This is a genomic window from Dendronalium phyllosphericum CENA369, assembly GCF_016056275.1.
GTDB classification, from domain to species: Bacteria; Cyanobacteriota; Cyanobacteriia; order Cyanobacteriales; family Nostocaceae; genus Dendronalium; species Dendronalium phyllosphericum.
Window position 1 is genome coordinate 1 of sequence record NZ_JAECZA010000159.1, and the last position, 42,259, is coordinate 42,259.

The window sequence follows — 42,259 nt, forward strand, 5'->3', positions numbered from 1 at the left end:
TGAAAAAGCTGTTGATAATATCAAGGATGCTTTTAGCAAATAGATATTAGAGAAAGCAGGGGAGCAGAGGAGAAAAAGACTAAGCTGATGCGCTTTTAAATTGCATAGTTCAAACTCCTAGAAAGACGCGGGGACGCGGAGAGGGGGAGAAGCCGAGAGAAGTTGCGTGCGGAGAGAAGTGCGGTCTTGGGGAGACACTGCGTTGCCGAGGTTCCCTCGGTTGAAGCAAGTGTCGTCTTTGCCCCTTCGGGTGACGCTCCTGCGTCGCTAACGGCAGTTCGGACTCGACGGGAACCGCCAAGATTCCGACTGCCTCACCAAGTGGAGCAACTTCGGAGGGTTCCCCCCGCCCTTGCAAACTTCGGGGGATGCAATTTGAATGATGATTAGCTTATACATAAACTACTCTTTATTCTCCCGATTTCCCCATCCTCTTCTTAACTACTGACAACTGACAACTGACTTTTATTTTGGTAATTTTTCAATCTGCTGAGTGAAGTGTGCTTCTGGAAGTTTGAGTTGTTGCGCCAGTTCTAGACCTTGTTGAAAGGCTGTTCGTGCTTGAGCATAATCTTTGCGTTCTAGATAAATTTGCCCTATTTGGTCATAGGTTTGCATTAGTCCATAAAAGTTAACGGCTCGTTGTTGGGTTTCTAAAAGAATTTGACTAGCTTGTAACGCCTCATCTGTTTGTCCTTGAGAACGATATAGCGCAATTAATTTCTGCAAAGCTTCACCAGCACGAGTATACTCTTGCAATTGCCAAGCAGTGTTGTAAGCTTCTTGATAATTGTTAAAAGCTTCTCGCAGTAAATTAGGATTCTCTTTTGCTAAGGATTCATAATTTGAACCGATCGCTATTTTCAATACTGGTATTTTAGTCAGATCGTTTTCATCTGTGTAAATTTTTGCTAGCTTATCCCGCACATTTATTGCTTGCTGTGGTTGTTTCCCCTGCTCGTAAATATAAGCTAGCTGTTGCAGGTATATTAATTCATTAGGGCGATCGCCAACAGAAGTAGCTAAATTTAATAATTCTTCGTAGGTGGTAGCAGCTTGAGGATAATCGAACCAAGCTAGATTCAATTCTCCAATGGTTTGAAGAGTTTGTACTACTGCTACTTCATTTTGCTGTTGTCGCCTTACTGCCAAAATTTGGTTATAAACTTCCAAGGCAGGTTTGAACGATCGCACATTTTGATAAGCTTCAGCTAGCGATCGCAACAGTTCGAGATTGACAGTTGTTGGGGCAACAGTTTTTTTAGCAACATTTTTTGGTGGTTGTGCCTGTTTTTGGATTGCTTGCAATCGTTGAGTAATGTAGTATATCTCTTGACGTTCGCTTTCATTCCAAGCGATCGCACCTACTCGTGACAGTGCTTGTACCTCTGCCAACGCGCCTAAAAAGCGCCGCAAGCGTAGTTCCCGGTTCCAAATCTCAAATGCTGCTACCTTATCGCCAGCTTGTAGTTTCGCTGTAGCTTGTTGATTCAACTCATTCAGCGCTAACTCCAGGTTTAGCTGTTGTTCAGGAGTTAACTGCTGTTTACCGCTTAAATTTGGCAGCAGTGGATCGGGTGTAGTAATTTCTAACGGGCTGGGAGGAAATTTATCAAGTTCTTCTGGGTTTTTAGTCTCTGCTAAAGCCAAAGAATTGCTAAAAAGTATAACGACAATAGTAAAAATTAAGCGCCGTAGCATTGGTACTTTACCTGACTTTGAGCAAGTTTCATTAGTGGCGATCGGAAATTAAGTATAAGACATTGGTAATTATGCCTATGCCTAACAACTTTAACTGCCAATTTGTTTGACGCATAAAACATTAGTAATTATCCCCATTGGTGATTTCTAAGCTTTACAATACTCCCATATAATTTTCAAGCAACTGGTCAATCGTATTTAATGACTCATTCTAAAGATATTGTCACTTTAGCTCGCTGGATGGCAGCAGATTTTAGCAATCAAGAACAAGCCTTTGAAAACCCGCCTTTGTATGCCCACATTCGCGTCTGTATCCGTCCTCTTCCTTTAGAACTGTTATCTGGAATCGGCTTGTTTCTCGAACAAGCTTATGATTATATGCTCGGTCAACCGTACCGAATGCGGGTGATGAAGTTGATTGAAGCAGAAAACCACATTGTTATCGAACACTACAATCTTAAGGAAGAACAAAAGTTTTACGGCGCATCCCGCAACCTCGAACTCTTGAAAAACCTCTCTGTTGAGCAACTAGAGAAAATGCCAGGTTGTAACATGATTGTAGAGTGGACAGGCAACAGCTTCAAAGGTAGGGTTGAACCTGGGAAAGGTTGCATCGTGGTTCGCAACGGAAAAAATACTTATCTTGATAATGAATTTGAGATTGACGCTGAAAAATTTCTCAGCCTCGACCGAGGGCGAGATTTAGAAAGCGATGAGCGTTTGTGGGGTTCTATAGCTGGGCCATTTCACTTTGTGCGTTGGAGCAATTTTGCTGATGAAGTCAAGGGGTAAAATATAAGTAGGGGTGCTGCGATCGCAGCACCCCTATATAAGTTGAACAAAGAATGCAAAGATATACTTGTTCGCGCAAATAAGCGATCGCCTGAACTACAAAGTATTTCGACATTTATCCATGTTTGAGCGCCAATCTACTTAGATGGTACAGCACTGTATAGTATGGCTCCGTTCAAATCAGCACCTAATAACACAGCTCCTTCCAAGTCAGCATTATAGAGCGTAGCATCGGTAAGCTTGACATTTGTCAGGTCGGTTCCACTTAAGCTAGCATCACTTGCAAAAACTTTAGTCAAATCTGCGCCCTTGAGATTAGCACCAGTGAGATCCGCACCTTCTAGGTTAGCAGAGTTAAGTTTAGCTCCCTTTAAGTTGGCATTTCTCAAATCAGCACCAATTAAGTGAGCTTGTCTCAGATTTGCGCCTGCTAATTCACACCCCGGACAACTTCCAGTTCTCAGTAACTGTCTGACATGAGCAGGATTTGCAGCTTGTGCGGGAACAGTTAAGCTGAGTGTGCCTAGTAATGCTGTAGTAGCTAGAATCTCTAGTTTCATCTTTATAACCTCAAAAGCAACAGAAACTAATGACCGAAGTTTCCTAAAAACTTGGCACGCGGATTAAGTTTCCTTGTAAACAGGATGACTTAATCAATAGGCTTTTGTCCTCGCACAAAAGGATTAGTAGAAAGGTGGAAATTTGTGAGGTAACTGTTTAAGCATCCTCACCTAACTACCCTCTCAGGACAGGTAAAATTCGGATTTAGTCCGCCAAAAGTTATATAGTCTTAATTTTTCCCGATACCCGACCTGACTTTTCACGGTATGTGGACGCATGAGCGAGGGTGTGGGGTGTAGTCAGGCTTTCTTGTTTTCCCTACACCCTACACCCTACCCCCTACCCCCAGCCTTAACAAGGGTTTGAGGACTTCCCGTGAAAAGTCAGACACCCTCCCCCCTACACCCTGCCCATTCGTATTTTCCCTGTCAAACAGCTACTCGTGCAAGGTAAAAAAATAATTTATACATTGGTTATTTTCCGTAACTGCGATGACGAGTGCTGAATCTATTGAGTATTGATAGATAAAATACCACTCCTTTAGCAAGGAGACTTTATGTCATTGCAATCTGGATTAGATGCCTTTCAACAAGGACGTTATCAAGAAGCAGTTGAATTGCTAGAACAATTCTGCCGCAATTGTAGCGAACGCAATTCCTCAGAATACCTTTCAGCCCAAATGTGGCTGATGAAAGCCTATCAAGGTACGGGAGAAATCGAAAAAGCTATGAGTCTGTGGCAAAAGTTGATTGTTAGCGAAAACCCACAGGTTCGCAGTTGGGCAGAACAAGCCCGTCAATCTTTTCCTCAAGTGCCAACTGCCCAATCTAATGCCATCCAAACAGCAGGACGTGCTGCGACTGCTGGTGTGAAATTAGCGATGGGAGGTGTGGGTGGTAGTCTGGTGTTAGCCTCTGGAGTTACCATGACCTTGCTATTTGGCATGGTGTTGGTTCTGGGCTTGAGCTTAGTATTGATTTTGGGTAGCAACGATCCGCTCCAAGGACTAGCGATCGCGATTGGTATTACATTAATTTTTAATATCGCTGCCTTTTTCCTGTCTCCGTTCCTCATGGACTTAACTCAAAGCTGGCTTTACCAAACTCGCTGGGTAGAGTTGGCAGAAGTTGAAAGTCTCAGTCCAGAGACAGCTAAAGTTATTCGTCAAGTCTGCCAGGAGAAAAATCTCAAAACACCGCGTTTGGGAATTATTAACGATCAAAACCCCACTGCTTTTACTTATGGTTCACTGCCTAACAGTGCCCGGTTAGTCGTCAGTCAGGGACTCTTCACTTACCTAGATGATGATGAAGTTGCTACCGTCTACGCCCACGAATTAGGGCACATCGTCCATTGGGACTTTGCAGTGATGACGATCGCATCTACTTTAGTGCAAATTTGCTATTTGATTTACAGCACAGCCAGAAGATTGGGTCGTGGCGGTGGCGACAACAAAATCAAAGATGCCATCCAAACAGCTGGTCTAGTTGCTTATATCTTTTACATCATTGGCACTTACTTACTGTTGTATCTTTCTCGCACGCGGGAATACTTCGCTGACCACTTCGCCGCAGAAAGCACAGGCAACCCTAATGGACTATCTCGTGCTTTGGTGAAAATTGCCTACGGGATTCTCGAAGAAGGTTCAAGGTCGCAAGAACCCAGCCGTTTAATTGAAGGGACTCGCGCCTTGGGTATTTATGACCCCAAAGCCGCAGCTTCCACAGGAACAGCTTATCGCATCGCATCCGACCCCCAAAAAATTGGTCGCGTCTTTTTGTGGGATATGTTTAATCCGTGGGGTTGGTGGATGGAGTTAAATTCGACTCACCCCTTAACTGGCAAACGAGTTCGTGCCCTTAGCACCTATGCCGAACAGCTAGGTTTACCAACTGAGTTTGACATGGGGCGAGTTGTAGGAGAAGGCAAAAACCTGAATAAGAGTAGGCTTTACGGTAACTTCTTGTTAGATATTGTCCTATACGGTGCTGAAACTATTGGTTTCTTAGCTGGCTTAGTACTTGGCGTTATTCTTGGGTCAAGTTCTGCAAACCCAGGTTTAACAATAGGTATGCCACTCATCGGTTTAGGCATAGGAATTGCAATCAAAGCCTTTGTGATGTTTCCAAGCTACAAGCAAGCACCAGAAACTGACATTCTCACCCTGATGTCAGACCCTTATGCCAGTCCGTTACGCGGACAACCTGCAAAACTAGAAGGTCAGCTAATTGGTCGTGGCGACTCTGGTTATAAATTTGGTTCTGATTTAAAAATCCAAGACCGTAGCGGTATGCTTTATCTGCATTACGCCTCACGCTTTGGCCCTATTGGTAATTTTCTGTTTGGGATGAAGCGAGTGCAAAGCTTGATTGGCGAACAAGTTGGGGCTGTGGGTTGGTTCCGCCGAGGCGTTGCACCTTGGATGGATTTGATCCAACTCCAAAGTGAAAATGGCACTATTGTCAATAGTTACCATCGCTTCTGGTCATTCCTTCTTGGTGGCGGATCGATTATCCTAGGAGTGGTCTTGATTATGTTTTTGAGCAACAGGTAGTCGAGTTTTTAGCCTGTTGCCAGAGCATTTCTCAATACATCCAAGCTTTATTTGTTAGGAGGCGGTTGCTAACTGCCTCCATTTCTTTAGTGCTGAGTGTTGTAGGAGGCAGGAGGTAAAACTATTACTATTCCTAATATTCATGCTTTCAAAATATCCTAAAGGGTGTGACTACGGCTATATATTTCTAGGTATTATTGAAGCAGAGTGCAACTAACTAATAATCATGCATAACTTTGCAATTCAACCTCAAACATTACGCGAAGCATGGGAACAAGGTTTGCAGCAGGGATTAACTCAAGTTGCACTATGGAACGAGGTAGAAATCCCAAATCATAATACAGCAAACTTCATCTCCTGAGAAAACATACAGCAGATTGCAACTGGACAAAAGATATCACTAAAGCTTATGCGATCGCTAACAATGTCCGTGCTGGTACAGTCTGGGTAAATTGCTACGACGTATTTGACGCTGCTGCACCCTTCGGTGGATTCAAGTAATCTAGTATCGGTCGAGAATTAGGCGAATATGGCTTACAGCAATATACCGAAGTCAAAACTGTCACCATCAAATTGTAAAGTAGATATATCACTGCTCTTTGGCTAATTGAGCTTTTGCCTGTTGCCAAAGAGTCTCCAACTCATCCAAACTGTAATCAGAAAGGGGGCGGTCAACAACTGCCTCCATTTTTTCTAGCCGCTGAACAAATCGTTGATTTGTACCTTGTAATGCCGCGCTAGGATCGAGATTATGCCAACGGGCTAGCTGAAGAATGGCAAACAATAAATCCCCTAGTTCTGCTTGTTGTCGTTCGGGTGTTTCTTGGGCTAAAGCTTGTTGAAACTCGCCTAATTCCTCATGAAACTTGTCCCACACTCCATCAATGTTTTCCCATTCAAACCCTACAGCCGCAGCCTTTTGAGAAATTTTCATTGCTGCCATCAATGGGGGAAGAGTACGTCCATAGCGACTGAGTTTAGCACTGAGTTTTTGACTTTCTGAGGATGGTTCGCCCTTTTCCGCAGCTTTGATTTGTTCCCAGTTTTGCCGCACCTCATCCACACTTTGTACCGACACATCACCAAATACATGAGGATGACGGCGAATCAACTTTTGGGAAATCCCTTCAGCGACTTCTTGCAGAGAAAATTGTCCGTATTCGCTAGCGATTTGGGCTTGCAGTACTACTTGCAAAAGTAAATCTCCTAATTCTTCTGCGATCGCATCTTTCTCCCCACTTTTAATCGCATCTACCACTTCATAAGCTTCTTCAATTACATAGGGTATCAGCGTTTGGGGAGTTTGTTGCAAATCCCAAGGACAACCACCATCAGGCGATCGCAACTTTGCCACCACCTCAATTAACTCTTGTAGTGCCGCCAAAGTATCAGTATGATTTTGATTGAATTGCATAACTAATAAAAACTCCGCGTTCTCTGCGTTCTCTGTGGTTGAAAACGATCGCTATTACTTTGTGCGGTTTTTGCTGGTTTTCGGTTTAGGCCGACTACTACCGCGACTCGTTGCTTTACGTTTTTTAATTTTGCCACTAGAAAGCAACCCGCGAACTCCCTGCTTTTGCATCCGCTTGTATGCCGAACCGCTCCAATCGCTGAGAGAATGGCTCATAGCGCCCAATTCCAAGCCTAAGAAGAGGGCAAGAAATTCCGTACTGTAAGCTGTTAGCGATCGCTCAATAATTGCACCCAAATCCTCCCAAGTAAAAGTAACATTCCAAAGCTTTGTAGCAATAGGCAAAATCAAAATTGCCAAGATACCTAGCAAACAGCCGAGATAAAGCACCCGCAGCGTCGTGCCGATAATCGGCCCGTGGGATAAGAAAGAACGATGGCGAAGACTTTTTTGATAAGGTAGCCAAATCCAACGCACAAAACCCCAGCGTTGGTATTGAACAGAATAAATATCTAAATCCGGGCCAAACATCAGCCCGCCAAACAGAAACCCACCTGCAACCAGCAAAGTCACATTACCACTATGAGTCTGCCAGAAAGTGACACCTGTTACAAACGGCAGAGCATACAAAGTAATGCGATCGTGCGTTCGACCAGAAGGCATCCTAAGTCCTGAGTTCTAAGAGTTAAGTCAATACTGTTTGATTAAAGGATGAACAGGGTGTAGGGGATAGGGTGTGGGGTGTAGGGAAATTAAGCCACCCACAAGGGGCGGGGTTTCTACCTGCCTTGAGAAATAAGGATTCTTTCGCCCACAAGGGGGAGCCACTGCGGTGGACGGGTTTCCCGGCATATAGCAAGTGGCATCGAGGCTTTAAACCTTACTTCGGGGCTAGTTCTTCCCCCTACACCCTACACCCCACACCCTACACCCGCCCCGAAGGGGCTTGGAGTAAAGGTGGAAAAACTAGCATTTTTCCGTTTTCGCTTTCACCTTTATACCGAACTTTATAATAATTAAATTCTCAGTGAGTATAATTCATATCTTGCATCAATTCCAATAAAAGTTTTTTAAAATTTGGTGGTGGGTCAAAGCCCCCACCATAATATGAGCGATTTGACACCCAATTCCTAATCCCTTTTACTTTGGCAATACCCTGCAATGTTAATGCATGTCTGACAATGCCAATGCATCGCCTGACAATGCCAATGCATCCCGATGCAATGTTAATGCATCGCCTGACAATGCCAATGCATCATAATGCATTAAAGTTGTTGACTGTCAACACTTGAAATAAGATATTTTTATTTGCAAGTACCGTCAGATTTCATACTTCAGCCTTTTTATACTAGTATTGTCCGAAGAAAGCTTGAGGCGTGAGTATATGACAAGTGCCGTTCAATCCCCCTACAGCATAGAACAAATTGCCGCTTGGTTGCGTGGACTGCTCACTGTTGCTTGGGCAGATGGTAATTTTGACGAATACGAACAAGAGGCTATTGCTAGTATCACTAAGGAACAATTAGCTCCTAGCTTAAAATGGGAATCGCTAGAGGTAATTACACCAGAAGAATTAACCGCAGTGTTGGGTAAAAATACACCAGCAGCGGAAAATTTTTTACGGACAGCTGTGATGGTAGCGATCGCAGATGGTACATATTCTCTGAGTGAAGACGAAATCCTCCACAAGTTTTGCCAAGCATTGGAACTGCAAGAGGATGTATTAAAAACCCTGCGCCATACCTTTGAACAAAAAGAAAAGCAGCTAGTCCCCGCGCCAGCCTTACCCAAAACACATCCATGCGATCCACTCGACCCCATGCGCCACTGGCTGGACGAGTTAGATATTGAAGACCCCAGAGTTGCCCGTTTTTTGTGCAAAATGATTCCCTCCCAATGTCCCTTTGAGCGAGATGTCGTTTTGTTTGGACGCAAGCTTGTTCACATTCCGGCGATGTGTAAAATCAATCCACTGTACGAACAACTTGTAGGTTTACGTTTTCGCGCCCTCTCCTATCTAGCAGATGAATGTGGTGAAGATGTTTCACCATATATTTGAGTGCTGAGTGCTGAGTGCTGAGTGCTGAGTGCTGAGATTCTGAGTCCTGAGTTAAAAGTAAAGAGTAAGGAGTTTGGAGTTAAGAGTTAATTAAAAACTTATAATTTAAAACTCACAACTCAGCACTCAGGACTCTAAAAATATGCAATTTATCGATCAAGCAGAAATTGAAGTTGAAGCTGGTAAGGGTGGAGATGGCATTGTTGCTTTCCGACGAGAGAAATATGTGCCAGCTGGCGGCCCTTCTGGTGGTAATGGCGGACGAGGCGGTTCGGTAATTTTCATTGCCCAAGAAAACCTGCAAACTTTGCTAGATTTCAGATACAACCATCTTTTTAAAGCAGAAAATGGCGGTCGCGGCGGGCCAAATAACCGTACAGGAGCAAATGGCAAGGATTTGATTATCGAAGTTCCCTGTGGTACAGCTGTTTATGATGCCGAAACAGGGGCTTTGCTTGGCGATTTAATCCAAGCTGGAGAGAAATTGCGGATTGCCGAAGGCGGTAAAGGTGGATTGGGAAATCAGCATTTCTTGAGTAACCGCAACCGCGCCCCAGAATATGCCCTCCCTGGATTAGAAGGAGAAAGAAAGCAGCTACGACTAGAGTTGAAACTATTGGCGGAAGTGGGGATTATTGGCTTACCAAATGCGGGGAAATCTACTTTAATTTCATCTTTGTCAGCCGCACGCCCGAAAATCGCAGATTACCCCTTCACTACCCTCATCCCGAATTTGGGTGTAGTGCGGAAACCGACTGGCGATGGTACAGTTTTTGCTGATATTCCCGGACTGATTGAAGGTGCTGCTGAAGGTGCAGGATTGGGACATGATTTCTTGCGTCACATTGAGCGCACGCGGGTGTTGCTGCATTTGATTGATGCTACTAGCGATGATGTCATCGGGGATTACAATACAATTCAGCAAGAATTGCAAGCATACGGACGCGGTTTACCAGAGCGATCGCAAATTCTCGCACTAAACAAAATTGATGCAGTTGATAGCGAAACAGTGGATTTGGAGGCGCTAGCTACTCAACTTAATCACCTTTCCTACGCTCCAGTTTTCTTAATTTCCGCTGTCACCCGCGCTGGATTAGAGCCGATGTTACAAGAACTTTGGCGAATTCTTGATGAACTTAATGCAAGCGAACAAGTAGAAGTGTTGGGGTAATAAGCAATAGAAACTGACGAAGCCACAGCAACAGCTTGGATGAATCGGCAAACCTAAAATGAGGTCAATAGTATGACTGCAAAAGAACAATTAATTAGAGAAATCGAGCAAGCACCAGACTTTTTAATTGAAGAAGTCTTAAACTTTTTACTTTTCATCACAAGTAGACTAAAACAAAGAGTTAATGAAAATCAACCTGTAGAATCTAATCAAAACTTACCTTCTCAATCTTTTTTAAATTTTGTTGATGAAATTAGCCTTAAAATACCTCCAGAAGAATGGGCAAAACTTCCAAGTGATATGTCAGTAAATTTAGATCATTATCTATACGGATCACCTAAAATTGAAGAATGAAAAAAGTCTTTGCTGATACGGGTTACTGGATTGCTTTACTAAATAGCGGGGATGAACTGCACCTTAAAGCTAGAAGAGTGACTGCATCGTTGATGCCTTTTTTACAAATAGTTACTAGTGAGATGGTATTCACTGAATTATTAAATGCCTTTTCTAAGCAAGGTAGACTATTCAGGCAAGCAGCAGTCGATGTGATTAATCAATCCCTTAACAATCCTAATATTGAAGTTGTTCCGCAAACTAGTAACCTGTTTATCAGCGCACTCGAACTATATAATCAACGTTTAGATCAATCTTGGAGTCATACAGACTGCGCCTCATTCAAAATCATGCAGCAGCAAAATATATTAGAAGCGCTTGCTTATGATAAACACTTTGAACAAGCAGGTTTTGTGGCTCTATTGCGTCAATCTTAAATATTAGTGATTATGCAATTACAAGAACAACGTTACTATTCACCTGAAGAATACCTAGAACTCGAAGTTAATTCAGAAGAACGTCATGAATATATTGATGGTCAAATTATCCAAATGACAGGCGGAACACCAAATCATAACCAAATCGCTCTTAACTTAAGCGGTACGCTAAATTTTCTTCTCAAGCGTCAACCTTATCGAGTCTCTGTCACAGATCAACGTCTTTGGATTCCTAACAGGCGAATTCACACTTATCCTGATGTGATGGTGGTGAAAACTCCTTTGGAGTATCAAGAAGGAAGACGAGACACTCTGATTAATCCGGTATTTATTGCTGAGGTGTTATCAAAATCCACCAAAAGTTATGACAGAGATGAAAAGTTTGCTGCTTATCGGTCGATTCCTAGTTTTCAGGAATATATTCTCATCGATCAGTACAAAATGCATGTTGAGCAGTACTTTAAAACGGAGAATAATAAATGGATATTTTCGGAATATGAAGATGCAGAAGAAAGTTTAAACTTGGCTGCTGTTCCTTGCCAAGTTTTGTTAGTGGATATTTACGATAAAGTGGATTTTAATGCGGAAGAATTGGGATGAAAACGGTTCGCACAGAGTTTAAACTTTGAGAAACCAGCGTTGGCGATACATAAAAATTCCGACTGCTAACCATAATAAAACGGTGACTATAGCAAATAATAGCGAACCGTTTAGCGCACCTGCCCAAGATGCAAAGACATTTTGGTAAATCCAATTGTAGGTGGTAGGAGCGTTTTCACCAGAGCCAATAGTAGTTTTAACTAAGATTTTAATCAACAAAACGGATGCAACGAAAAGGGCGATCGCATTTAAGCCCATAATTTCAAAAGCTTTACTCCAGCGACGTATCAGCCGCACTTCGATAAGTTCGTAACAAGCCGCTAGCAATAGTAACGCCCAACCTGCTGTAAAAATAACATAGGAACTCGTCCACAGCTTTTTGTTGATTGGGAATGTCCATCCCCACGCCCAACCAATAATTATGCAACCAATGCCAAATAATGCTAACCCTATACTCGTGCGCGATTTGACTGGTTGGCTGCGTATCCATTGCCCTGCGAAGTAGCCAGCCAAGACTGTAACAATCGCCGGGATAGTGCTGAATATCCCCTCTGGATCTCCCATAAAGTTGAAGCTATCGCCTTTGTATAAATGGGCTTTTGGTATAATCAGGCGATCGACATAAGCGCCGAAGTTGCCATCCCGTGTTAAAACTCCCGCGCCATAACCGGGAACTGGTATATACATTAGCGCTAGCCAGTAGCCAATAAGTAAGACTGCTGCTAGTATCCATTGACCTTTGCGTGGTAGATTCAGAACTGCCAGGGAAGCCAGCAGATATGTCAGGCTGATGCGCTGCAACACCCCCATAATTCGGATGCTATTTAAATCAAAAGTCCAGACACCCTGATTCCAAAAGCCATTCAGCAGCAAACCTATGGCAAAAAGAATGGCGGCGCGGCGCAAGATTCGCAAATACACAGCCTTAGTAGGTTTGTTAGCTTCAGTGTACTTTGACAGCGAAAAAGTCATTGCCACACCAACAATGAACAAAAAGAAGGGAAATACTAAATCAGTTGGCGTGCAGCCATGCCAATCAGCATGGGCGAAGGGTGGATATACATCATCTACGACTCCCATCATGTTGACGAGAATCATCCCAGCGATGGTAATGCCACGGAATACATCCAGTGAAGTTAGGCGCATAAGCGGAATTTTATCTTTGATGAGTATCTAAGCTACTCCGCTTGATGCAAGTAATCAAGCAAAATTTATATAGTCTCAATACAAGGTAAAATTTTATTAAGTAACAAAAAAATTTCTGTAACAACGTGTTGGCGTTGACCAATTCAATTTCTATCAAATCTTGAATTTATTAGTAGCTATGTCAATTAAAGTTGGAGATACTGCTCCTGATTTCACTTTACCGGCTCAAAACGGTTCAACAGTAAATCTGAGAGATTTTCGAGGCAAACAAGCTGTTGTCCTATACTTTTATCCCAAGGACGACACGCCTGGATGTACGGCAGAATCCTGCGCTTTCCGCGACCAGTATGAAGTTTTTAAAAGTGCTGGGGCTGAAGTGATTGGTGTGAGTGGTGACTCTAATGAATCGCACCAAAAATTTGCTGCCAAGCACAATCTACCTTTTACTCTCTTGAGTGACAAAGGCGACCAAGTGCGGAAGCTATACGGTGCAACCGCAGCTTTTGGTTTGTTCCCCGGTCGCGTTACATACGTCATCGACCAACAAGGAATTGTGCAATACGTGTTTGATTCAATGTTTAATTTCAAAGGTCACGTTGAAGAAGCACTGAAAACCTTGCGACAGCTTGCAGTTAAGTAGGGGATTGGGGATTGGGTACTGGAGATTAGGGATTGGGTATTGGGAAAAGTACTTTTTTATCTGTTTCTCAGTCCCTAGTCACCAATCACCAGTCCCCAGTCACTATTTATTCAAGTGCAACTTTTCTGGGGCAACATTGGTATGAGCTGATTTACCATTCTTGCCGTTGGTATGACCGTTACCATTACGGGGTTGAATGACACCATAACCGCCGTGGTTGCGTTCGTAAATTACGTTAATCTCTCCAGTTTCGGCATTGCGGAACATATAAAAGTCGTGCCCTACTAGTTGCAGTTGTTCTAAAGCTTCTGCAAGAGTCATTGGGGGCATGGAAAAATATTTAGTGCGGACGACTTCGCTGGGTAGTTCGGGAGTGCGATCGCCAATTAAATCTACTGCTACTGGTTGTGGAACTAATACTTCGTTAGTTGGTTGGGCATGAGTTTTCTGATCTTGCCGTCTTTCTTTATATTTACGCAGTTGACGGGCTATCTTATCTGCTACTAAGTCAATACTGGCGTATAAATTTTCGCTGCTTTCCTCGGCACGGATGACACTACCATTAGCATAAATAGTTACTTCAGCCGCCTGCTTGGGATTAATTCGGGGGTTGCGGGCTACGCTTAGATGCACATCCACTTCATTTGTGATGTTTTGAAAGTGACTAACTGCTTTTTCAATCTTTTGATGTACGTAATCCCGAATTGCTTCAGTAATTTCTATATTTTTGCCGTGGATGACAAGCTTCATGTAAACTCTCCCGTTCAATATTTGATGTGAATTTGTTTTGTATGAAAAGAAGTTGCGGTAAGGTCTATCACTACCGCCAAAACACATCGCGAACTGTTTTGATATACTGCTGCGCTTTCGCTAAGTTGGTTGTATCTAAGTTGTGCGACACATAGCGCTGATTCATGTTCGTTTTGCAGTTATCTCTGCGCTGGTTTCCTAATGGTTGCAAATCAGTAGGATACCTACAGAGAATTCTCAACTGAGGCAGTCTCAGCAATAGCTTCCTTGACTGCTTTTTTCATTAAGCCACATTTACAAAACTGTTAGTGGTTACTCCTTGTTAATTTTTGGAGATTTGTTTGCTGTTAATAGATAACACAAGTATTCTGAGAAGTTATATCCTGTTTGAGATGCAAACAATATATTAGAACCATCAGCCAGTGCATTCGTTCTTCTTGTCGTGGTCTGATGGTGATTGTAGAGAATTCCTCCCAACACCTATTGAGGTTATATATAAACTAGCATTTTGTATTTTATAAAATGGGTTCCCTTGACGTTCCTTTAAAATCCTTTGCATAGCTTGACATTTGTTGATTCGATTCTTGGAAGTTGAAATATATTTGGTCAATAACTCTGTTGATTTTTGGCATGATCCGTAGTAGTAGCCTATCCCATAACCGTTGTTTGTTATATAACGCAGGATTAATGCCATATTTAGATGCTCATCAATGGCAGCGATCGCTTCTTACCGAACGCATTAATGACCCCAGTCTAGATGATGTGTTAATTTTGCTAGAACATCCGCCTGTCTATACTTTGGGGCAAGGAAGCAATCCAGAATTTCTCAAATTTGAGGTTGACAAAAGTAACTTCGAGGTACATAAAATCGAGCGTGGTGGCGAAGTCACCTACCATTGTCCCGGACAACTGGTAGGGTATCCGATTTTAAATTTGCAACGTCACCATAAAGACTTGCATTGGTACTTGCGTCAACTCGAAGAAGTATTAATTCGCGTATTGGCAGTTTATGGGTTGCAAGGCGATCGCATTCCATCTTTGACAGGTGTTTGGTTGGAGGGGCGTAAAGTTGCTGCCATTGGGATTAAAGTCAGCCGTTGGATTACCATGCACGGTTTTGCCTTAAATGTATGTCCCGATATGACAGGCTTTGAGTTTATTATCCCCTGTGGCATTGCTGATAAACCTGTAGGCAGTTTAGCCGAATGGATTCCAGGTATCACCTGCCAAGAAGTACGTTCCGTTGTCGCCAAGTGTTTTGCTGAAGTGTTTGGTGTCGAGATAGTTGAGTTTACACAGTCATCTGATAGCAGCAAGGCGGGATGAGGGGGATGAGGAGGATGAGGGAGATGAGGGAGAAAAATTACAACTGACTTTTGTACAGACGCGATTAATCGCGTCTACGACAACTGACCGACCAAGATTGATAGGATAAGTAGAAGCTAAAGATTGTTGCCCCAGTTCAAGTTTTTGTGTGACATGACTACTTTCCAAGTTGTTTCTTCCCTAACTGCGATCGCCCAACAAACTCGCCAAGCTGCAAGTAAGCTGGCAATTCTTTCTACTGAGGCGAAAAATCACGCGATTGAAGCGATCGCCAAAGCTTTAGAATCGGCCAGAGATGAAATTTTGCAGGCAAATGTTGCTGATTGTGAAGCTGCTGCTGGGGAAGGAATTCCTAAACCACTTTATAAGCGTTTGCAGTTGGACGAACATAAATTAAGAGATGCGATCGCTGGGGTACGAGATGTTGGCAAGTTAGCCGATCAAGTTGGGAAAGTACAGATTCACCGCGAACTCGATACTGGCTTAATCTTGAAGCGGATTACTTGTCCTTTGGGTGTTTTGGGGATTATTTTTGAAGCACGTCCAGAAGCGGCAATTCAAATTGTTTCTTTAGCTATCAAGTCAGGCAATGGCGTAATTCTCAAAGGTGGCAAAGAAGCTGTGCGTTCTTGTGAAGCGATAGTCAAGGCAATTAAGCAAGGATTATCTCAAACTGCTGTTAACCCTGATGCGGTGCAGTTGCTAACAACTAGAGAAGAAACTTTAGAACTTTTGAAGTTAGATAAATATGTAGATTTGATTATTCCTAGAGGTTCTAATTCTTTTGTGCGGTTTGTGCAGGAAAATACCCGCATTCCGGTATTAGGTCATGCTGATGGCATTTGCCACCTTTATATAGATAAAGTAGCTGATATTGCTAAAGCAGTTACGATTACAGTTGATGCCAAAGCGCAATATCCTGCTGTTTGTAATGCTATTGAAACTTTATTAGTTCACCAATCGATTGCGACAGAATTTTTACCAAAAGCAGCCGAGGCTTTAGCAGAACGTCATGTAGAATTAAGAGGCGATGAACGTACTTTAACAATTTTGCCTGATATTGCAGCCGCAACAGAAATAGATTGGCAAACAGAATACAGCGATTTTATTTTATCGATTAAAATTGTGGATTCTCTAGAAGATGCGATCGCCCATATTAATGAATATGGTTCTCGGCATACCGATGCAATTATCTCTGAAGATTCTGCGGCTGTGGAAACTTTCTTTGGACTTGTTAATTCTGCTAATATATTCCACAATTGTTCTACCCGCTTTGCTGATGGTTTCCGCTACGGTTTTGGTGCAGAAGTCGGGATTAGTACTCAACAAATGCCACCCCGCGGCCCGGTTGGTTTAGAAGGATTGGTGACATATAAATATCAAATGACAGGTGACGGTCATATTGTAGCGGCGTACACTGGGGCTAATGCTAAGTCTTTTACACATCAAGATTTAGTTTAGGGAATATAGCATAATTTAAGCAATTGCAAATTCAGTATACTTTCTCACATCTGTTGGCTGGAAGGCTAAAACAATTTGATTTTTGGGAATTCCAGCACTGACAAGTTCGTTAGCAATACCGTCTTCTGTGCCGTCTCTTTGAATCCAAATTTTATCATTGATAATATCAATGTGGACAAGGCAACCATGTACCCGTTGTTTATTTTCCCAACCTAGTGTAAGTAGCAAGTAATGGTTTGCATTTTGGTCAATAATTAGCTGTCTTTCTAGTTGTCCGTAAGCATAGGGAAGTTGGGCGTATTCTGTTAATATTTTTTGGATAATTAGGCGGTAACGATCTAAGGTATCCATTCTCTAATTACCTCTCGTTCTGAGTCAAAAACAAGTAAACAAAGACGTTGATTTTCTATCAATATTTTACCAATTGGTTCTTGGAATAATTCTGAGTAAGTTTCCTGACGAATAGCAAGATACAAGCGGCGGTCTGGTTCTAAGCGGCTAAGAATATCGTAGTATAAAATATATTGTCCCAAAGCGTTCTCTAAGTCGGCTACTGGAGAAGCGCCAATAAAGCTTTTAACTTCTACTGCTATTTTCTGACCGCTTTTTTCTGCTGCTATCAGCTTTTGGGCACCTAGATCGATATATAAATCTCTTGCACCCCATTTTAAAATAAATGGGTCATTGGTAATGTACCAGTTCTCTTTTTTGAGGGCGTTTTTAACAGCATTATGGTAAATATCTTTAGCTGGCATAGTACATTAGTAATTTAATTTATACTAATGCTTTAAGTAATGCTTGAAGTTTAAGTTGCACTTCTGCAAACTCTCGATCGGGATCGGAACCAGCAACGATACCAGCACCAGCATACAATCTGGCGCGATCGCCATCTATCAATGCTGAACGAATGCCAACAATAAACTCGCAGTTACCGTGAGAATCTATCCAACCAAGAGGTGCAGCATATAAACCCCTCTCAAAACTTTCGTAACGACGAATTTCTGCACAGGCAATATCTCTAGCTGCGCCAGCAACTGCCGGTGTAGGATGCAGTTGTGAGACAATTTTTAACGGGTGTACGTTAGCTGGAACTATGGCGCTAATTGGTGTCCATAAATGTTGGATATTTGATAATTGTCTCAAACGGGGTGCTAATACTTGGGGCAATAAGCCTAACTGAGATAGACGTTGAGTAATGAAATCAATCACTAACAAATGTTCGTGCCTTTCTTTTTCACTTTCAAGCAAGCGATTAGCATTAGCCGCATCTTCCGCAGGCGTTTTACCTCGCGGTGCAGAACCAGCTAACGCATCGGTAATTAACTGTTGGCTGTGAATACTAATTAATCGTTCTGGACTAGCTCCGATGAAGCTTTGTCCTTTACCATTACTTGTAGAAAAAATATAACAATTAGGATGTATTTGCCGGAGATTATCTAAGGATTTAAATAAGTTAAAACGATTGCTTGACCTGACATCCAATGCATCTGCCAGCACAATCTTACTTAAATGACTAGACCCAATTTTTTCTAGGGCAGATACAACTGAACTTTTAAAGTGTGTAGAACTAGTGACAGGTTTTTTGCTAAAATTTGCTGCCAAATCAAACTTTGCAGGATAATATTCTAAAGACTCTATAAGTTTGAGTTTATTTTGCAAATTTTGGACTATTTTTTGAACATTTACCCTCGCATTGATAATTATATTATTTACTAATATACAATGCTGGTTTTTGACAGTTATTTGCCAACGGGGGAGAAAAATGGTGGCAGATGGAAATGGGTAATTTGTTTGGATATTTCGGTCGAAAAAGCTAAAGTAACAAAAAAAGTGAGAACCAGCAAAAGGTTGATTATCGTTACCAAAATTAATTATATTTTTTAGACAAGATTTGATAAAATACTCAGCTTGAGTAAAACGCTCTTGCCCATCAATTTGTAATTTTGCTATAGCATCAATGGCCGCGATCGCTTCTCCTTTTTCTTTGTTCTCAAAGTAAAAATTTATTTCATTTGCTTGCGTAAGTTTCTCTAATACAACTAAAGGGTCTACCCAGTCAATATTTAGGGAAATACTTACAATTTGCCTACAATCATTTTTGAGGCAATTTTTCTGAACGGATAACAGAAATTGGTATAAGTCTTTGTGTTTGACAAAGAAGTTGCTGCGACATGGTGAAACTGTCATGGATCTAGCAATAGTAAACTTTTTTTAAGTTATCTTCCTAAAGTGTAATTAAACGTGGTCGTATTTCTACAGGTAGCATATTCAGTTACCATTTCACCAGAGTATAGTTTGCTTTATTTGTGGTGTTCTCAAACGCTAACCAGTCATACTTGGTTTTCGGTTGCCGCCAGAGAGTAAGTGCTACTAGTAGGAGGTCAACTAGCCAAAAACATAGCTGAGAATGTGTAAGAAGTACTTTCAATAAGCACACAAGCTATGAAGTAAGCAAATTATTCGTTTAATAAATAAAAATGAAACTTTTGCCTTGCTAAATTCTCTGACGAAAGCTGGGTTATATTACTCCTAACTCAGCAAAAAGGAATTGGGGTAATAGTTCTGTTAGTTTAAATAATTAAGACAGATGACACAAGCGCAAATTTCACAACCTAAAATTAAACTATGGATGGCGGCAATTAAACCGCCGATGTATAGCGTTGCGATTATGCCCGTTTGGGTAGGAACAGCGTTAGCTTTTGCAGAGAAAAAAGTTTTTGATGTAACGGTATTTTGTACTTTCTTAGTAGGGGCAATTTTAATTCTAGCGTGGGAAAATATTAGCAATGATGTCTTTGATTCCGAAACAGGAATTGATAAAAATAAACATCATTCTCTGGTGAACTTGACTGGCAATAAGCAATTAATATTTTGGTTAGGAAATTTGTGTTTAATTGCAGGTTTATCAGAAATACTAGCGATCGCAATTTGGCAACAAGATCCAACCGTGTTCGGGATAGTTTTAGTGGCCTGTGGTTTAGGTTACATTTATCAAGGGCCTCCCTTTCGTTTAGGATACCAGGGTTTAGGCGAAATTCTTTGCTTTTTTGCCTTTGGGCCTTTAGTAGTGACGGCAGCATATTACAGCCAAACTCAAACTTGGTCAATGACGAGTTTAGCAGCCTCAGTAATTGTGGGTATTCCCACAAGTTTAATTTTGTTTTGTTCGCACTTTCACCAAGTCAAGGATGACATAGCCGCAGGCAAGCGATCGCCTATCGTCCGTTTGGGTACAGCGAAAGGTTCTCAACTCCTGACTTGGTTTACAGGCAGTATTTTTCCCCTGACTCTACTGTTTGTACTGTGCGGAATTTTCCCAGTGTGGACGTTGCTAAGTTGGCTAAGTTTACCTTATGCCTTCAAGTTATGCCGCCACGTCCAACAAAATCATCACCAGCCAGAAAAAGTCAGTAATTGTAAATTCATCGCCGTCAAAGTGCATTTTTGGAGTTGCTTATTATTTGGCTTGGGATTCATGATTTAGTCAGTGGTCAGTGGTCAGTGGTCAATAGGAAAATACAAACAACAGACTCTTGTACAGACGCGATTAATCGCGTCTCTACGTTAGCTATAATTTTCGCGGAGTGACTTACAAATTTAAATTTCGTCCTTATCGGCGGAGGTTTGTGCGATCGCTAGCTACTAGCCACGGTATCTGGGATATCCGCGAAGGGATTATTCTTAGCCTTAGCGATGAAGTAGGTAGCGGTTGGGGAGAAATTGCCCCGATTAGTTGGTTTGGTTCCGAAACTTTAGAACAAGCCTTAGATTTTTGTCGCCAACTCCCCGAAGAAATCACAGTCGAAACAATTTTCTCCATCCCAGATAAGTTAAGCGCTTGTCAATTTGGCTTTGAATCGGCGTTAGAGGGATTGGGCAGTAGGGACTCTTGTACAGACGCGATTAATCGCGTCTCTACTTACAGCGGCTTATTGCCAGCTGGAGAGGCGGCGTTAGAACAATGGCAAACGCTATGGCAGCAGGGATATCGCACGTTTAAATGGAAAATTGGTGTAAATGCGATCGCGCACGAACTGAAAATTTTTGAGTTACTGACGCACGCCTTACCAACTTCTGCCAAACTGCGATTAGATGCAAACGGCGGACTCAGCTATGAAGAGGCTAACTTATGGCTGTGGACTTGCGACAATCTCAGGGCAAATCAAGAATCATCCCCAGAAATTGAATTTATCGAACAACCGCTACCTGTCGATCGATTGCAGGAAATGTTGGAATTGAATATGTGTTATGCGACTCCCATAGCTTTAGATGAGTCTGTCGCCACACTCAAACAACTAGAGTACTGCTTTCAACAAGGTTGGCGAGATATTTTCGTGATCAAACCTGGGATATTAGGTTCGCCATCTCGTCTGCGAAAGTTTTGCCAACAGCACAAAATTGATGCTGTCTTTTCATCCGTGTTTGAAACCGCCATTGGTAGACAAGCCGCATTGCAACTAGCAGCGGAATTATCCCAACACAAAAGGGCGATTGGTTTCGGCATTAATCATTTTTTTGAACAAGAAGAAATCTGGCTACAAAGTCTATGGAAAGACCTTTAGACTATCTCAATAATTGCGTTCGAGACGATCGGCTAATCGGTTGCAACAACTGTCAATTTAAAGAGCTAGCCCAAGAATTATATTTAGAACTAACGCAGTTATTAACATATAAATCAACACTAAAAATTATCTTAGCCGAACGCGAACCAGAGAGATTTTTAGCAGGTTTCATCGCTGCTTGTGCTGCTAATTGTCCAGTTTTTCTTTGTAATCCCGACTGGGGAAAACAAGAATGGCAACAAGTGTTTGATTTAGTACAACCAGACATAGTTTGGGGAATGAGGGAAGAAGACGCGGTGAGGAAGTTGGAGTCTTGGCGGTTTCCGTCGAGTCCAAACTTCCGAACCCGAAGGGGGACACGGGGAAATGGGGACACGAGGAAATGGGGACACTTTCATCTTCCTAATCCTCCTCATCCCCCTCATCCTCATTCAGCACTCAGCACTCAACTCAGCACTCAGCACTCAGCACTCAGCACTCAGCACTCAACTCAGCACTCAGCACTCATAATGATTCCCACTGGTGGTTCATCGGGGCAAATTAAGTTTGCCATGCACACTTGGGAAACTCTCATGGCATCTGTACGAGGATTTACAGAATATTTTCAGATAAAGCAAGTCAATTCTTTTTGCGTGTTGCCGCTGTATCACGTTAGCGGTTTAATGCAATTTATGCGTTCATTTGCTACTGGTGGTCAACTAGCTATTTTGCCATTCAAAACAGTAGAATCTGGACAAATATACAATATTAATCCCTCAGAATTTTTTATATCTTTAGTCCCAACCCAATTACAACGACTATTACAAAATCCCCAATTAACTGAGTGGCTAACTCAATTCGCAACTGTACTTTTAGGAGGTGCGCCGGCTTGGTCTGAACTGCTAGAAAAAGCCAGATTTCATAGCATTCGACTAGCACCAACTTATGGCATGACAGAAACCGCTTCTCAAATTGCCACCCTTAAACCTGATGATTTTCTCAATGGTAAAATTAACAGCGGTCAAATTCTTCCTCATGCCCAAATAAAAATTTGCGATCGGCAAGGCGAGGGTTTGGATTCAAATCAAACAGGCAATATTACTATTGAAACTAAATCTCTAGCTCTTGGCTACTATCCTCACACTTGGAGCGATCGCAATTATTTTCAAGTAGACGATCTAGGCTTTTTCGACGAACAAGGTTACTTAAACATAGTTGGACGTAGTAGTGAAAAAATTATCACAGGCGGGGAAAACATCTACCCAGCAGAAATTGAATCAGCAATCCGAGAAACTCAAATGATTGCTGATATTTGTGTGATTGGCGTATCAGATAAATATTGGGGACAAGCGTTAACAGCCCTTTATGTTCCGAAAAACTCTAATACTTCGACACTTGAAATTCAATCTGTACTCAAAGACAAACTCAGCAAATTCAAAATTCCTAAACACTGGATTCCTCTGCCAACTTTACCCCGTAACTCTCAAGGTAAAATCAACCGCCAGCAGCTACAGCAAATAGCTACGGAATTCTTATTTAGCACTAACGACTAGAAGTCGCGGTTAATCTTGCACGCAAACGAATTTTGCTTATCTTTCTTCCAGGCGACAAGATTTGTATTGAAAGTAAGGGAAATGCGATCGCTCTACGTAAACTCAATAGTTGAGTAGATTAACTTGCAACGGCAACTGACTTTTTGCGACTGGGACGCTTGCGGTTTGATTTTTTCTTCAGTCCAATCGCTTGGGCTTGATCGCTATCCGATCCATATTGTCCGCGTACTACTTCTTTCATCGCTAATACAGCATTGTGAAATTCCCATTCTGCTAATCGCGCAGCATCAATGGCAGCACGGTATAAAGCTAGTTTCTCGGTTTCAGCTTGTTGCTGCGCCAACATAGCCTGATAAGCTTGCTGTAAATTCTTAGCAGAGGCATCAGCACGGGTTGTGTCGTAGGTGCTAATGGTTTGCAAACCGTGGAATGAAGTAACATCTTGACTAATTGTTTGAAGGCGCAAACGGCGTGTTGTATCTTGGGTAGGCATAGCTTATACCGTAGTAAAGTATATATTTAATGTACCCAATGTCACAAATAGGTTAACAGTAAGAAGGAATTTTTAGATAATTTATGCAATGCAAGTCGATGCATTCACAATGCAAATCGCTGCATTCGCAAGGCCGCCTCCGCATTCACAATGCAAGTCGATGCATTCACAAGGCCGCTTCCGCATTTACAATGCAAGTCGATGCATTCACAAGGCCGCTTCCGCATTTACAATGCAAGTCGCTGCATTCACAATGCAGGACGCACACTACTGGCGTGGCTATTGCTTGACCACTACAAGCCAAGGATTGTACACAAGGCGGATACTAATTGCACTAAATAATCATCATCTAGATGACCAATAACTCTGATAATTCTTGATTTATCAATGGCTCGAATTTGTTCGCAAAGTATTACAGAATCTTGAGTCAATCCGCCGACTCCAGCAGGTACAAATACATGAGATGGCAAAAGAGCGCGTCGAATTTTAGAAGTAAACGGTGCAATGATTGTATGAGGGCTGACGGCATTTGCTTGGTCAATCTGTAGAATGACAACAGGTCTGATACCTGCTTGTTCTGTACCCACCACTGGATTTAGATCGCACAGAACTACATCTCCTCGTGTAATTTCTACCACTGAATTTCCCCACGAGCCAAGCGATTCTCATAATCTTCTAAGTTAGACAAATAGTCAGTAAAGTCTGACTCAAGCAGTTCTAAAGATTCATTAAACTGAAGCCATGATGAAGAATCTTTACTGCTAGATTTCCAAACAAGGAAGTCTATGAAATCATTGACCTCTTGAACCAGAGATTCTGGAAGAAGGCGAATCTTGGCAATGGTTTCATCGTGTGTTGTCATGATATAAGCTGATTGAGATTTTATTTCTAGGATACTCTGTGCCAACACAGGGAATAATTGGTGGAAGTTGGAGCAGGGTACTGAAATTCCTAGTTCATTAAAGATAGTTAATGATTACGGTAATCATTGGTCATGGGAACCGAGCTATACAATGCGAATGGAAGAGTATAAAGCTGCACTTTGTCTCATTGGTGGACTGTGTTACAAAGTAAGTTAACATAGGAGTAAGGTTGTGAATTTATCACCCAAAGCAATCAGATTTATCATCGAAGCTCTTGACTATCGGGTTAAAGCATACCAAGAGCGTCTTCAGACGGAAGTTTTGGATGAGGATGAAGCTTCAGATATTACAAACGACGCTTTATTTTTAGAATCACTGCGTCAAGAGTTAGCGAAGACTCAAGAAGTTTCTATTACGCCTTAAGTGCGAAAGTGCATGAGATAGCAGAAAAATTTATTGAGGCGAACTCTATCAGCCCTCAGTGCTAGGTATCGGATCTATGAAATGTTGATTATTTCGTTGAAAATAAGGCTGTAATAAATATTTATAAACTTCAAAAAGCCTTAAATGTTACACTTTACAAGTCTCGATGTGAGAGAAGAGACCCTACTCACCACTCCCCTACCCCCACCATTTGCAGGGAGGTGCCCACTAGGTGCAGACGTCTCAAAAGTGACTTTATCATAGTCAATCCAGGTAATACCATTCCTCCATCCGACGCGATCGCCTAACTTTTCCCAAGCTTCTTCATCATACTTGCCATCTGGCTTGCCACCAACGCTCAAGTAAATTTCTTTTTGAACGCTGAAGCCAAAGCGTCCATTGCTGTATTTTACCCATAAGTGGTCAATTGTCCGGAGGTCAGTACAAGGAAAGTTTAATAGTTCTTTCTCCCTAATCCAGTCATCTTTCTCACGCCCCACAACCTGAAGCATCACCAGATAAGTTTCATAATCTGCTTGTTTCCACTGTCCTGCTTTCAGTAAGTCCCGCAACTTGGTGTAGTCTATACCTTTTTCTGAACTGAGGTCATCTCCGTCTGGTGATGTTTGTCGAGGTGTGGGTGTCGATGTTGGTTTCTGAAGAATGGTATCGGTTGTTGAGGTAGGTTGAGGAGAAATCAAGCGTTGGTGTATGGGTGCAATATCCTCATCTCGAAGTTTAAGAATTTGTTGGAATCGTTTTAAATCTTCACGGGTTCCATCACTGAGAATTGGCTCCTCTTCCGAAGCCTCAGCCAGTGCTTGTTCATATTCTCGTAAGCTTTCCTCAAACTCTCGAAATGGTTTTAAAACTTCCTCTTCTATCGCTACCGCAACTTCAGGCTGTAATCCCAATTCCCTTTGTCTACGATTAAGAACCCTACGTCCCACAACTGAGACACGACCATTCCTGATACATCCCTCTACTTCCTTGCGATACTCTAACTGGGGATCGCCAACTTGTGCTTTCGCTATACGAATTGTGTAACCTTCCCTAACTGCAAAGATTTCCGGCTTCATCGCTGGTTTTGCTTCCTGCACTTTGCGCTTGGCATATTTATGCAGTTCATCTACTGTAATTACACCATCGTTGTCAGTGTCAGCGACCCCCGTTTCCAGACCTTCAATCAAATAGCGGGTGTAAACTCCACCTCCTGAATCTTCAAAAGATTGCTGTGTGGCTGTTGAGGAAGTTAACACAGCTCTACCTTCATCGCCTAATTGTTGAGCAATTTCATCATTAATATTTAGAGCAACAAGTTTTTTTGCGCCCATGCTTTCAGCAAATGCTCCGCTAAAGCAGCAGTCAAGAATTAGCACCTGTCGCTGGGATTTACTGCGACTCATGTAACGTTCGTGAATAAACTTGGCATCTACTGCTGTTGCAATTCTCGGTAAACCTTGAGGGTTGATTTGCGTGTTATGGGTGATAAAAAATAGATTCCCATCTTCATGTCTGTAGCCATGTCCAGAAAAATAGAGCATTACTATGTCATCTTTTTGACATTTCTCCATGAACAACTGCTCGATTTCTGATTGCATGGTGATGGAATCTGGATTCAGCAAAAACTTGACTTCATCAAACCCGCCAATCTCTGAGTTTTGTAAAACGCGCTGCATTGCTTCGATATCTTTAACAACACCATCTAACGGATTTATCTCTGAAGATTGATATTCACTGACCCCAATCAGCAATGCATACTTCGCCATTTTGCTTGCTTATTTACGTTAAAACGCTCAAACCTGCCTTAATTGTATATTTTAGACGGTATCAAAATATAAAAGCGATCGCCCCTTTTCATGAGTCTCAAATGTACGGGCGATCGCATTATCAAACTAATATTTAAAACTTACTTATCTTTTGCCTTCTTTTCATCCAATGCTTTCTGAATTGCTTGACGGCAAAATTCCGGAGGGTCGTCTAGTGCTTTCACATCTTCCTTCATCTTTTCGGTGACACGAAAACTAAGGGTCGTTGTTAATTGCTCTTCTCTATTAGATTTAATTGGTTCTAAGTTTTCAGGAGTTCCTTTCGGATTAGGCATTGTAGAGAAATATAAATTAAGCTTGAATCAAGTGTGTACGAATGATTAGATTTTAATCGGTGGGTATCAGAGCCTGGAAAACTTGTTACCCACCGATACCACTTTTATCAAGAGGTAATTCTATTCTATGTTTACGCGTTCTGAACTTGAAATCAAAACCATCCAGGAATTACGCAACTTATGCCGTAGATATGGCATCAAGCCAACTGGCAATCCAGGTTACAAAACTTCATTCATCACATCCTTGATGGCGTTTCCATACTTAGCACTTCAACAGATGCAGGAACACAGGGGTTTAAAACCACCTAGTTTTGCTAACTTGCAATACTTTGCTTCTGCACTAGATGAAATAGGAATCCCTACAGACGAGCAATCAGCTTTAATTCGTATCACAATGGAAGGGCGTATGATGAGCTACCCAGAGCGTTACGAGCAATCACAGTTAATGAACTTGTACAAAGCTAAGTTGCGACTTGAACAAGTCATTCATTTGTTGAATCAATAAAAAATAGGGTGGGCATTTAGCCCACCCCTACTTGCTTTAATACAAAGTTTTTCACCCGCGTAACGCAGTGGCTCCCCCACAAAAATGGTATTTAATTTAAGTTAACTTACAAAATCTCTCTTGACTTTCTTCTCTCTGCGCCCTCTGCGTCTCTGCGGTTCGTTTCCAACCATTGAATAATTTCCCCAGGCAATTCCTGCTTATTTCTACTACTCGCATCAATACAAACATGTCTAGTAATTGCCTTAGCAACAACCACATCTGCAACTGCAATCTCGTAACTTAATTCAAACTTATCAACACCTAATTTTTGGGGAATCAAACTAATTGCCAAATTATCCCCACAAAACATCGGGCGGAAAAAATCTACATTAGCATGAATAATCGGAAAACCTACAGATGGATGAGTAAAAAAAGCTTTGAGATTAATACCTGATGCTCTCAGAGATTCTTCATAAGCTTCATGACAAATCCCTAAAACATTAGCAAAATAAACTACTCCAGCAGCATCGGTATCTTGAAACCGAACGATGCGATTGTAAGTAAAAGACATTTTTTAAAATTAAAAATGTAAAAAGAGCAAGCCCAAAGCCTGCTCTCTGAATCAATTTTACTGTAAAAACAAAATTTCTCACTTCAAAGGGTAATATATATCTTCAGAACTGGGATTGAGGTAAGGGCGCTGCAAATCAATTAAGTGCCGTGCAAAATGGCGATCGATTATTTTCATCCGTTCTTCAATTGCATTCTTACCTTTTTCCCAAGCTTCTAACAAAGCATTAGCAACAATTTGACAGCGGTTCATACCAAAACTTTCTCTTGCTGCAAATTTTTGGGTTGGTTCTTCCGCTAAACCTAGCCCAGGTGCTAAAAACTTGGTGAACAAAGGAATTTCCGCTTGAAAATAAGCTTGATGTTCTGTATACACAGCCTGAAGTATTTTATGGATAGCTGGATAGTCATCACGTTCAAAATAGAGTAACCCTGAGTCATAGCGTCCGTATGCACAGGGATTGTAAAGAACTTGAAATGTAAAAGGAATGGCAGCTGCATTTAGTTGCTGCGTCAAACTATCCATCAGCGCGATCGCACCAGATGCAGTGAAATTAAAATAGATTCTTCCCGTACCTAGATCGGTGTCTGGGGTACTCTGCTTTTCCTGTCCGATATTACTCAATGCTAGATAAAAGCCATTTTGCAGTCGGTTTTTAGGCATCCAAATAGCCACTGATTCACCAGCTTTCGCCGATTTTGTACTCGATTTGAGATGGCAATCTGGCTCAATGTATAACGTCAAACCATCTTTAGTTACTGCCATACTACCATCAGGTTCTTGGCGCAACACCTGCCAACTAGGGTCAAAATAACCTTTACCGTGATTGCTGGCGTGCAATTGCTCGTAAAATTTCCAATCAATTTCCAAAATAGAATTGTTTTCTAGATTTTGGCAGATTGAGATATTATTCGGCTCATTTTCAACAGCTAAAACGCTTTGCAGGGAACCATTGTAATAGATTCCATGCAGAAAATTTCGCAGTAATAGAGTCAAATATTTATGTTGAAGGGCGGTAGAATTTTGCTGAAATCTTTCAGCTACCTTAGTTGGCAGAGAAAAAGGTTGATAACTAGGATGGTGAATACAAAAATTTGGCTCAATCTGGATATTGTTAGCAATATCGAACAGGGAATTTAACAGGGTATTGGTAGAAGAATCTAGCATTATTCAATTCAGAACTCAAAACTGAGAATTAAAAACTGGATATCGATGACTTAGATATGCAACCAAGCATTAATTAAGATGACATCAAAATTCAAATAGGATTTTGATATTTCTTGTTAACAACCACGCAGGCGAGTTTTTTCGTAATAAAGCCGAACTAACTGCTGCTCTTTTTGCGGCTGAAGAAGTAGATGATTTTTAGCCACAGGACTCACAATTTCTGACTCACAAATGCCGAAAACATTCATTATCGATTGCTCAGGTATAGTGAGGAAATTTTTAGCAACCTGAATCATATAAATGTCAGCATTATCAAAGTGTTTGCGACATTTAATCGTTTCTTGAATTTGGTGAATCAGTGTCAGTCCCGCAAACTGGATAACTCGTACCAGAAAGTCACTACGGTAATCCAAAATCATCGGAAAAGCATTCAGATATGCTCTAATCAAAGCCAGTAATGAAGGTTGAATAACTTCTAGTGGTGTCATCGCTAAATGCAAAGATTCTTCTAACTCAATAGAAGAGTCTACCACAAGGCTCTTAAGCCAAATTTCTAAATAGCTTGCTAGTAGAGTCCCTAAATCAAAAGCTGGATCTCCCCAGCTACAAGCTTCCCAATCAATCAATCGCACCAAGCAATCATCTAATTGATGCCAACGCGAATGAATTAAAATATTGTTTAATTTTAAGTCGTTGTGAGTCAAGCAGCAAGGTTGCCATTCATAAGCTAAATCTGCGATCGCTGATTCTAGACTCTCATAACGCTGATAAAGAACGTAGAATTTTAACGCCTCCGTAGGAACTATACCAAAAATTTCGGGGCTAATTGATTCTACTCCTTGGGCGGGATTGTAAAAATTATACCTAAACTGTCCTTCGGGAGCGGCGGACATAAAATCACGATATTCTCGGCGTTGGAAGGTAGCACGATGTAGTCCTGCTAATGTAGTGCCAATAGCAGTGGCAATTTCTGTCGGAAAAATATCTTGATGGCGATAGAATTTGCCTAATTCCACATATTCGCTGAAGTAATTGCGGACAAGGATAGAATTTTCCTCGTCAAAATGCTTTATTAAAGGTGCGATCGCAGAAATGTTACCTAAAACTGGAAACTGCTGAAGCAATTGCTGAAACAGCCACTCATTAAAAAATTCATGAGGAATTCCATCACGTTCAACACTACGTTTTTGTTTAACCAGCAGTTTGCTATTACCTGTCGTCACCAGTAAATTTAAATTCTTATTGCTATTTTCTGGCAACTCAGATGCATCTGACGATCCATTTTCTGAACTGCACAGACCTACATCTTGTAGATACTGGAGAACGTTGTGAGAAGACAATGGTAATAACATGTATTATGTCCTACTTCCTAAAATTGCTCTTGAAAATCACCTAATATCTGGATTGATTTAGCTTTAGCAGTTTCGGTAGACAGCAAGAACTGTGCAAATAACAATAGCGATCGCTCACCTTTATTAATATCTTATTTCGCAGACAAAATCCTGCCAAAATGGCAATATAAGCTTTATTTTTGCTTTAAGTTATATTGTTCTCACTATCAAATCTTTAAAATTATCTAGTTACTTACTTGCATAGTTTCAAAGCTTTTTAGTCAATATTTTGTTGGAGTCAGCTATCCGGATTTTTAGAGAATAGAGAACATTAGCAAATTAACTTATGATACAAATTTTACATAATTAGCTCAGTAGCCAGAACCTAGCAAGTCTAAGCTGTTACGCTTTGAAATTGCACATTGACCAAGGTTGACTGTTGAGCGCTATAGAAATCCGATTTGATTTATGAAAAAATCTAAGTATATATAGTGGTGTGGCAAGGCTAAAATAGTGTATTAGTGTAGGTTGGGTTTCGCGTTGCTCAACCCAACCTACAAGCGCGGCCAGCTTAATTTATTGGTTTGAGCAATCATCATGATTGGATTTTCATTTTTCTAGGTTTTTTGAACCTAACATTTTAAGCTTGCCGTGCTACTACAATTTTTTTTGCAACATTTTAGTATTGTCACGCTACTACGTGTATTTCAAAAATCAAATATGAGTCCTGTATGTGTAAACAAAATGCAATATTATTTTTATTTATCATTACAAATTGAAAAAAACCGGATATTTTAAGCAAATAATAATTAATTTCTTTTTGTTCAAATATGCATAATTTATGCCTTGGTTGTGCTGAGTCAATTGTCAGTTGTCGTCGAGACGCGATTAACTCTTGTCTTTCCAAGAGTCAGTTGTCAGTAGTCAGGAGAAAAAGGATAAGGGGTAAAGGTTAAAAGGAAAGGGGGAGAAGTTTATTTAAGTAGGTCGGCGTAAATAATTATTGTTGAGATAAAGCAGGGGGAGAAAGAGTTTGAGCCTTATTTACTTTTCTTCACATAGTTTTATTTTATTGCACTGACTTACTTAATTCCTTTTCCCATTACCCATTTCCCTTTGACCGCCAAGCCTTGCTTGCTCTCCCACCTTCCCCAGCTCCTCTGCCCTTGCACTCCCTATCAATATATAAAATCAATACGGTAATATACATGTACTATATATAATGATTTAGGGTGATAAAAGCCATAATTGTGTCAAAACCAAAGGAGGATAATTGTCACTTTTTCATGACAAATTGATTTACCATGACTGCCAGTGCCAGCATACCCAAAATAGTCATCAACCCCGCAGGCATAAACTTGCGGGTTTTAGCTAATCTAAATGCAAACACCACCACTAAGACAGCAGTAATGAAAGCTGCTAAAATCAAAGCCCAACCTTGTCCTTGAAATTGACAGTAAGCCGCAATAATTAGTAATAAACCGCTAATACTACCACTTAAGAGCGAAACTTTACTATTGGCTTGAATGTAGCCAATGATGCCGCCAACAATCGCTAAGATGCCGTAGCTGAGGGCAGCGATTATACTTAAATTCATTGTTAAAACCTATGTAGATTTTGATTTTACTGCCAGGGTCGGCAGACAATTTACCATAGCTGTTTAGCTACATCACCCAATTGATTGATGGATAATCAAGCAATGCCAGCAGCAAGTAGTTCATCCTATACCCAAATTCAATTCCTCCAGCGTCAAGCAGCTTCACTTTTACTTTACCAATCTGTCCTCCACAGCGAAGTAGGAGTGGCATTTTTGGATTTGTTGCAAGCTATACGTTACGCTGATGCCGATGCACGGGGTTGCCTCCAAGCCTATGGCAACTACTTCCACGCTTTGGCTGCTAGAAATCAAAATTGGGAGGAATATTTAATTACTCAAATTCTTAAAAATGAGAATCCTTTTAGTCGGCTTGCTCAACAAAGAGAATTTCAGGATTTACCGCCTGCTTTAATAGCAGCCGTTCAGCACGATTTACAACTGTTGCAAAGTGTCTATGAATGTAGTAGCGCGTGTTTAAGCGAGTGGGTACAAAATGTAGCTCATTTGCCCGTTTCACCTGTTGTATGGTATCAAGAACAAAATGGAGTAGGCACAGAAAAAACTCTGTTTTTACAACATTTAGAACATTGGGCTGATGCTGTAGAAGAGTTAGCAGCTTACTATCAGCAATTTGGCACGGGTTTATTTGCAGAATATCGCGCTTTGCGTTGGCAAGCTGGGGAGTTTATTGGCATTCGCTATGCCGACCCAGTGAAGCTAAACGCGCTTGTGGGTTACGAGTCTCAGCGAGATGCTTTGTTAAAAAATACAGAGTTTTTATTATCAGGAGAGACGGCACTGCACGTATTACTTTACGGTAGTCGGGGATCGGGAAAATCTTCTTTGGTAAAAGCTTTGTTGAACGAGTATGCTGATGTCGGCGATAACCTCCGTTTATTAGAAGTGACAAAATCTGACTTAAAAGATTTACCAAAAATCGTAGAACAGCTGCGGGGCATACCACAGAAATTTATTATCTTTGTTGATGACCTGTCTTTTGAAGAAGATGACGATGCTTTTAAAGCACTAAAAGTAGTTTTAGAAGGTAATTTAACAGCACGACCACAAAATGTAGTAGTGTACGCTACCTCCAATCGTCGGCATTTGATTCGGGAGTTTTTTGCAGACAGACCCACTCCCAAAAATAACGAAGAAGTCCATGCTTGGGATACGATGCAGGAGAAACTTTCGTTTAGCGATCGCTTTGGTCTAACTTTAACTTTTGATGCGGCCGATCAAAAAACTTACTTAAAAATAGTTAAGCATTTAGCTGCCCAAGCCAAAATTAATATTAGTGAAGAAGATTTAGAATATCAAGCTTTACAGTGGGCAACTCGCCACAACGGTCGTTCTGGACGTACAGCACGCCAGTTTGTTGATTTTTTAAAAGCAGATTTAGCACTGTCTAAGGTAAATAAAAATACATCTAACGCTGAATTATCAAATTAGATTGGTAAGCAGGCGATCGCACTTTTTGATGAGTTACATAAAATATTATGGACAAATATTTACAAACGGGGATATCGCAACAACAATGTGAGGAGTAATGACCTTAAGAACTAACAATCCTGATAACTTAACTACGCTAAAAACAAGCAATATGCAAACAGTGATGGTAAGTAATCGATTTATCTTAGGCATAATTGCCTTTAGTGTGAGTTTTGGTCTTACTCTCGTTCCTAACTGGGATTTTAATCGCTCCTTTCTCACAGGTGTCGTGACTGTAATTGCTACCTATACAGCAGCATTTTTTGTAGACAAACGACGTAGAAATTATGAAATGCTAGTTTTAAGTTCGCTCCGCAAGCGAATTAAGGAAATGGAAGGGTTAAAGTCTCGTATTGTTAAAGAAATTAACCAAATAGAAGACCAGCGCAATTTATTGTACGCAGAGTCCAAGCAACTACAAAATCAGATATTAGAATGCCGCAATCAAAGAGATAGTCTTCATAGAGAGTTAGGAAATTTTGCTAGTCAGAAAAAGCAATTAGAAGTTGAATCTATCAACCTAAAAGCTGAAGTACGTACTCTAGAAAATCAAAAATCCGAACTGAATAACTCATTTTCTAACTTAAACGTAGAAAAACGTCGCTTAGAATTGCATTATAATGCTTCCCGTTCAGAAATTACTCAGTTACAAAATCAAATTTGCGGACTCCGGCAAGAAAAACAAGAACTAGAAAGTAATTTAACTTTATTAGGCAGACTCAAACCCCAACTTGAAGAAAAACTGTACGAACTGCGAATGACACTTCAAAATTTGGAAACTGAGCTTAATCAACAAAATCAATTACTCACTGCTACAAAAATTGAAAATAGTAATACAGCGGCTAGTCTAAATTCTTTAAATAGCCAACTAGGAGAACAAAAAATTCAGTTACAGCAGTTACAAGGGGAAGTCTCATTATTACAAGAAGAACGCGACTTGTTGCAAAATCAAGTTTGGGACTTACTGCAACAAACAGAAATACTCAATCAAGAAACTTTACTTGAAACTACTTTAGCAGATGAAGTTGAGTTGTTTCCTTTTGCGGAATTAGTTGAACCCATAACTTCAATAGATACTACAGTCGATAAATCTGAAAACTTACCCGAAGAATGGGCTAACTTTCTCGAAAAACTACCAGGACATGAAATCCAGGTATTAAAAGCAGTAGTCGCGCAAGATAATACCAATGCAGTCATTAAACAAATTGCTGAGGCACATATTACAATGCCGAATCTATTAATTGACTCAATCAACGAATGTGCCAGCGATACTATTGGTGAATTAATAATTGAGCCGAGTGTAGAAGTTCCAAAAGTTTATCAAGAGCACATAATCAATGTCAAAAAAATGCTTGATATGTATGAAGACTTAATGGCTAGATATGCCTCATCCAATTAAATTATGATGATAAATTGTAAAATTATTAATAATTAGGCATATTACTAACTAGTTGTCTGCCTCTGCATTGAAAATTCGGTTAAGTGAATTACATGGCAAAGCTCAAAATCTCGAAAAAAATTTCCACTGCTTTAATCAATTCCCTAAGCGCAGGAGTAGTACCCAGAGTCGGAGTAGAACATATAGCAGTTGGTCGGGAACAAGAACTTAAAAGCCTATCACAAAATCTTGATGACATTGCAGAAGGTGTAGCCGCATTTCGGTTTATAATTGGTAACTATGGTTCGGGTAAAAGCTTCATACTACAAATGATTCGCAACCGCGCTATGGAGGAAGGTTTTGTAGTAGCTGATGCTGATTTATCTTCCGAACGCCGACTTGCAGGAAGCAATCATGAAGGTTTAGCAACCTATCGAGAATTAATGAGCCATCTGGCTACAAAAACTCGTCCTGATGGTGGCGCTTTAGTTTCAATTTTAGAGGGGTGGATTAATAAAATCCAACAAGAAGTAGTAAAAGAATCTAGCCTGCGTCCGAATGACGATGGTTTTGATGACCAAGTTGAAGCAAAAATTAGAGAAGTAGTTCAATATATTGAAGACTTAGTTCATGGTTTTGATTTTGGCAATGTGATTATTGCTTATTGGCGCGGTTATCGTTTAGATGATGATGAATTAAAGAATGCGGCAATGCGTTGGCTACGGGGTGAATTTGCTACTAAAACTGAAGCCAGAACAGCTTTAGGAGTGCGTGTCATTATTGATGATGATAGTTGGTACGATTACATCAAGTTAATAGCTAAATTTGTAGCTGAGATTGGTTATAAGGGACTATTAATTTTAGTTGATGAAGCTATTAATTTGTACCAAATAACTCCTACAGTCACTCGTGAGAAAAATTATCACAGACTTTTAGCAATGTTTAACGATACGATGCAATGCAAAGCAGAGCATCTTGGCATTTTTATCGGCGGTACAACTAAATTTTTAGAAGACCCAAATCGAGGACTTTTTGCAGACCAAGCTTGGCGAAGACGTACAAAAGAAAGCCGTTTTGTCACCCAAGCTGGCGTGCAAGAGTATATGGGGCCAGTAATTCGGCTTAACCCGTTGAGTGAAGCAGAAATTTTGACGCTTTTACAACGCTTAACTGAGATTCATGGGCTGAATTTTGGTTATGAAAAGATTTTGACAAATCGTGAGTTACAAGATTTTGTCAAAGAAATTGTGAATCGTTTGGGTGCTGAAGCGTTGCTAACACCTGGAGAAATCGTCCGCGATTTTATTAGTGTGCTGAATATTCTCTATCAAAATCCAGGGCTGGCATTTAGCGAACTAATTCATGACTCTAAATTTAAACCTACTACAGCAGGTAAAGATGCAGGCATCGATGAAGATAATGCAGCTGAATTTACCTTGTAAGTAGAAGGCAGAAGGCAGAAGGCAGTCCCGATGAAAAAATTTTCATCACCATGCATGAAAAAGGAATATTCCCTACACCCTCTTCGTGACAAGATTACTGTAATTCTATTTTGCAATTTAGATAAAATTTCCCGACCGGATGCGATCGCTAAACAGATTGCTGGATATTTCTGTTGATCTGTAAGCGTGTTAGAACTGCAACCGCCGCTAGAAATAGATTCAGGACTTACGCACAGGTAATTGCGTCTGTTGGTAAAATGTTTGCTGCCACAGTCACCATGATGTTGGTCGAGGAAGGAGTAATTTCGTTAGAGGAAGCGATCGCAGATTGCACTTTAGTAGTTATAACCAGCTCAACTTTTGCAAAAATAATTACAACTAAGTAATTCTATTGTTTAGGAAGTGTATGCAACTAGCTAAGATAATTGAGACCTACGATCGGGGAGCAGCGGATTATGAATCGATTATGCTGCGTTACTGGAATATCGATCGCAAACCGCTGATTGCTTCCTTGCAGCTTCAGCCAGGACAAATTGTACTGGATGCTGCTGCCGGAACAGGTCTTAATTTTCCAGCCTATCCTGAAGGAGTCCATGTTGTAGGTATCGATCTTTCAGAGAAAATGCTGGATGAAGCCCGTAAAAAGCATGTGTCCGCAGACATTACTCTTAAAGTGACGGATCTGGAAAACCTTGATTTTCCTGATAATAGCTTTGATGCAGCAGTGTCGGGCTTTACCCTTTGTGTTGTTGCCAACCCAGTCCGCGCCCTTGAGGAAATTTTACGGGTTACTAAACCTGGTGCATTAATCGCCATTCTCGATTACTGCAAATCACGAAACCCAGAGGTTTACAAGTGGCAGGAGTTAATATATGATGCCGCTATAGAATTAGGCTTCCCAACCGGCAAGATTAAGTGGAATGCATTGATGGATTACGACGAATTAATCTATAACAGTAAGCTGGCGATTGAGGTGCTTGTGGACGAACGGATAGAAAATCCAAACCCATTCTCATGTGGTTGTCAATTACTGCTAAGAAACTCCAAAAGTTAAAAGTAATGCGATCGCTCGTTCATCTCTCAGTAAACTGGAACTTCAGCCGCCACTAGAAACAGATTCCTAATTACGAAAACTCGTTGATAAATGGTGCGATCGCTGTTACAAATTCAGTAGTTGATTCGTAGGGTAAAACATTTCGCCCTGGTAATTTAATTCCACGACCTTGAGGCAAATAGGCAAGGTAATCAGCCAAGCGTTCATCGGGTGTTTCTTGTTTGCCTTCTTGGCTGATACTCGATGCTGTTTCTCCTACAACTACCAGTGTTGGCTGTTTGATAGAGGCAATCAAACTACTATAATCCTGTCGCCAAAACCCAGATAAAAAAGAAAACACTGCATAGCGATTGGCGATATTTTCTGCACCTTTTACCAAAGTATTTAACCATTCTGCATCGACAGTATTTTCTGAGGCAAAGAGTTGACGAGTTGAGAAAGACCGCAAAAAATTGGGGGTGCGTGCATAGCGATAAAAAGCATTACCAAAAGGCGAATCTAAAAGATTCCAAAGAAATTTTTGCTGCAATTTCGGTGCTTTTTTAGTAATTACAGCCCAAGCTGGCGGCCCAGCTAGTATTAATCCGGTAATTAAATTCGCTTCTTTTTGGACTAACTCCAATGCAACTGGTAATAAAGCACCTTGTACTACTGCGATCGCAGGTTTCTTTATTACTGTTTGTAAAAAGTAATGCAACTGGTTTGCCCAATCCTTGGGATTATAAGCTACATGGGGCATATCGCTTTCACCGCATCCCAGCAAATCCGGATTGTAAATTGGATTGCGATAACCTTTTGTATGCCATTCCCCGCAAAAGCGCTGCCAAAATTGCCGCGATAAACCCACACCAATTGGATGAATTAAAAGTAAAGGAACTTCAGATATGGAATTATTTGGTTGGGATATTTCATAAGCACAGCGGTAATTCTGCCAAGTGTAAAACTGAGTAGGAGATGCTGTATGAGATGTTTGCATATTCCAAATTATCAATAACTGCTAAAAAAGGATTTGTGGATGAATTAACTTGTAGCCAGCATCTTTTATCTTTTGATTTGATACTTTGGCATTATATGGACGGTGATTTTTAATAGAGCTATCCCAGGAAACTTTAGGTAAATTATGTTTTTCAAACAACGTGTTAAGTAATTCTTTATTGGAAAGATGGGCATCATCCACTAAATTATAAATTCCTTGCAAGTGGTGTTGCCGAACAAAGTCTATAGCCCCAACAATATCATCTAAATGAATCCAATTCGTGATATCTTCACCATTACCAGGACGAGTTGTACCAGGAGCTGCACCAAATATTTTCACTAATTCCCGATTCGGGCCGTAAATTCCACCCAATCTTAAAATACAAACGCGGAGATTTTTACTAGATGCTGTTAGTAAAACTTCCTCGGTTGCTTTGAGAATTTCTCCATTAGCATAGCCAGGTACAACTGGCATTGTTTCATCTACCCATGCACCATCTTGGTCGCCATAAACTGAATAACTACCTGTGTATATTATTTGTTTAACACTGGGTACATCCTGTAAAACTTTAACTACATTTTTAGCAGTATCTAGATATGTTTCTTGATAAAATTTGCGTTCTTTAGGAGCAACGCTCAACAGTACAGTGTCTTTATTTTGCAATACAGATTTAAGTTTTTCTGGGTCATTTCCTTGGACTACTACAACTTTTTGGGCTACTGCTTCTAGCATAAGGACACGCTCAGGAGTAGTTGTAGTAGCAGTAACTAAAAAAGTCATTTTTTGCTGCCAATATTGAGCAACAGCATAACCAACGTAGCCACAACCTATGATTGCAATGTTCATGAGAATTGAGATACACAGTCCAAAGTCAATGGTACAAGAGTTTTTGACTCATAACTCATGATTGATATAGATTTTGGTCAAGAGATCCTACAAGCTAGTATAGGATATGGAGCGGATGTGTCACTCACAGAGTATTCGATGGGTAAAGCGATCGCAAATGTAGTACCTTCACCAAGCTCAGATTCGCAGGTTAATTTACCATGATGTTTTTCTACCACAATTTGATAGCTAATCGATAAACCTAAACCAGTGCCTACACCCACAGGTTTAGTAGTAAAGAAAGTTTCAAATATTTTTGCCTGATATTCTGGAGAGATACCAGAGCCGTTATCGGTAATTTTTATTTCTACCCAATTTTCTGCTAAACGTTGTGTAGTAATAATAATTTTTTTAGCTTCTGGTGTTTCGCCTTGTTCTTCTAAAGCATCTATGGCATTGCTTAAAATATTCATGAATACTTGATAAAGCGAACCGGCATAACCTTCTATATTCGGCAATTCATTATAGTATTTAACAATATTAATATCTTTTTTAATCCGGTTATTAAGAATGAGCAAAGTACTATCAATACAGTCATGAATATCTACTAGATGAACTTCGCTTTCATCTAAACGAGAAAAGTTTTTCAAACTCAAAACAATGTCTTTCGCGCGGGTAGCCCCTAATTCAATAGATTGTAATACTTTGGGTAAATCTTCTCGCAAAAATTCTAAGTCGATTTCCTCAGCTAAAGCCAGAAGATCGTCATCTTTAACTTTTTCTTGGTAAGCATCAATTAAGGTTAAGAGATCCTGGAAATAAATGCTGGTATGTTGGAGATTGCCGTAGATAAAATTGATTGGATTGTTGATTTCATGTGCTACCCCTGCAAGCATCTGTCCGAGGCTGGACATTTTCTCACTTTGAATCAACTGCTGAGATGCTTCAGCTTTTTGCTCTGCTAGCAAGGTATTTACCCGTTGAATCAGTTGATTGAGAGAAGTTGCAAGCACACCTACTTCATCAGTTGTGGTTACAGGTACTTGCAAATCGAAGTTAGATTCCTGGGTGACTTTTTGGGCAATATTAGTTAAAACTCGTAGTGGATGAGCGATCGCTACACTAGTGTAACTTGCCAACAAGCAAGCGATCGCTACTGACAAGAGCATACTGCCCAGAATAATCCTTTCTCGCAATTTCTCTGCATTTAATAAAGCAGTCTCTGCTTTTTCTAAATCTTTGTAAGAAGAATTAACTACTTCTTCTAGAGCGTCTGAAGCTTGATGCAACCTAATATATGTAGAACTGTTCGTAAAATCTAACAATTGTTTTTGGAATGCGGAAATAGTCTTTGGTTGAAAATTAGAGAAGTTAATTTGCTTTAGTAATGCCGTTATCTGCTGCGTGTATACTTCTGGTACACCTGGATAGCTTTTAATAAACTGAGGTAAGTTTTTAGTGTGATTGTTGCGATCGTAATCTTTACCACTTGTATAAGCCTTGACTTCAGACCATATTTGGTTAAGTTCAGTGGTATGTTCCAGTAGATGGAAATACTCTTGCTGTAACAATTTTTTATCACTTAATAAAATCAGCTTATGTTGATGCGCTTGTACTTGGAGTAAAGTTGTTTCTAGAGTATTAACTAGCTGAATTTTTTTTAATTCTTGTTGTTTTTGTATAAACGCTTGTTGCTGGTAGTAATCTCCCACCACAAATCCAGTTGCTGTTCCTACTACCGCAACACCCAAAGCTAACCCATACCCCCAAGCAATCTTTTTACTGATACTGAGACTATTAACCAGTCGAGTAATCCAATCTTGATGGTTTAATTGTGCTTGCGACACAGGCTTATTTGCCAATAATTCAGCCTGTATGTCGTTTAAAGCAGCCTGAGTTTTAGTAGATTGCATATATGTCCTGTTATGTCCACACAGAAGCTTCAGCCTAACAACTAATATCATTTTGGAGCCACTACATTGCGGAGGTTGTCGAGCCAGCGCTGTGCGGTGAATCAGAACTCTTGGTAAGGTTTTCCTCCAAGCGAACTTCAAAGAGTTACCCCTTGCGGAAACCCTCTTCTCCTGGGGAAACGCTAACGCGAACTCGCAGGGTAGCAAGTGGCGTGATTGTGCAATATTTACTAGATCGGCTTTTCAGCTTTCTATCTGTCGCTATCAATTTTCAAATTGGTATAATATTAAATTATTTAGAATTAAACCCGCCTGATTGACAGGAGCATTTTAGAAATTTTCATAACTGAAATATTTCCCACTCCGGTAGTTGCAACAAAAATCTACATTGCTATATTCTGCGCGATAAACAGGACTTTGGAATTAGTTAAAATACGTAAGTCCAAAGACATAGAGAAATTTAGCCATAGCAATTTTTAGATAAATAAACTACATCTAAATTCTGAGAGGATGTTTGAAAAGTCTCTAATGATGCATCAAATAGTTTTAGCTCCCCTATTATGCACGCCACATGCTACCCTGCGGGAAGCCGCAGAAGCGTCTACAAGTCGGGCATTGCCGATGACACTTGCTACAACGGGGAGGCAGCCGTGTGGGCGGGTTTCCCGACTTGAACGGACTGCCGTGGGAACCCCCGCAACGCAGTGGCTCCCCTTAAAAAGGGGGACATTTGATTCTAATTCCCCCTTTTTTAAGGGGGCTAGGGGGAATCAATAAATGTCTAAAATCACAGCTAACCACTTTTCAAACAACCTCTTATAGTGAGATTTAAATCAATAGCCAGAAAGCAAAAGAAATAATCTTGCTTTGAATTTTTACTTTTTAGTAGCGTATTAAGAGATTATTTATAAAGTAAATCTTTAGACGACAAGACGACGTAGCATAATTCTAGTCATAACAGCATATATGGCTGCTTCGCTCATTTCTGGGAGACGCTCATAATCTTTACTAAGACGATGGTACTGGTTCAACCACCCAAATGTTCTTTCTACTACCCAGCGTTTGGGGAGAACTTGAAATTCTTGCTCGGTACGCCGTATGACTTCAA

General features: G+C 40.7%; 47 protein-coding genes. 24 read left to right on the forward strand and 23 right to left on the reverse strand.

The features are described from left to right. Positions 1-465 precede the first annotated feature (465 nt). Positions 466-1,701 (reverse strand): tetratricopeptide repeat protein, encoded by a 1,236-nt coding sequence (locus tag I8752_RS21535; RefSeq protein ID WP_214434326.1) that lies wholly within the window; start codon positions 1,699-1,701, stop codon positions 466-468. Between the two features lie 201 nt (positions 1,702-1,902). Between I8752_RS21535 and I8752_RS21540 the strand changes: the two genes are divergently transcribed. Then, entirely contained in the window at positions 1,903-2,493 is a 591-nt protein-coding gene (locus I8752_RS21540) for a chromophore lyase CpcT/CpeT (RefSeq protein WP_214434327.1), read from the forward strand. Here the strand turns inward: I8752_RS21540 and I8752_RS38120 are convergent. Beyond that, entirely contained in the window at positions 2,483-2,608 is a 126-nt protein-coding gene (locus I8752_RS38120; protein WP_263985788.1) for a hypothetical protein, read from the reverse strand. The genes I8752_RS21540 and I8752_RS38120 overlap by 11 nt on opposite strands. A 22-nt stretch (positions 2,609-2,630) precedes the next feature. Further along, the gene (locus I8752_RS21545; RefSeq protein ID WP_214434328.1) at positions 2,631-3,053 is read right to left on the reverse strand and encodes a pentapeptide repeat-containing protein; all 423 of its coding nucleotides are present in this window, start codon (positions 3,051-3,053) and stop codon (positions 2,631-2,633) included. A 557-nt stretch (positions 3,054-3,610) separates the two neighbouring features. On the opposite strand from I8752_RS21545, the gene I8752_RS21550 reads away from it, so the two are divergent. From I8752_RS21550 to I8752_RS38450, 3 genes are all read left to right on the forward strand, one after another. Next, positions 3,611-5,608 (forward strand): zinc metalloprotease HtpX, encoded by a 1,998-nt coding sequence (locus tag I8752_RS21550; RefSeq protein WP_214434329.1) that lies wholly within the window; start codon positions 3,611-3,613, stop codon positions 5,606-5,608. Positions 5,609-5,834: 226 nt separating this feature from the next. After that, positions 5,835-5,969, forward strand: a complete 135-nt coding sequence (locus I8752_RS38125; RefSeq protein ID WP_263985791.1) for a hypothetical protein — start codon at positions 5,835-5,837, stop codon at positions 5,967-5,969. Positions 5,970-6,004: 35 nt separating this feature from the next. Beyond that, positions 6,005-6,109, forward strand: a complete 105-nt coding sequence (locus I8752_RS38450; RefSeq protein WP_318780880.1) for an aldehyde dehydrogenase family protein — start codon at positions 6,005-6,007, stop codon at positions 6,107-6,109. An 88-nt stretch (positions 6,110-6,197) separates the two neighbouring features. Here the strand turns inward: I8752_RS38450 and mazG are convergent, their stop codons facing one another. Both mazG and I8752_RS21565 read right to left on the reverse strand, forming a co-directional pair. Further along, positions 6,198-7,022, reverse strand: a complete 825-nt coding sequence (mazG, locus tag I8752_RS21560; protein ID WP_214434330.1) for a nucleoside triphosphate pyrophosphohydrolase — start codon at positions 7,020-7,022, stop codon at positions 6,198-6,200. Positions 7,023-7,076: 54 nt separating this feature from the next. Then, the gene (locus tag I8752_RS21565; RefSeq protein ID WP_214434331.1) at positions 7,077-7,685 is read right to left on the reverse strand and encodes a metal-binding protein; all 609 of its coding nucleotides are present in this window, start codon (positions 7,683-7,685) and stop codon (positions 7,077-7,079) included. Positions 7,686-7,810: 125 nt separating this feature from the next. On the opposite strand from I8752_RS21565, the gene I8752_RS21570 reads away from it, so the two are divergent. The 6 genes from I8752_RS21570 (at position 7,811) to I8752_RS21595 (ending at position 11,622) form a co-directional block, all read left to right on the forward strand. Beyond that, positions 7,811-8,035: a hypothetical protein gene (locus I8752_RS21570; protein WP_214434332.1), complete on the forward strand. Its 225-nt coding sequence runs from the start codon at positions 7,811-7,813 to the stop codon at positions 8,033-8,035. A 371-nt stretch (positions 8,036-8,406) separates the two neighbouring features. Next, positions 8,407-9,081 carry a Mo-dependent nitrogenase C-terminal domain-containing protein gene (locus I8752_RS21575; RefSeq protein WP_214434333.1) on the forward strand — a complete coding sequence of 225 codons (675 nt, stop codon included), beginning with the start codon at positions 8,407-8,409 and terminating at the stop codon, positions 9,079-9,081. Positions 9,082-9,223: 142 nt separating this feature from the next. Continuing rightward, a complete protein-coding gene (obgE, locus tag I8752_RS21580) occupies positions 9,224-10,252 on the forward strand; it encodes a GTPase ObgE (RefSeq protein ID WP_214434334.1) in 1,029 nt (342 codons plus the stop codon). A 72-nt stretch (positions 10,253-10,324) separates the two neighbouring features. Next, positions 10,325-10,606 carry a hypothetical protein gene (locus I8752_RS21585; protein WP_214434335.1) on the forward strand — a complete coding sequence of 94 codons (282 nt, stop codon included), beginning with the start codon at positions 10,325-10,327 and terminating at the stop codon, positions 10,604-10,606. Next, positions 10,603-11,022, forward strand: coding sequence for a type II toxin-antitoxin system VapC family toxin (locus tag I8752_RS21590; RefSeq protein ID WP_214434336.1), 420 nt, complete (start codon positions 10,603-10,605; stop codon positions 11,020-11,022). The genes I8752_RS21585 and I8752_RS21590 overlap by 4 nt, the downstream gene beginning before the upstream one ends. 12 nt (positions 11,023-11,034) lie before the next feature. Next, positions 11,035-11,622, forward strand: coding sequence for a Uma2 family endonuclease (locus I8752_RS21595; protein ID WP_225895825.1), 588 nt, complete (start codon positions 11,035-11,037; stop codon positions 11,620-11,622). Positions 11,623-11,640: 18 nt separating this feature from the next. On the opposite strand, the gene I8752_RS21600 is transcribed toward I8752_RS21595, so the two are convergent. Then, positions 11,641-12,768: an acyltransferase family protein gene (locus I8752_RS21600; protein ID WP_214434337.1), complete on the reverse strand. Its 1,128-nt coding sequence runs from the start codon at positions 12,766-12,768 to the stop codon at positions 11,641-11,643. Positions 12,769-12,946: 178 nt separating this feature from the next. Between I8752_RS21600 and I8752_RS21605 the strand changes: the two genes are divergently transcribed. Next, on the forward strand, positions 12,947-13,408 hold the full coding sequence (locus tag I8752_RS21605) for a peroxiredoxin (protein WP_214434338.1): 462 nt from the start codon (positions 12,947-12,949) through the stop codon (positions 13,406-13,408). A 102-nt stretch (positions 13,409-13,510) separates the two neighbouring features. Here the strand turns inward: I8752_RS21605 and hpf are convergent, their stop codons facing one another. Then, the gene (hpf, locus tag I8752_RS21610; protein WP_214434339.1) at positions 13,511-14,158 is read right to left on the reverse strand and encodes a ribosome hibernation-promoting factor, HPF/YfiA family; all 648 of its coding nucleotides are present in this window, start codon (positions 14,156-14,158) and stop codon (positions 13,511-13,513) included. Positions 14,159-14,788: 630 nt separating this feature from the next. Here hpf and lipB point away from each other — a divergent pair. Both lipB and I8752_RS21620 read left to right on the forward strand, forming a co-directional pair. After that, the gene (gene lipB / locus I8752_RS21615; protein WP_214434365.1) at positions 14,789-15,484 is read left to right on the forward strand and encodes a lipoyl(octanoyl) transferase LipB; all 696 of its coding nucleotides are present in this window, start codon (positions 14,789-14,791) and stop codon (positions 15,482-15,484) included. A 153-nt stretch (positions 15,485-15,637) separates the two neighbouring features. Next, entirely contained in the window at positions 15,638-16,945 is a 1,308-nt protein-coding gene (locus tag I8752_RS21620) for a glutamate-5-semialdehyde dehydrogenase (protein ID WP_214434340.1), read from the forward strand. Between the two features lie 15 nt (positions 16,946-16,960). On the opposite strand, the gene I8752_RS21625 is transcribed toward I8752_RS21620, so the two are convergent. From I8752_RS21625 to I8752_RS21635, 3 genes are read right to left on the reverse strand one after another with little or no spacing between them, the layout of a single operon-like run. After that, entirely contained in the window at positions 16,961-17,296 is a 336-nt protein-coding gene (locus I8752_RS21625) for a XisI protein (protein WP_214434341.1), read from the reverse strand. Further along, complete coding sequence (locus I8752_RS21630; RefSeq protein WP_214434342.1) at positions 17,284-17,700, reverse strand: XisH family protein; 417 nt, start codon at positions 17,698-17,700, stop codon at positions 17,284-17,286. The genes I8752_RS21625 and I8752_RS21630 overlap by 13 nt, the downstream gene beginning before the upstream one ends. A gap of 19 nt (positions 17,701-17,719) precedes the next feature. Next, positions 17,720-19,132, reverse strand: a complete 1,413-nt coding sequence (locus I8752_RS21635) for an isochorismate synthase (RefSeq protein ID WP_214434343.1) — start codon at positions 19,130-19,132, stop codon at positions 17,720-17,722. A gap of 400 nt (positions 19,133-19,532) precedes the next feature. On the opposite strand from I8752_RS21635, the gene menA reads away from it, so the two are divergent. From menA to I8752_RS21650, 3 genes are all read left to right on the forward strand, one after another. After that, positions 19,533-20,429 carry a 2-carboxy-1,4-naphthoquinone phytyltransferase gene (menA, locus tag I8752_RS21640; protein ID WP_214434344.1) on the forward strand — a complete coding sequence of 299 codons (897 nt, stop codon included), beginning with the start codon at positions 19,533-19,535 and terminating at the stop codon, positions 20,427-20,429. A gap of 100 nt (positions 20,430-20,529) precedes the next feature. Continuing rightward, positions 20,530-21,507, forward strand: a complete 978-nt coding sequence (locus I8752_RS21645; RefSeq protein WP_214434345.1) for an o-succinylbenzoate synthase — start codon at positions 20,530-20,532, stop codon at positions 21,505-21,507. Further along, positions 21,492-23,039 (forward strand): 2-succinylbenzoate--CoA ligase, encoded by a 1,548-nt coding sequence (locus I8752_RS21650; protein ID WP_214434346.1) that lies wholly within the window; start codon positions 21,492-21,494, stop codon positions 23,037-23,039. Before I8752_RS21645 ends, I8752_RS21650 begins: the two co-directional genes overlap by 16 nt. A 118-nt stretch (positions 23,040-23,157) precedes the next feature. On the opposite strand, the gene I8752_RS21655 is transcribed toward I8752_RS21650, so the two are convergent. From I8752_RS21655 to I8752_RS21665, 3 genes are all read right to left on the reverse strand, one after another. Continuing rightward, on the reverse strand, positions 23,158-23,532 hold the full coding sequence (locus tag I8752_RS21655; RefSeq protein WP_214434347.1) for a hypothetical protein: 375 nt from the start codon (positions 23,530-23,532) through the stop codon (positions 23,158-23,160). 293 nt (positions 23,533-23,825) lie between these two features. Continuing rightward, the gene (locus I8752_RS21660; RefSeq protein ID WP_214434348.1) at positions 23,826-24,170 is read right to left on the reverse strand and encodes a type II toxin-antitoxin system PemK/MazF family toxin; all 345 of its coding nucleotides are present in this window, start codon (positions 24,168-24,170) and stop codon (positions 23,826-23,828) included. Next, positions 24,164-24,394: a DUF2281 domain-containing protein gene (locus I8752_RS21665; protein ID WP_214434349.1), complete on the reverse strand. Its 231-nt coding sequence runs from the start codon at positions 24,392-24,394 to the stop codon at positions 24,164-24,166. The genes I8752_RS21660 and I8752_RS21665 overlap by 7 nt, the downstream gene beginning before the upstream one ends. 31 nt (positions 24,395-24,425) lie before the next feature. Between I8752_RS21665 and I8752_RS38965 the strand changes: the two genes are divergently transcribed. Next, positions 24,426-24,611 (forward strand): Tse2 family ADP-ribosyltransferase toxin, encoded by a 186-nt coding sequence (locus I8752_RS38965; protein ID WP_449757751.1) that lies wholly within the window; start codon positions 24,426-24,428, stop codon positions 24,609-24,611. Between the two features lie 15 nt (positions 24,612-24,626). Continuing rightward, entirely contained in the window at positions 24,627-24,818 is a 192-nt protein-coding gene (locus tag I8752_RS21670; protein WP_214434350.1) for a hypothetical protein, read from the forward strand. A 140-nt stretch (positions 24,819-24,958) separates the two neighbouring features. Here the strand turns inward: I8752_RS21670 and I8752_RS38455 are convergent, their stop codons facing one another. Together I8752_RS38455 and I8752_RS21680 are read right to left on the reverse strand one after the other, a co-directional pair. Beyond that, entirely contained in the window at positions 24,959-26,587 is a 1,629-nt protein-coding gene (locus I8752_RS38455) for a caspase, EACC1-associated type (protein ID WP_318780879.1), read from the reverse strand. A 140-nt stretch (positions 26,588-26,727) separates the two neighbouring features. After that, a complete protein-coding gene (locus tag I8752_RS21680; RefSeq protein ID WP_214434351.1) occupies positions 26,728-26,922 on the reverse strand; it encodes a hypothetical protein in 195 nt (64 codons plus the stop codon). A gap of 127 nt (positions 26,923-27,049) precedes the next feature. Here I8752_RS21680 and I8752_RS21685 point away from each other — a divergent pair, with 127 nt between their 5' ends. Further along, positions 27,050-27,427: a hypothetical protein gene (locus I8752_RS21685; protein WP_214434352.1), complete on the forward strand. Its 378-nt coding sequence runs from the start codon at positions 27,050-27,052 to the stop codon at positions 27,425-27,427. Between the two features lie 106 nt (positions 27,428-27,533). Here the strand turns inward: I8752_RS21685 and I8752_RS21690 are convergent, their stop codons facing one another. From I8752_RS21690 to I8752_RS21705, 4 genes are all read right to left on the reverse strand, one after another. Then, positions 27,534-27,980, reverse strand: a complete 447-nt coding sequence (locus I8752_RS21690; protein WP_214434353.1) for an acyl-CoA thioesterase — start codon at positions 27,978-27,980, stop codon at positions 27,534-27,536. A gap of 78 nt (positions 27,981-28,058) precedes the next feature. Further along, entirely contained in the window at positions 28,059-29,147 is a 1,089-nt protein-coding gene (locus I8752_RS21695; protein WP_214434354.1) for a T3SS effector HopA1 family protein, read from the reverse strand. Positions 29,148-29,263: 116 nt separating this feature from the next. Continuing rightward, positions 29,264-30,499, reverse strand: a complete 1,236-nt coding sequence (locus tag I8752_RS21700) for a phosphotransferase family protein (protein ID WP_214434355.1) — start codon at positions 30,497-30,499, stop codon at positions 29,264-29,266. Positions 30,500-31,754: 1,255 nt separating this feature from the next. Continuing rightward, positions 31,755-32,075: a TMEM14 family protein gene (locus I8752_RS21705; protein WP_214434356.1), complete on the reverse strand. Its 321-nt coding sequence runs from the start codon at positions 32,073-32,075 to the stop codon at positions 31,755-31,757. A gap of 87 nt (positions 32,076-32,162) precedes the next feature. Here I8752_RS21705 and I8752_RS21710 point away from each other — a divergent pair, with 87 nt between their 5' ends. From I8752_RS21710 to I8752_RS21725, 5 genes are all read left to right on the forward strand, one after another. Continuing rightward, the gene (locus I8752_RS21710; protein ID WP_214434357.1) at positions 32,163-33,524 is read left to right on the forward strand and encodes an ATP-binding protein; all 1,362 of its coding nucleotides are present in this window, start codon (positions 32,163-32,165) and stop codon (positions 33,522-33,524) included. Between the two features lie 97 nt (positions 33,525-33,621). After that, positions 33,622-34,962: a tellurite resistance TerB C-terminal domain-containing protein gene (locus I8752_RS21715; RefSeq protein WP_225895826.1), complete on the forward strand. Its 1,341-nt coding sequence runs from the start codon at positions 33,622-33,624 to the stop codon at positions 34,960-34,962. A 92-nt stretch (positions 34,963-35,054) separates the two neighbouring features. Then, complete coding sequence (locus I8752_RS21720) at positions 35,055-36,383, forward strand: ATP-binding protein (protein WP_214434358.1); 1,329 nt, start codon at positions 35,055-35,057, stop codon at positions 36,381-36,383. 30 nt (positions 36,384-36,413) lie between these two features. Continuing rightward, positions 36,414-36,560 carry a hypothetical protein gene (locus I8752_RS37545; protein ID WP_225895827.1) on the forward strand — a complete coding sequence of 49 codons (147 nt, stop codon included), beginning with the start codon at positions 36,414-36,416 and terminating at the stop codon, positions 36,558-36,560. 229 nt (positions 36,561-36,789) lie between these two features. Then, a complete protein-coding gene (locus I8752_RS21725; RefSeq protein ID WP_214434359.1) occupies positions 36,790-37,437 on the forward strand; it encodes a class I SAM-dependent methyltransferase in 648 nt (215 codons plus the stop codon). A 70-nt stretch (positions 37,438-37,507) separates the two neighbouring features. Here the strand turns inward: I8752_RS21725 and I8752_RS21730 are convergent, their stop codons facing one another. From I8752_RS21730 to I8752_RS21745, 4 genes are all read right to left on the reverse strand, one after another. Then, entirely contained in the window at positions 37,508-38,413 is a 906-nt protein-coding gene (locus I8752_RS21730) for an alpha/beta fold hydrolase (RefSeq protein ID WP_214434360.1), read from the reverse strand. Between the two features lie 21 nt (positions 38,414-38,434). After that, positions 38,435-39,259, reverse strand: coding sequence for an SDR family oxidoreductase (locus tag I8752_RS21735; protein ID WP_214434361.1), 825 nt, complete (start codon positions 39,257-39,259; stop codon positions 38,435-38,437). Positions 39,260-39,336: 77 nt separating this feature from the next. Continuing rightward, complete coding sequence (locus tag I8752_RS21740; RefSeq protein ID WP_214434362.1) at positions 39,337-41,151, reverse strand: sensor histidine kinase; 1,815 nt, start codon at positions 41,149-41,151, stop codon at positions 39,337-39,339. Between the two features lie 920 nt (positions 41,152-42,071). After that, the coding region (locus I8752_RS21745) for a transposase (RefSeq protein WP_214434363.1) at positions 42,072-42,259 on the reverse strand (188 nt) is incomplete at its 5' end.

What these genes read in the sequence shown, in the direction of transcription:
- I8752_RS21535 (WP_214434326.1), bottom strand. Translation starts at nt 1,701, where the DNA reads ATGCTACGGCGCTTAATTTTTACTATTGTCGTTATACTTTTTAGCAAT.
- I8752_RS21540 (WP_214434327.1), top strand. Translation starts at nt 1,903, where the DNA reads ATGACTCATTCTAAAGATATTGTCACTTTAGCTCGCTGGATGGCAGCA.
- I8752_RS38120 (WP_263985788.1), bottom strand. Translation starts at nt 2,608, where the DNA reads ATGTCGAAATACTTTGTAGTTCAGGCGATCGCTTATTTGCGCGAACAA.
- I8752_RS21545 (WP_214434328.1), bottom strand. Translation starts at nt 3,053, where the DNA reads ATGAAACTAGAGATTCTAGCTACTACAGCATTACTAGGCACACTCAGC.
- I8752_RS21550 (WP_214434329.1), top strand. Translation starts at nt 3,611, where the DNA reads ATGTCATTGCAATCTGGATTAGATGCCTTTCAACAAGGACGTTATCAA.
- I8752_RS38125 (WP_263985791.1), top strand. Translation starts at nt 5,835, where the DNA reads ATGCATAACTTTGCAATTCAACCTCAAACATTACGCGAAGCATGGGAA.
- mazG (WP_214434330.1), bottom strand. Translation starts at nt 7,022, where the DNA reads ATGCAATTCAATCAAAATCATACTGATACTTTGGCGGCACTACAAGAG.
- I8752_RS21565 (WP_214434331.1), bottom strand. Translation starts at nt 7,685, where the DNA reads ATGCCTTCTGGTCGAACGCACGATCGCATTACTTTGTATGCTCTGCCG.
- I8752_RS21575 (WP_214434333.1), top strand. Translation starts at nt 8,407, where the DNA reads ATGACAAGTGCCGTTCAATCCCCCTACAGCATAGAACAAATTGCCGCT.
- obgE (WP_214434334.1), top strand. Translation starts at nt 9,224, where the DNA reads ATGCAATTTATCGATCAAGCAGAAATTGAAGTTGAAGCTGGTAAGGGT.
- I8752_RS21585 (WP_214434335.1), top strand. Translation starts at nt 10,325, where the DNA reads ATGACTGCAAAAGAACAATTAATTAGAGAAATCGAGCAAGCACCAGAC.
- I8752_RS21590 (WP_214434336.1), top strand. Translation starts at nt 10,603, where the DNA reads ATGAAAAAAGTCTTTGCTGATACGGGTTACTGGATTGCTTTACTAAAT.
- I8752_RS21595 (WP_225895825.1), top strand. Translation starts at nt 11,035, where the DNA reads ATGCAATTACAAGAACAACGTTACTATTCACCTGAAGAATACCTAGAA.
- I8752_RS21600 (WP_214434337.1), bottom strand. Translation starts at nt 12,768, where the DNA reads ATGCGCCTAACTTCACTGGATGTATTCCGTGGCATTACCATCGCTGGG.
- I8752_RS21605 (WP_214434338.1), top strand. Translation starts at nt 12,947, where the DNA reads ATGTCAATTAAAGTTGGAGATACTGCTCCTGATTTCACTTTACCGGCT.
- hpf (WP_214434339.1), bottom strand. Translation starts at nt 14,158, where the DNA reads ATGAAGCTTGTCATCCACGGCAAAAATATAGAAATTACTGAAGCAATT.
- lipB (WP_214434365.1), top strand. Translation starts at nt 14,789, where the DNA reads ATGATCCGTAGTAGTAGCCTATCCCATAACCGTTGTTTGTTATATAAC.
- I8752_RS21620 (WP_214434340.1), top strand. Translation starts at nt 15,638, where the DNA reads ATGACTACTTTCCAAGTTGTTTCTTCCCTAACTGCGATCGCCCAACAA.
- I8752_RS21625 (WP_214434341.1), bottom strand. Translation starts at nt 17,296, where the DNA reads ATGGATACCTTAGATCGTTACCGCCTAATTATCCAAAAAATATTAACA.
- I8752_RS21630 (WP_214434342.1), bottom strand. Translation starts at nt 17,700, where the DNA reads ATGCCAGCTAAAGATATTTACCATAATGCTGTTAAAAACGCCCTCAAA.
- I8752_RS21635 (WP_214434343.1), bottom strand. Translation starts at nt 19,132, where the DNA reads ATGACAGTTTCACCATGTCGCAGCAACTTCTTTGTCAAACACAAAGAC.
- menA (WP_214434344.1), top strand. Translation starts at nt 19,533, where the DNA reads ATGACACAAGCGCAAATTTCACAACCTAAAATTAAACTATGGATGGCG.
- I8752_RS21650 (WP_214434346.1), top strand. Translation starts at nt 21,492, where the DNA reads ATGGAAAGACCTTTAGACTATCTCAATAATTGCGTTCGAGACGATCGG.
- I8752_RS21655 (WP_214434347.1), bottom strand. Translation starts at nt 23,532, where the DNA reads ATGCCTACCCAAGATACAACACGCCGTTTGCGCCTTCAAACAATTAGT.
- I8752_RS21665 (WP_214434349.1), bottom strand. Translation starts at nt 24,394, where the DNA reads ATGACAACACACGATGAAACCATTGCCAAGATTCGCCTTCTTCCAGAA.
- I8752_RS38455 (WP_318780879.1), bottom strand. Translation starts at nt 26,587, where the DNA reads ATGGCGAAGTATGCATTGCTGATTGGGGTCAGTGAATATCAATCTTCA.
- I8752_RS21680 (WP_214434351.1), bottom strand. Translation starts at nt 26,922, where the DNA reads ATGCCTAATCCGAAAGGAACTCCTGAAAACTTAGAACCAATTAAATCT.
- I8752_RS21685 (WP_214434352.1), top strand. Translation starts at nt 27,050, where the DNA reads ATGTTTACGCGTTCTGAACTTGAAATCAAAACCATCCAGGAATTACGC.
- I8752_RS21690 (WP_214434353.1), bottom strand. Translation starts at nt 27,980, where the DNA reads ATGTCTTTTACTTACAATCGCATCGTTCGGTTTCAAGATACCGATGCT.
- I8752_RS21695 (WP_214434354.1), bottom strand. Translation starts at nt 29,147, where the DNA reads ATGCTAGATTCTTCTACCAATACCCTGTTAAATTCCCTGTTCGATATT.
- I8752_RS21700 (WP_214434355.1), bottom strand. Translation starts at nt 30,499, where the DNA reads ATGTTATTACCATTGTCTTCTCACAACGTTCTCCAGTATCTACAAGAT.
- I8752_RS21705 (WP_214434356.1), bottom strand. Translation starts at nt 32,075, where the DNA reads ATGAATTTAAGTATAATCGCTGCCCTCAGCTACGGCATCTTAGCGATT.
- I8752_RS21710 (WP_214434357.1), top strand. Translation starts at nt 32,163, where the DNA reads ATGGATAATCAAGCAATGCCAGCAGCAAGTAGTTCATCCTATACCCAA.
- I8752_RS21715 (WP_225895826.1), top strand. Translation starts at nt 33,622, where the DNA reads ATGACCTTAAGAACTAACAATCCTGATAACTTAACTACGCTAAAAACA.
- I8752_RS21720 (WP_214434358.1), top strand. Translation starts at nt 35,055, where the DNA reads ATGGCAAAGCTCAAAATCTCGAAAAAAATTTCCACTGCTTTAATCAAT.
- I8752_RS37545 (WP_225895827.1), top strand. Translation starts at nt 36,414, where the DNA reads ATGAAAAAATTTTCATCACCATGCATGAAAAAGGAATATTCCCTACAC.
- I8752_RS21725 (WP_214434359.1), top strand. Translation starts at nt 36,790, where the DNA reads ATGCAACTAGCTAAGATAATTGAGACCTACGATCGGGGAGCAGCGGAT.
- I8752_RS21730 (WP_214434360.1), bottom strand. Translation starts at nt 38,413, where the DNA reads ATGCAAACATCTCATACAGCATCTCCTACTCAGTTTTACACTTGGCAG.
- I8752_RS21735 (WP_214434361.1), bottom strand. Translation starts at nt 39,259, where the DNA reads ATGAACATTGCAATCATAGGTTGTGGCTACGTTGGTTATGCTGTTGCT.
- I8752_RS21740 (WP_214434362.1), bottom strand. Translation starts at nt 41,151, where the DNA reads ATGCAATCTACTAAAACTCAGGCTGCTTTAAACGACATACAGGCTGAA.